The sequence below is a fragment of the Kocuria sp. CNJ-770 genome (assembly GCF_001942375.1).
Classification (GTDB): domain Bacteria; phylum Actinomycetota; class Actinomycetes; order Actinomycetales; family Micrococcaceae; genus Kocuria; species Kocuria oceani.
Map to the genome: position 1 here is coordinate 1 of NZ_MKJW01000085.1, position 54,621 is coordinate 54,621.

A 54,621-nucleotide genomic window follows, 5' to 3' on the forward strand; every position below is an offset into this window, starting at 1 on the left:
AGCCCGGCCCGCCGCGGATCACCGACGGCGCGGGCGCCGACGCCGCCCGCGCCGCCGGGGGTGTGGTGGTCGGGCACGAGATCCTCCTCAGGACGAGTGGGACGGGACGAGTGGGACGGGGTGGGAACGACTGGTGGCCGGGAACGGTGGCGGCGTTCCGTCCGGGGCCGGCTCGGACCCGGTGGGTGATGGGCCGACGGTAGCAGTCCCCGCCGACCGCGGGACGCCGCCCCGCAGCGGGGCCGGTGCGCGGTCGTGGCCCGGGTGGGCGATGATGGAGCGGGGCCGGCCCCACCTCGCGACCGCGGGTGCGCCCGCTCCCGCCGACCTCCCCCTGCCGAAAGTCGTGACCATGCACCGTGCCGAGCCGCCCGCCGACCGAGGCCCCCGGGGAGCCGCGCCGCGGGCCTGGCTTCTGATGGTCTGCATCGGCCTGCTGGCCCTGACCCTGCGCAGCCCCATCGTGGCCCTGGGACCGGTGCTCGGGGAGCTGCGCGAAGACCTGAGCCTCTCTGCCGCCCAGGCCGGGCTGCTCACCAGCATCCCCGTGCTCTGCTTCGCGGTGGCCTCCCCGCTGGCCTCGCTGACGATCCGCCGCGCCGGGGTGGAGTTCGCCATCACCCTCACGCTGCTGGGCGTGCTGGCCGGCACGGTGGTGCGCTCGGCCGGGGACACCGCGGCGACGATGCTGGGCACGGTGCTGATCGGTGTGGCCATCACGGTGGGCAACATCGCCGTGCCCTGATCATCCGCCGGGACTTCCCGGTGCACCGGCAGGCGGCGGCCACCGGGATCTACACGGCGGCCCTGAACATCGGCTCGACCCTCGCGGCGCTGCTCACCGCCCCGGTCGCCGCGGCGACCGGTTGGCGGATCGGCCTGGCGTCGTCGGTCCTCGCCGTGGTCCTCGCCCTGGTCGTCTGGCTGCCGGCCGTGGGGCGGCGGCGGGCCCGTGGTGCCGGAGCCGCAGCCGGCCGCGGCGCCGCGGCCGGCGGGACGCGCGAGCGGACGGTGGGCCACCGCCGGCCTCGCGGCGGGGTTCTCCGGCCAGGCGTTCGCCTTCTACGGCGTCACGGCCTGGCTGCCGACGCTGCTCGTGGAGGACGTGGGGATGTCCCCGGTCGAGGCCGGGGCGGCGTCCTCCTTCTTCCACGTCTTCGCGATCGCCGGAGCGCTCGGGGTCCCGCTGGCGGCCCGCCGCGCCGACACCGCGGCCGTGGCCGCCGCGGTGGGAGCGGCCTGGCTCTTCCTGCCGCTGGGCCTGCTGCTGGCCCCGGAGCAGTGGTGGGCCTGGACGTCCGTCGGCGGCGTGGCCCAGGGCGGCGGGATCACGGTGATCTTCGTCGCCATCATGCGCCTGGCCCACGACGGCCCCTCGGCCGGGCGCATCTCGGCGGTGGTGCAGGGCGTCGGCTACGGCTTCGGCGCCCTTGCCCCGGCGGTCCTCGGGTTCGTGCACGAGCGCACCCAGACCTGGTCCGCCTCGCTGCTGGTCGTGCTGGCGGCCACCCTCACGTACCTGGTGTGCACCACGCTGGCCGTGCGCAGCGTCGCCCGGCGACCCCGCTGAGACCACTCCGCCACACCCGGCGCCGATACGCACGATCCCGCTGAGCACCGCTCCGGCGGACGCGGCCCCCCGGGTGCCGGTGCGTCCGGTGGGGCACCACCCGGCACGGTGCCGGTCCGTCCTGTGCCCGTCGGGCGCCGTCCCGGCGGTCCCGTCCCGTCGGGCGCCGTCCCGGCGGTCCCGTCCCGTCGGTCCCGGCCCGACGGCGGGGGAGAAAAGCCCCCGGACACGCGCTCGGCGCCGCCGGACGGATCCGGCGGCGCCGAGACGGTGCCGTGCGTGCCGGGGCTCAGCCCACGCCCAGCACCGCGCGGAAGAAGTCGAGGAACATGCCCAGGATCGCGGTGAAGTTGGGGTTGAAGAAGGCGTCGAACGAGCCGTCGAGGTTGATCATGACAGGTCCTTCCGGAGGGGGGGTGCAACGGTCCGGGCGGCCGGGGGAGTCGACCGCCCGCGCCCAACCTAGCGGAACCGTTCGCAGTTGCGAATGGTCTTTCGGTCAGTTCTGGGGCGGTGCCCCCGGGCGGGTCGGGGACGGGGCCGCGGCGGCGCGCAGGGCCTGCTCGTGGGCCCGCGCCTCCTCCCCGCCGATGGCCTCCCCGCGGGCCACCATGCCGGCGGTGTCCGACAGGGGGATCTGCTTGAGGAGCACCGCCAGGAGGAATGCCACGAGCATGAACGGGATGAGGTACCAGAACACCGGGGCGAGGGACTCCGCGTACGCGGCGACGACGCCCTCGCGGACGGGCTCGGGCAGCTGCGCCAGCGTCTGCGGGTCCAGGGTCGCCGTGGCCTGCCCGGCCTGCTCGGCGGAGGCGCCGGCGCCGGTGAACACCGCTGTGAGCCTCTCGGAGAGGTTGGTGGTGAAGATCGCCCCGAAGATCGCCACGCCGAGGGCCGCGCCGACCTCGCGGAAGTAGTTGTTGGTGCTCGTGGCGGTGCCGACCAGCGACGGGTCCACGGCGTTCTGCACCACGAGGACGACGACCTGCATGATGAGGCCCAGCCCGGCGCCGAACACGAACAGGTACACGCAGATCAGCCAGATCGGCGTGGCCGCGGTCAGGGTGGTCATGGCGAGCATGGCGGACGCGGTGACGAGCGTGCCCGTCGGCGGATAGGCCCTGTACCGGCCCGTGCGGGAGATCCTCAGCCCGGACCAGATCGAGGTGCCCATCAGTCCGACCATCATGGGGACCATGAGCAGCCCGGACTCCGCCGCCGAGGTGCCCGAGGACATCTGCAGGAACGTCGGGACGAAGGCGATGGCGGCGAACATGCCCAGGCCCAGGGTGAAGCCGATGGCGGTGGCGTTGACGAACACCGGGTTGCGGAACAGCCCCAGGGGGATGATCGGGTCCTCGGCCCGGGTCTCGTTCCACACGAACAGCCCCGCGGCCACGAGCAGCCCCCCGGCCCAGGCCCACGTGCCGGGCGCGCTCCAGCCGTGCTCGGCGTCCCCGCCGAACTCGGTGAAGAAGATCAGGCAGGTCGTCGCGGCGGACAGCAGCAGGACGCCGGCGACGTCGATCCTGCGGGTCGCGCGCTTGTGCGGCAGCGTGAGGGTGAACCAGGCGATCGCGAAGGCCGTGATGCCGATCGGGATGTTGATGTAGAAGGCCCACTGCCAGGTCAGGTGGTCCACGAAGTAGCCCCCGAGCAGCGGCCCCGCCACGGCGGAGAGCCCGAAGATGCCCCCCAGCGGACCCATGTACTTGCCGCGCTCGGAGGCCGGCACGATGTCGGCGATGATCGCTTGGGAGAGGATCATGAGCCCGCCGCCGCCCAGGCCCTGGAGCGCGCGGAAGGTGACGAACTGCCAGAACCCGGTGGCCACGGCGCAGCCGACGGAGGCGAGGGTGAACAGGGCGATGGCGACCAGGAACAGGTTGCGCCGGCCCAGGACGTCGCCGAACTTGCCGTAGACGGGCATGACGATGGTGGTGGCCAGCAGGTAGGCCGTGGTGATCCAGGCCTGGTGCTCCACGCCGCCCAGATCGCCGACGATGGTCGGCATGGCCGTGGAGACGATCGTCTGGTCGAGGCTGGCGAGCATCATCCCGGCGATCAGGGCGGAGAAGATGATCCAGATGCGTCGCTGGGTCAGCACCAGCAGCGGCGCGTCCTGCGCGACCGCGGGCGGGGTGGTGGTCATGGGCTTCCTTCGATGTCCGAGGACGGGTCTGCGGGGGGTGCGGCTCCGGGGGAGGCGGCCGGGGGGATGCCCGCGGACCCCTCCGCCGACGCCGGCGGGACGGCGGCGGGAGCACAGAACAGGATCCCCGCCAGGCGGACGTTGCGCGCCAGCCGGTCGGCGAACTCCGCCGACGGCGGGGACTCCTCCGGGTCCGGACCGGCGGGACGCCCCTCGAGGAGCTCGTGCACGGTGTGCCCGGCCAGATGCGAGATGGCGGCCGCGGCGACGCCGGGGAACGGGTCGCCGGCCGCGCAGCCCTGCCGGCGGGCGATCAGCGCCGCGAGCTGGGCCACGTGGCGGTCCATCGACTCCGCGAGCCGCTGCAGGAGCACCGGCTCCCGCCGCAGGACCTCCAGCATCAGGGCCCGGTCGTGCGGGCCCTCCAGCAGCGCGAAGGACCGGACGACGAGCTGCTGGAGCGCCTCCAGGAGACCCGGTCCCCGTGGATCGCGGCCACCGGCCACGAACTGCTCCCCGAAGGCCTCGAGCGGGTCCCGCGCCGGGGTGCCCAGCACGGCGTCGTCCTTGGAGGCGAAGTAGTTGAAGAACGTCCGGCGGGAGATCCCGGCCTCGGCGCACAGCTGCTCCACGGTGAAGCCGCCCAGGCCGTGGGCGGCCGTGAGCCGGCGGGCGCCGGTGATCAGCGCTCGCCGGGTGCGGCGCATCCGCTGCTCCCGTGCGCCGTCGCTCATCGGGCTCGCCCCGGATCCGTCAAAGATTGCACTCTCCCAAGCATAGTGCAATTCAGGATGGTCGATGTCCTGGTGCGGGAGAACCGCCCCTCCGTAGGCTGGGAGAAGCCCGCACCCGCACCGGAGGAGGCCCGCCATGGCCGAACACGACGACGCCGGACTGCAGCTGATCGGCCTGCACGGACGCAAGCAGGCGGGCAAGGACAGCTGCGGGGACCGCTTGGTGAGCGCCCACGGCTACTCCCGGGTGGCCTTCGCCGATCCGCTGCGGCTGTTCCTGGTCCGCCTCGACCCGCTCGTGGGCGTGCGGGCCGGCCGGCCGCTGCGGCTCTCCACGGTCCTCGCCGAGGCCGGCGGGGACTGGGGCCGGCTCAAGGACGAGACGCACGACCCCGTCCACCGGGAGGTCCGCACCCTGCTGCAGAAGATCGGCAACGAGGCCGGCAAGGCCGTCTTCGGAGAGACGGTCTGGGCCGACCGCGGCCTGGAGACCGCCCGGCGGCTGGGCGGGCGGGTCGTGTTCACCGACGTGCGCTTCGACGTCGAGGCCGCCGCCGTCACCCGGGCGGGCGGCCGCGTGGTGCACGTGGTGCGCCCGGGCCCCACCGGTCCGGAGGACCCGCACCCCTCCGAGGCGGGCATCGACCCGCACTGGATCAGCGCCACCCTCGTCAACGACGGGACGCTCCAGCAGCCGTGGGCGAAGGTCGACGCCCTGGTGCTCAGCGGGCCGGGGGACCCGCGCTGAGACCGACCAGCTCGGCGCTGCGCTCCCAGAGGGCGTCGGCGAGCGCGTCGTCCTGCGCTCGCGGGTTCGTGCGGGCCGGCTTCTTCTTCTCGTAGTAGCCCCCGGAGCGCCAGTCCCGCCCGGGCGTGCCCTCGGCCAGCCACACCAGGGTCTCCGCGCCGCGTTCGGGACTGATCATCAGCCGGCGGCCCAGGCGGGTGCCGTAGAGAAAGCGCAGGGGAGTGCTGGTCGAGGAGGCGAAGTTGGTCGCCACGCCCCCGGGGTGGAACGCCGCGGCGGCCAGCCCCTGCTCGCCGTGGCGGCGGGCGAGAGCACGAGCGAAGAGGATGTTGGCGAGCTTGGTGTCCCCGTAGGCCCGCTGCGGCGACCACCGCCGGTCGTCGCCGAGGTCCTCGGGGCGGAACCGGCCCAGCCGGGCGGCCACGCTCGAGGTGTTCACCACCGCCGCCCCGCTCTCCAGCAGCCCGTCCAGCAGCAGCTGGGTGAGCAGGAACGGCGCCAGGTGGTTGACCTGCCACGTCATCTCGTGCCCGTCCTCGGTGAGCTCACGGCGGTCGAAGATCCCGCCCGCGTTGTTGACCAGCACGTCGATCCGCGGCACCGCCTCCCGCAGCTCCCCGGCGAGGCGGCGCACGTCGGCCAGCCGCGCGAAGTCGGCGCTGAAGTGCCGGGCTCCGAGCGGACGGGCCACCGCGGCGGTCTTCTCGGCCGAGCGGCCGACGACCACCACCTCGTGCCCGTCGGCGGAGAGACGGCGTGCGGCGGCGGCGCCGATGCCGTCGCTGGCACCGGTGATCACGATCGTGCGCGGGTCGTCCTGCTGCTCCACGGGTCCTCCTCGGACGAACGGTGCGAAATGAACGGTGCGAAGGAAAAGCTTCGGAAGAGACGGCGTGGGCCCAGGATAGCCGCGCGGCGGGGACGGACCCGCTGCGCGGGCGGAATAAGCGGCCGGGCGGGGCCGTTGCGGCACGCATGACGGAAAACACCACCACCGTGCCCGCGACCATCGACCTCCAGGACCTCGGGACGGTGCACCGTCTCGGCTTCGGCGCCATGCGCATCGTCGGCGAGGGCGTGTGGGGAGAGCCCGCCGACCGTGACAACGCCGTGCGCGTGCTGCGCCGGGCCGTGGAGCTGGGCGTCGACTTCATCGACACCGCCGACGCCTACGGCCCCGACGTCAGCGAACGGCTCATCGCCGAGGCCCTCCACCCGTATCCCGCCGGTCTGCGGATCGCCACCAAGGTCGGCTTCGCCCGCACCGGACCCGGGCAGTGATCCCGCTGGGCCGCCCGGAGTACCTGCGCCAGCAGGCGGAGCTGAGCCTGCGCAAGCTCCGCGTCGACGCCCTCGACCTGCTCCAGCTGCACCGGATCGACCCCCAGGTCCCGGCCGAGGAGCAGTTCGGCACCCTGCGCGAGCTCCAGCAGGAGGGCAAGGTCCGGGCGCTGGGACTGTCCCAGGTGACGGTCGAGCAGCTCGCGGCCGCCCAGGACCACTTCGCCGTCGCCACGGTGCAGAACCGCTACAACCTCACCGACCGCTCCTCCCAGGACGTCCTGGACCACGCCGCCGAGCACGGCATCGGCTTCATCCCCTGGGCCCCGATCTCGGCCGGGGAGCTGGCCTCCCCGGGCGGGCCGGTCGCAGCGGCCGCCGAGCGGCTCGGCGTCACCACGTCCCAGATCGCGCTGGCCTGGCTGCTGCGCCGCTCCCCGGTGATGATGCCCATCCCGGGCACCGCCTCCCTCGAGCACCTCGAGGAGAACATGGGCGCCGCCGGGATCCAGCTCGACGACGCGACCTACGAGGAGCTCACCGCCGCCGGCTGACCCGCCACGGCCCACGGCAACCGCACCGACACCGCACCGCACCGCAACCGCAACCGCAACGGAGGAGCAACCCACCATGGCTCGTGTTCTGATGATCGTCTCGGCCGCCGACGCCCTGACCATGCGCGACGGCACCGTGCACCCCACCGGCTTCTGGGCCGAGGAGCTCGTCGTCTCGCACCGGGTGCTGCGGGAGGCCGGGCACACCGTCGAGATCGCCACGCCCGGCGGGCGCCGGCCCACCGTCGACCAGGTCAGCCTCGCCCCGGAGATGGCCGGGGGCCAGGAGCAGGCCGACGGGTTCCGCGCCTATCTGGAGCAGATCGACGCGGAGCTGTCGGCGCCCCTCGTCCTGTCCGAGGTCGACCCGGCCGACTACGACGCGTTCGTGCTGCCCGGTGGGCACGGGCCCATGGCCGACCTCGTGCAGGATCCGTCCCTCGGCCGGATCCTGTCCGCGGCCGACCGGGCCGGGCGGCTCATCGCCCCGTTCTGCCACGGTCCCGCCGGCCTGCTCAGCGCCCAGGACGACGGAACCTTCCTGTTCGCCGGGCGGCGCCTCACGGCCTTCACCAACGAGGAGGAGCTGGGCGGGGGCACCGGCGAGAACACCCCCTGGTTCCTGGAGACCGTGCTGCGCGAGAAGGGCGCCGTCGTGGAGACCGGGCCCGCGTGGTCCAGCCACGTGATCCGCGACGCCAACCTGGTCACGGGACAGAATCCGCAGTCCAGCCGCTCCGTGGCCGAGGTGGTGCTGGAGGCGCTCGGGGAGTGAGACCCCGAGGGGGCCGGGGCGGCCCCCGCGGCGGCCTGTCCGCTTTCCGCACGGCCTGTTGTCCTGCCGGACACCGGAGCGGAACAATCCGAACCGGTTCAGCAGCGAGCCCATCGACATCTCCGCGCCCCCGGAGGACGTGCCCATGGTCTCCCTGCCCCGCCCCGCCGCGCCGCTGGTGGACGCCCATTACGTCCTGCCGCTGAAGTGGTCCGACGACGAGGACCTGCCCGGTCTCGCCGCCTACCTCGCCGAGGTCGTCCGGTGGCTGCCCGTCACCGTGGTCGACGGGTCCGCGGAGGAGCTCTTCCAGGCCCACCGGCGCGCGCTGCCCGGCGCCGTGCGGCTCCTGCGCCCGGAGCCGTGGCCGGGGGCCAACGGCAAGGTCGCCGGCGTGATGACCGGTGTGCGCCGCGCGGCCGAGGAGCGCATCGTGCTGGCCGACGACGACGTGCGCTACACCCGCGACGCTCTGGCCGCCGTGGTCGGCCTGCTGGCGGAGGCGGAGCTCGTCCGGCCGCAGAACTACTTCCTCGACCTCCCGTGGCACGCCCGCTGGGACACCGGCCGCACCCTGCTCAACCGCGCCCTGGGCGGCGACTACCCGGGGACGCTGGGCGTGCGGCGCTCGGCCCTGCTCGGCGCCGGGGGCTACGACGGCGACGTGCTGTTCGAGAACCTGGAGCTCATGCGCACCGTCACGGCCGCCGGCGGACGGCAGATCCGGGCCCTGGACGTGCTCGTGGGCCGGGTCCCGCCCTGTGCCGCGCACTTCGCCGGTCAGCGGGTGCGGCAGGCCTACGACGACTTCGCGCAGCCGGGACGGCTGGCCGTGGAGCTGACGTGGCTGCCCGTGCTGCTCTGGTCCGCCCGCCGCCCACTGCGCGTGGCGGGGCTGTGCCTGCTGGTCTGCGCGGTGGCCGAGGCCGGCCGGCGGCGCGCCGGGGGCCGGCGGGTCTACCCGGCGAGCACCGTGCTGTGGGCCCCGGTGTGGGTGCTCGAGCGCTCGGTGTGCGTGTGGGCGGCCCTGGGCGCCCGGTGGCGCGGCGGCGTGCCGTACGCCGGCGCACGGCTGCGCACCGCGGGGCACTCCCGGGCCGCCCTGCGCCGGCGGCTGCGGGAGCGGCAGGCCTCGGGCGCGGGCACGCACGGCGAGCGCCGGGAGCCGGGCGGCCGACACCGTCCGCCGGAGGGGACCGCCCCCGGCGGCGGGGAGCAGGGCGGTATGCTCAGCACACTGATCGAGTGAGGAGACCCATGTTCACCCCGCACGTGGCCGACGGCATCCATCGCATCACCCATGCCCATGTCAACTGCTATCTCGTCGAGGACGACGACGGCGTCACCCTCGTGGACGCCGGGCTGCCCAGCATGTGGCCCATGCTCCTGGCGGCCCTGGAGGAGCGGGGGCGGCGTCCCGACCAGGTGCGCGCGCTCGTGCTGACGCACGCGCACTTCGACCACGTCGGCTTCGCCCGCCGCGCGCAGGAGGAGTGGGGGGTGCCGGTGCTCGGGCACCCCGCCGACGCGCGGCTGGCGGCCCACCCGTACCGGTACCGCCCGGAGCGCAACCGGTTCCTCTACCCCTTCGGCCACCCGCGGTCGCTGCCGCTGCTGGGCCGGATGGCCGCGGCCGGGGCGCTGGCCGTCAAGGGCGTGCGGGACCTCAGCCCCCTGGAGACCGGGACGGCGCTCCCGGTGCCGGGCCGTCCCGTGGTGGTGCACACCCCCGGCCACACGGACGGGCACTGCATCCTCGACCTGCCCGACCGCGGCGCCGTGCTCAGCGGGGACGCGCTCGTGACCCTGGATCCCTACACGGGCCGGCGGGGCCCGCAGATCGTCGCGGCGGCCGCCACCGCGGACACGACCGCGGCCCTGGACTCCCTCGACGCCGTGGCCGCCACCGGGGCCGGCACGGTGCTGCCCGGCCACGGGGACCGCTGGACGCAGGGCGCGGAGGCCGCGGCCCGGCACGCCCGCGCCGTGGGCGCCCACTGACCGGTCCCGGAGGCCTCCGGAGCCCGCGCCGAGCGCACGCGGACACGGGCGGGGGCCCGGGACGGCTCCTCCGTCCCGGGCCCCCGCCCGTGTCCGCCCGGTGCTCCCCGGGATGTCCGTGGGAGGCGGCGCCGGGCCCTACTCCCTGTTGAGCTTGTCCTGCAGGGCGCCGGCGGCCTTCTCCACCCGGTTGGACACCTCGGTGGTGCCGTAGAACCGGGCGTCGGGGTGGGTGGGAGGCGGCATCGGCACCCCGGCCATGGGCTCGTCCTTGTACCCGAACTCGCCGTTGCCGTCCGGGGTCGGCCCGGACGCCCAGGAGCCCTCCGCGGCGGTCGCCCCGTCGGAGAAGTTGTAGTAGTCGTAGGAGAACTCGGTGGCCTCCTTGGCCTGCGGGAAGTTCGAGGGCACCGGCATCTGCTCCAGCCCGTCGGCCTGCAGCTCCTTGACCGCGGCCATCCACTGGTTCTGGTGCATGGTGTCGCGGGCCAGCAGGAAGGAGAGCATGTCCCGGATGCCCTTGTCGTCGGTCATGTGGTAGAGCCGGGCGACCTGCAGCCGGCCCTGCATCTCGGCGTTGACGTTGGAGGACATGTCCGCCAGCAGGTTCCCGGAGGCGGTGACGTAGGACCCGGACCAGGGGTTGCCCATGGAGTCCACCGGCCGCGCCCCGGCCCCGGCGACGATGGCGTGCTGCAGGTCGGTGCCGCCGATCACCGCCGCGACCGCCGGGTCGGACTGCACGGCGTCCTCGGTGATGCCCAGGGGTGCCTTCTCCAGCAGCTGGGCGACCATGGTGGCGAGCATCTCGATGTGGCCGAACTCCTCGGCGGCCGTGCCGAAGAGCAGGTCCCGGTACTTGCCCGGGATGTGCGCGTTCCACGCCTGGAAGCTGTACTGCATCGCCACGGTGATCTCGCCGTACTGGCCGCCGATCACCTCCTGCAGCTTGCGCGCGTAGACCGCGTCCGGGGCCTCCGGGGTGGACTTGTACTGGAGCGTCTGGCTGTGCGTGAACATGTGTGCCTCCGTCGTGGATTGCAGTGGCCCGGCGACGGCGGAGCGCTGGTCCGCTCCGCCGCACCCCGGTGAGGCCACCCTAATCCGCCCGCTCGGAGATGTGAAGTGTGCTGATAAAGTGGGTGCGTCCGCACGGACCCCGTTCCGACAACCCTTGCCGACGACCTTGGAGGAGAACCTGTGAAGCAGCTCAGCATCGACGCACCCGGAGGCCTCGACCGGCTCCGCCTCGTGGACGCCGCGGAGCCCGGCGCCCCCGGCCCGGGCGAGATCCGGGTGCGGGTGCAGGCCAGCTCCCTGAACTACCACGACTATCTCGTCGTCTCGGGCGGCTCGCGCACGGCGGACGGCCGGATCCCCATGGCCGACGGCGCGGGCGTCGTGGAGTCCGTGGGGGAGGGCGTCGAGGAGTTCGCGGCCGGGGACATCGTGGTCTCCTGCTTCTTCCCGCTGTGGCAGGACGGGCCGCCGGTGGACGCCGACTTCTCCCGCGTGCCCGGCGACGGGCTCGACGGCTACGGCCGGGAGGTCGTGGTGCGCCCGGCCACGTGGTTCACGCGCGCCCCGGCCGGCTGGTCGGCGGCGGAGGCGGCGACGATCCCCACCGCCGGGGTGACCGCGTGGCGGGCGCTCGTGGTGGACGGCGGGCTGCGCGCCGGCGAGGTCGTGCTGGCCCTGGGCACCGGGGGCGTCTCCGTCTACGCGGTGCAGCTGGCCAAGGCCATGGGCGCCACCGTGGTGGCGACCTCGTCCTCCGCGGAGAAGCTCGAGCGCGTCCGCGAGGTCGGGGCGGACCACGTCCTCAACTACCGGGAGGACCCGCAGTGGGGCCGCACCGTCCAGGAGCTCACCGGCGGGCGCGGCGCCGACCACGTCGTGGAGGTCGGCGGACCGGGCACCCTGTCCCAGTCCCTGCGCGCCGTGCGCATCGGCGGGCACATCTCCCTGGTCGGTGTGCTCACCGGGCGCGGGGGCGAGGTGCCCACGGCGCTGCTGATGGCCAAGCAGGCGCGCCTGCAGGGCCTGATCGTCGGCAGCCGCCGCGACCAGGCCGACTTCGTGCGCGCGCTGGAGAGCACCGGGATCCGGCCGGTGATCGACCGCCGGCACGGCCTGGCCGACGCGGCGGAGGCCTTCCGGACGATGGAGGAGGCCCGCCACTTCGGCAAGATCGTGCTCGAGCACTGAGCCCGCGCGGCGAGCCCGTCCCGGGCACCGGGGCCCTGTGGGGTCGCCCGCGGCCGGCGGAACGATAGGCTGGCAGGGCAGATCCGGGAAGGAGCTCGATGACCGACCACGCCACCCGCCCCGCCGGCGCCCGGCACCCGCTCCGGCTGGCCCCCGCCGTCGCCGCCGCCGTGGCCCTGACCGGGTGCGGCCCCGACCTCGACACGCCCGAGGGCACCACCCGGGCCTTCGTGGACGCCATGGCCGAGCGGGACTGGGCGGGCGCCTGCGAGCTGCTCTCCCACGACCTCGTGCACCGGTCCATGGACGGCAACTCGCAGTACTGCCCCGCCTACCTGGAGCGCCGGCACCAGGACACCGACCGCTACCGCACCCTCGAGGTCCAGGGCGAGGCCTCCGCCACCGAGGAGGGCCACCGGCTCCGGGTCGCACCCGAGGACGCCCCGGACCGGACCGAGGAGGTCGTCGTGGTCGAGGAGTCGGGGCGCTTCGTGCTGCTGCGCTACCCCGGCCGCGACACCGCCACCCGCTGACCGCGATCCGCTGACCGCACTCCGCGCGCACGCGCCCACAGGAAGGACCGCCATGACCGATCCGCAGACCGTTCCCGCCGCCCCGGCGGCGTCGTCGCCGGAGGGGGAGACCGTCGAGATCTGCCGCAACCTCATCCGGATCGACACCTCCAACTACGGCAGCGGGGACGCCAAGGGCGAGCGGCGGGCCGCGGAGTACGTCGCGGGCCTGATCGAGGAGGTGGGCCTGACCACGACGCTGCTGGAGTCCGCCCCCGGGCGCGCCAACGTCTTCGCCCGGCTGGAGGGCACGGATCCGTCCGCCGACGCCCTGCTGGTGCACGGGCACCTGGACGTGGTCCCGGCGATCGCCGCCGACTGGTCCGTGGACCCGTTCGCGGCCGAGGTCCGGGACGGGATGATCTGGGGCCGCGGGGCCGTGGACATGAAGGACATGGACGCCATGATGATCTCGGTGCTGCGCCACATGGTGCGCACCGGCACCCGGCCGCGACGTGACATCGTGTTCGGGTTCTTCGCCGACGAGGAGGCGGGCATGGTCTACGGCTCGCACTGGATCGCCGAGCACCACCGCGGGCTCTTCGACGGGGTCACGGACGCGATCAGCGAGGTCGGCGGCTACTCGGCCACCATCGGCGGCCGGCGCGCCTACCTGCTGCAGACGGCCGAGAAGGGCCTGATGTGGCTGCGGCTCAACGCCCAGGGCACGGCCGGGCACGGCTCCCAGATCAACGACGACAACCCCGTCACCCGCCTCTCCAGCGCCCTGGCCAACATCGGGCAGTACCGGTGGCCGGTGGAGCTCACCAAGACCACCCGGGCGTTCCTCGACTCCGTCACGGAGCTGACCGGGGTGGAGTTCGACCCGCAGAACCCGCAGCGGCTGCTCGCCGAGCTGGGCTCCGTGGCCCGCTTCGTCGGCGCGACCCTGCAGACCACGGCCAATCCGACCATGCTGGAGGCCGGGTACAAGGTCAACGTCGTCCCGGGCTCGGCGCAGGCCGGACTGGACGTGCGCTACCTGCCGGGCCAGCGCGAGATGGTGCTGGAGAAGCTCGCGGAGCTCGCCGGGGACGGCGTGGGCTTCGAGTTCGAGTCCGACGACATCGCCCTGGAGGTGCCCTTCTCCGGCAACGTGGTCGACGCCATGGTCTCCGCCCTGCACGTCGAGGATCCGGAGGCGGTGGTGCTGCCGTACATGCTCTCCGGCGGGACGGACAACAAGTCCCTGGACCCGCTGGGGATCACCGGCTACGGGTTCGTGCCGCTGCGGCTTCCGGACGAACTCGACTTCCCCGCCATGTTCCACGGCGTGGACGAGCGCGTGCCGGTGGACTCCCTGGAGTTCGGCTCCCGCGTCCTGCACCGGCTGCTCAGCAGCTACTGACCACCCCGGCCGCCCGGCCTCGCGCCGGGGCCCGACGAAGGAGCGAGATGGACCGCGCGGACGCCGCACCGGCCGAGACCCGGGTGCGCGAGACCCTGACGCCGGAGACCCTGCTGCCCGACGAGCTGCTGGAGACGTTCCGTGCGCGGGCCGGCGGCTACGACCGGGAGAACCGGTTCTTCGACGAGGACTTCGCGGACCTGGTGCGCATCGGCTACCCGCTGATGCTCGTCCCGCGGGAGTTCGGGGGCCTGGGCTTCACGCTGCGCCAGGCCGCCGCGGCGCAGCGCCGGCTGGCGGCGGCGGCACCGGCCACGGCGCTGGGCTTCAACATGCACCACGTGCTCGTGGGCGTGGGGCACACGCTGCGGCTGCGCGGGGACGAGCGCGCCCGGGGCATCTTCGAGCAGGCCGCGGCCGGGGAGATCTTCGCCTTCGGCATCTCCGAGGCGGGCAACGACGCCGTGCTCTTCGACGCGGCGACCACCGCGGAGGCCACCGCGGACGGGTACCGGGTCACCGGCACCAAGATCTTCACCTCGCTCTCCCCGGTCTGGACCCGACTGATCGTCCACGCCCGGGACGACGCGGACCCGCGGGCCCCGCTGGTCTTCGGCTTCGTCGCCCGCGACGAGGAGGGCATCGAGATCCTCGACGACTGGGACACCCTGGGGATGCGCGCCTCGCAGTCGCGCAGCACGGTCCTGCGCTCGGTGCGGCTGCCGGCCGACCAGGTGCTCACCCGCACCCCGGCGGGCCCCAACCCGGACCCGGTGGTGTGGGGCGTCTTCGGCTGCTTCGAGCTGCTCCTGGCGGCGGTCTACACCGGGATCGCCGACCGGGCGGTGCAGCTGGCCGCGGAACTCGCCGGGGCCCGCCGGTCGCGGGCCAAGGGGGCGTCCTACGCCCAGGACCCGGACATCCGGTGGCAGATCGCCGAGGCCGCGCTGCTGCGCGACGGGGTGGAGCTGCAGCTGGACCGGCTGACCGCCGACGTCGACGCCCTGGGCTCGGCCGGCGCCCCGGACCACGGGCCCCGCTGGTTCCTGCTGTTCTCCGGGGTCAAGCACCGGGCCACGGAGACGGCCCGGCAGGTGGTCGACATCGCGATGCGCACCTCCGGAGGCGCCCAGTACTCCCGGGGCGGGGAGCTGGAGCGGCTCTACCGCGACGTGCTCGCCGGGATCTACCACCCCTCGGACAGCGAGTCGGTGCACGCGGCCGTGGCCAAGGCGCTGCTGGGCCCGCTGGAGGCCTGAGCCGCGACCGCCCGTCCAGGGCGGGGCTCAGATGGTGCGTTCGACGCGCATCACGCGGCGGCGCAGCCAGTACCTGCGGGTGCCGCCGTAGAGGAGCACGCTGCGGGTCAGCTCCCACTTGCCGTACTCGGCGTGCTCGCGCAGCCGGGCCCGGGCCTCACTGAGCCGTTCGTGCGGGGCGACGGTCAGCAGGAGGTACTCGTAGCGCTGGTCGGCGTCGTGCAGCAGGGTCGCCGAGCTGGTGCGGACTTGTTCTCTCATCGGTCCCCATTCTGCACGGATAAGCGCTAACGTCTACTCCATGAGTCATGATCCTCGTGCCGCGCTGCAGTCCCTCGTGAGTGCCTTCGAAGAACACCTCGCCGCCGCCTCCAACCGCCGCGGTGACGACGACCCCGCGGTCGACGGGGCCTACATCGCGATCGCCGACGCCTTCGACGCCTACGAGGAGGCGCTCTACGACGCCTACGACGAGGTCACCCCGCTGACCGTCTTCGCCGAGGAGGAGGACGACTCCGACGACGACTCGGACGAGGACGACGACGAGGACGACGACGAGGAGCTGCTCGAGGACAACGAGATGCTCGACGAGGACCTCGTCGACGAGGAGGACTACGAGGACCTCGACGACACGGACGGGGCGCGCTCGTCCCGCTGACGCCCGCCGCTCCACGCCGCGCCGAGGCACGGCCCCGCTCGAGGGGCCGTGCCTCTCGCTCGTCCGGGCCTGTCCCGCCGCCTCCGGCGCCACCGGTGCCGTAGGGTGGCCGGGTGAATTGGATCGAAAGCATCATTCTGGGCCTGGTGCAGGGCCTGACGGAGTTCCTGCCGGTCTCCTCCTCGGCGCACCTGCGGATCGTGGGGGAGTTCCTGCCCAACAGCGCGGACCCGGGAGCGGCGTTCACGGCGATCACGCAGCTGGGCACCGAGACCGCCGTGATCATCTACTTCTGGCGCGACATCGTCCGGATCCTCAAGCAGTGGACCCTGTCGCTGGTGGGCCGGGTGGAGCGCTCCGACCCGGACGCCCGGATGGGCTGGCTGATCATCCTGGGCTCCCTGCCGATCGGCGTGCTCGGGCTGCTGCTGGAGGACTACATCGACACGGAGTTCCGCTCCCTGTGGATCACCGCCACGATGCTGGTGGTCTTCGGCGTGATCCTGGCCGTGGCGGACCGGGTGGGCCGCCAGGCCCGCCACCTCGACGACCTCACCGTGAAGCACGGCGTGCTCTTCGGGTTCGCCCAGGCCCTCGCCCTGATCCCCGGCGTCTCCCGCTCCGGCGGCACGATCACCGCCGGCCTGCTGATGGGCTACACCCGCGAGGCCGCCGCCCGCTACGCCTTCCTGCTGGCCATACCGGCGGTCTTCGCCTCGGGGCTGTACAAGCTGGCGCGGACGCTGGGGGAGCCGCAGTCCGGGCCCTACGGCATGGCCGAGATCCTGCTGGCCACGGGCATCGCGTTCGCCGTCGCATACGTGATCATCGGCTGGTTCATGCACTACATCTCCAACCGCAGCTACACCGTCTTCGTGTGGTACCGGATCGCGCTGGGCCTGGCGATCTTCGTCCTGCTGGGCCTGGGCGTGCTCAGCGCCTGAGCGCGGGCGGGACGGCCCCTGCGGGTCCGGTAGGTTGAGAGAGGTCCCGCGCCGCGGCGACCGCCCCCGCCCCGTACCCGATCCCTCCGAGGTGAGCATGAAAGCCTGGTCCGCCCGACCCGTCCCCGACCTCCCCGGCGAGGCCCCCCTGCCGGTGGTGCAGGACACCCGGCTGCGGCGGCGGGCGGAGCTGCCCCGGCAGGAGCGGGCGAGCCTGTACGTCTGCGGGATCACCCCGTACGACGCCACGCACATGGGCCATGCCGCCACCTACGTGGCCTTCGACGTGCTGCACCGGGCGTGGCTGGACGCGGGCACCCCGGTGGACTACGTCCAGAACGTCACCGACGTGGACGACCCCCTGCTCGAGCGGGCCGAGGCCACGGGCGTGGACTGGCGGGAGCTGGCCGCGCAGCAGACCGAGCTCTTCCGCACCGACATGAGCGCCCTGAACGTCCTCCCGCCCCAGCACTACGTGGGCGCCACGGAGGTCGTCGACCGGATCGTGCCCGCCGTCGAGGACCTGCTCTCGCGCGGCCTGGCCTACCGGGTGCCCGGAGCCGGCGGAGAGCCCGACGGCGACGTCTACTTCGACGTCGCGGCCGCCGGCGCGCCCGAGGCCGCGGACGGGTGGGCCCTGGGCGACGTCTCCCACCTGGAGCCGGAGCAGATGCTGACGCTGTTCGCCGAGCGCGGCGGGGACCCGGAACGCCCGGGCAAGCGCCACCGGCTGGACCCCATGCTGTGGCGCGTGCACCGCCCGGGCGAGCCCGCCTGGGACGGGTCGTCCCTGGGGGCGGGCCGGCCGGGCTGGCACATCGAGTGCTCCCTCATCGCCCTCCAGCACCTGCCCGCTCCGTTCACCGTCCAGGGCGGCGGCTCCGACCTGGTCTTCCCGCACCACGAGATGGGCGCCGGGCACAGCTGGGCCCTGACCGGCCGGCCGATGGCCGAGCACTTCCTGCACACCGGCATGGTCGGCCTCGACGGGGAGAAGATGTCGAAGTCCCGCGGCAACCTGGTGCTCGTCTCCCGGCTGCGGGCCCAGGGCGTGGACCCGGCGGTGATCCGCACCGCGATCCTCGCCCACCGCTACTCCGAGGACTGGTTCTGGACCGACCTCGTGCTCGCCGGCGCGGTGGCCCGGGTGGACACCTGGCGCCGGGCCCTGGCCGCGGCCCCCGAGGGCAGCGCGGCCCCGTTGCTGGCGGGCGTGCGCACGGCCCTGGCCGACGACCTGGACACGCCCGCGGCCCTGGCGGCGCTGGACGACTGGGCCGCCCGCGCGCTGACCGGCCCCGCGCAGCCCTCCGCGGCGGACGCGCGCCTCGTCCGGGACCTCGTGGAGGCCCGTCTGGGCGTGGTGCTCTGAGCTCCCGCACCGCCGCGGTCCCGCGGCGGTGCGGCCGCGCTCACTTCTCGTCGCGGCGCCGGCGCAGGTAGCGCTCGAACTCCTTGGCGATCGCGTCCCCGGTGGCCTCGGGCAGGTCCGTGGTGTCCTTCGCCTCCTCCAGCTGCTGGACGTAGGCGGCGATCTCGGGGTCGTCCGAGGCCAGCTCGTTCACCCCGCGCTCCCACGCCTCGGCGTCCTCGGCGATGACGTCCAGCGGCAGGGTGATGTTGAGCAGCTCCTCGATTTCCCGCAGCAGCGCCAGCTCCGCCTTCGGGGACGGGGACTGCGCGACGTAGTGCGGCACGGCCGCCCACAGGCTCACCGTGGGGAACCCGCCGAGGGAGGCCATGTGGGACAGGACCCCCACGATCCCGGTGGGGCCCTCGTACTGGGAGGGGTCCACGCCCAGCTCCTCCTGCAGCTCCGCGGTGTCCGAGGTCTTGGTCACCGGGATCGGCCGGGTGTGCGGCACGTCCGCCAGCAGCGCCCCCACCATCACGACGAAGTCGACGTCGAGCAGCGTCGCCTGCTCCAGCAGCTCCGCGGTGAACGAGCGCCACCGGTAGGACGGCTCCCAACCGTGCAGCAGGACGAGGTCCAGGTTGGTGCCCGGCACCGTGGCCGTGGCCAGCTTCGTCGTCGGCCACACGATCTTCACCTCGCCGGTCGCCGCGCGGCGCACGATCGGCCGGGAGAACTGGTAGTCGTAGAAGTCGTCCGAGGTGACCTCGAAGACGTCCTTCGCCCCGTAGTGCTCGGCCAGGAACTGCACGGCGTCCGTGGCCGCGTCCCCGGCGTCGTTCCACCCCTCGAACGCGGCCACCAGCACGGTCACCCGCTCCTGGTCGCCGCTCTCACGGACCACGCCGAACGGGCCGGCCTGGGGTCGGGGGAACGTCTCGTCGAAATTGCTCACGCTCCCACACTACGCGCAGGCGCATCCACGGCAAGGGGACCGCCGGGCCCGGGCCCCGTGTTGCGGGAACTACGATGGAGGCCATGCCGACCCCGTCCGCCCCGCGCCCCGACGCCCCCCTGCCCACCGCGGTGCTCTTCGACATGGACGGCACCCTGGTGGACACCGAGCCGTACTGGCTCGAGGCCGAGATCGCGCTCGTCCGCGCCCACGGCGGGACCTGGGCCGAGGCCGACTCCCTGGCCATGGTCGGCACCGGCCTGGAGGACGCCGCGGCGGTCTTCCAGCGCGCCGGGGTGGCCCTCACGGTCCGCGAGATCGTCGAGCACCTGCTGGGGCAGGTCGTCGCCCGCACCCGGCAGCGCACCGTCCACCGGGACGGTGCGCCCGAGCTCGTCGCGGCCCTGCGCGAGCGCGGCGTGCCCCTGGCCCTGGTCACCAGCAGCGAGGCGCCCCTCGCCGAGGTCGTCGTCGAGCCTACGGCCGGCCCGGGCATCGACGTCGTCGTCACCGGCGACCTCGGCCACCCGCCAAACCCGCCCCCGACCCCTACCTGCTCGGCGCCGCCCGCCTGGCCGAGCGCGTCGGCCGCCCCCTGGACCCCCGCGGGATGGTCGCCGTCGAGGACTCCCGCACGGGGGTGCGCTCCGCGACCGCGGCGGGGATCTACACCGTGGGCGTGCCCAATCTGGTCCCCCTGCACGACTCCGGGGCGGACACGGTGCTGCCCACGCTCGCCGGCCTGACGCCCGAGGACCTCGGGCGGCTCGTCGCCGGGGTCCGCGCGTGAGCGGCCGACGCGCCGCCGGGGTGCCCCTGGGCCGGATCGGCGGGGTGCCCGTCACCCTGTCCTGGTCCTGGTTCGTGATCGCCGCCGTCACGGTGCTCCTCTACACCCCCGTGCTGCTGCGCGCCTACCCCGAGCTGGGCGCGCTCAACTACGCCGCCTCCCTCGGCTTCGCCCTCACCCTCGCCCTGTCCGTGCTGCTGCACGAACTGGCCCACGCCTGGACGGGCCGCGCCTTCGGCTGGCCCACCGGGCGGATCGTGCTCAGCCTCCTCGGCGGGCACACCCACTTCGGGGACGTGCGCACCACCCCGCTGGCCTCCGCGGCCGTCTCCCTGGCCGGGCCCGCCGTGAACCTGGTCCTGGGCCTGGCCGGCTGGGCGCTGCTGCGCACCGCGGACCCCGCCCCGTCCCTCGGCTGGGTCCTGCTCGACCTCACCACCTGGGCCAACCTCATCGTGGGCCTGTTCAACGTGCTGCCGGGGCTGCCCCTCGACGGCGGCCGCGTGGTCGAGTCCGTGGTCTGGGCGCTCACCGGCCGGGAGCACCGCGGCACCGTGGTGGCCGCCTGGGCCGGGCGCGTCCTGGCCGTCCTCCTGCTGGTCGGCACGGCCGCCACGGGCCTGTGGCGGCAGGCCCCCGCGCTCGTGCTCGTGGTCCTGATCGCCGCCTTCATGTGGCAGGGCGCCGGCGCGTCGCTGCGCTCCGCCGGATCCTCTCCCGCCTGCACGGGGTCAGCGCCACGGCCCTCGCCGAGCCCGCGCTCAGCGTGCCCCACGACGCGTCCCTGGCCCGCACCGACCAGCTGGTCGTCACCCACCTCGCCGCCCGGCACCCCGGCGCGGGCGGGGCCGTGCCGCACGTGGTGGCCGTGGACGCGGGCGGGCGGCCCGTGGGCCTGCTCGTGCCGGCCGCCGCCGACGCCGTGCCCGACGACCGGCGCGCGGGAACGCCCCTGGGGGCCGTGCTGGAGCGGCTGCCCGAGGGCGCCGTGCTGCCGGGGGAGCTGCAGGGGGAGTCGCTGCTGCGCGCGGTCGCCCGCACCGAGCACCCCCGCTACGTGGTCACCGGCCCGGCGGCGCGCCGGCCGGGGTGCTGCGCAGCGCGGCCCTCGAGCGGCTGCTGGCCGGCTGAGCCCACCGGCGCCCGCGGCGGCGGCCGCGCGTCGCGGCGGCACGGCACGGTGACACAATGGGGGAGGACCCACGGTCCTGCCGGGTCCGCCGCAGGACCCCGCACCGCAACGCCATCCCGTGAAAGTGAGCCGATGACCGGAACCGCTGACCAGACCGCCGCCCCCACGCCCGCCACCCCGCGGGGCGCCCTCAACCGGCGCGGTCCCTTCCGGGCCGGGGAGCGCGTGCAGCTCACCGACGAGCGCGGGCGGATGAACACGGTCACCCTCGCGGCCGACGGCGAGTTCCACTCCCACCGCGGCGTGCTCAGCCACGGCGAGCTCATCGGCCGGCCGGAGGGCACCGTGGTGGAGAACTCCGCCGGGTTCCGCTACCAGGCCCTGCGCCCGCTGCTGAAGGACTTCGTGCTGTCCATGCCGCGCGGCGCGGCGGTGGTCTACCCCAAGGACGCCGGGCAGATCGTCACCATGGCCGACATCTTCCCCGGGGCCCGGGTGGTCGAGGCCGGCGTCGGCTCCGGCGCGCTGTCCATCTCCCTGCTGCGCGCGGTCGGCGACGAGGGGCACCTGCACTCCTTCGAGCGCCGGGCGGAGTTCGCCGACATCGCCCGCGGCAACGTCGAGACCATGTTCGGCGGGCCCCACCCCGCCTGGCGGATCACCATCGGCGACCTGGCCCAGGAGCTCGGCCAGTACGAGCAGCCCGGCTCCGTGGACCGCGTGGTCCTGGACATGCTCGCCCCCTGGGAGTGCCTCGACGCCGTGGCCACGGCCCTGGCCCCCGGCGGGGTGGTCATGTGCTACGTCGCCACCGTCACCCAGCTCTCCCGGACCGCCGAGGCGATGCGCGCGGACGGGCGCTTCACCGAGCCGGACGCCTCTGAGACCATGGTGCGCGGCTGGCACGTCGAGGGCCTGGCCGTGCGCCCGGACCACCGGATGGTCGCCCACACCGGCTTCCTGCTCTCCGCCCGCCGCCTCGCGGACGGCTCGGAGCGGCTGGCGCCCAAGCGCCGGGCCTCGAAGTCCGAGTACAGCCAGGAGGACCTCGACGCCTGGACCCCCGTGGCCCTGGGCGAGCGCGACGTCACCGACAAGAAGCTGCGCCGGGCCGGCCGGGAGGCCCTCGGCCTGGCCGAGCGCGCCGCCCGGGCCACGGAACCCGCGAGCGCCGGCACCCCGGACCCCGGCACCCCGGACGGCGGCAGCGCGGCGCCGGCCGCTCCGGTCCCCGGGGAGGAGCAGGAGGACCGCCCGTGAACGAGCCCCCTCAGCAGCAGGCCGTCCCGGCCGACGCGGAGCAGACCCGCCGGGCCCTGACCACCGCCCAGCGGCAGGTCAACATCCTCCGGGACCAGAAGCGCGCCCTCGACAAGCAGCTCGCCGCCGCCGGGACCCAGAACCAGAAGCTGGTGCGCCTGCTCGACGCCACCCGCACCGAGATCGCCCAGCTCAAGCGCGCCCTGGAGAACGACCTCGTCCCGCCCCTGAGCCAGGGCACGGTCGTGCAGGTCAACCCGGGACACGCCCCCGTGGGCGAGCAGACCGGCAGCGGGCCGGCCGTGACCGAGCGCACCCTGGACGTCCTCGTCGCCGGCCGGCGGATGCGGGTGGCGCTGAGCCCCCTGGTGAGCTTCGCCGCGTGCGAGCCCGGGCGCCAGGTGCTGCTCGACCAGAACTACACCGTCGGCGCCGTCCTGGACTACGAGCAGACCGGGGAGGTCGCCACGGTCAAGGAGATCGTCGACCACGACCGCGTGCTCACGGTGGGCCGCTCCGACGAGGAGCGGGTGCTGCTGCTCTCCGGGCTGCTGCGCCGCCGGCGCCCGGAGATCGGCGACGCCGTGTCCATCGACCACCGGACCGGCTTCGCCCTCGAGCCGATCGAGCGGACCGACGTCGAGCAGCTCGTCCTCGAGGAGGTCCCCGCCGTCTCCTACGACGACATCGGCGGCCTCGGCCCCCAGATCGAGCAGATCCGCGACGCCGTGGAGCTGCCCTTCGTCCACCCCGAGCTCTACCGCGAGCACGGCCTCACCCCGCCCAAGGGCATCCTGCTCTACGGGCCCCCCGGCAACGGCAAGACCCTCATCGCCAAGGCCGTCGCCCGCTCCCTCGCCGAGCGCGCCGCCGACCGCGCCGGCCGCGAGAAGGCCCTGGGCTACTTCCTGAACATCAAGGGCCCGGAGCTGCTGGACAAGTACGTGGGGGAGACCGAGCGCCAGATCCGCTCCATCTTCCTGCGCGCCCGGGAGCAGGCCGTCCGGGGCGTGCCCGTGGTCGTGTTCTTCGACGAGATGGACTCCCTGTTCCGCACCCGCGGCTCCGGGCTGTCCTCGGACGTGGAGACCACCATCGTCCCGCAGCTGCTGACCGAGATCGACGGCGTGGAGCGGCTCGACAACGTCATCGTCATCGGCGCCACCAACCGCGAGGACATGATCGACCCCGCCGTGCTGCGCCCGGGCCGGCTCGACGTCAAGATCCGCATCGACCGCCCCGACGCCCAGGGCGCCGCCGAGATCCTGCGCCTCTACGTCACCGAGGACCTGCCCCTGCGCCGGGCCGAGGTCGACGCCGCCGGCTCCCGCGCGGGCGCCGTCGAGACCCTCGTGGACGCCGCGGTGGCCCGGATGTACGAGAAGAGCCCCGCCACGCGGTTCCTGCACCTGAGCTACCGCGACGGCACCGAGGAGACCCTCTACTTCAGCGACTTCACCTCCGGGGCCGTGATCCGCAACGTGGTGGACCGGGCCAAGAAGCAGGCCATCAAGGACCTGCTCACCACCGGGGAGCGGGGCCTGGGCCGCGCCCACCTGGTCCGCGCGGTGGACGAGGAGTTCCACGAGCAGCAGGACCTGCCCAACACCTCCAACCCGGAGGACTGGGCCCGGATCTCCGGGCGCCGCGGCGACACCATCACGGACCTGCGCGTGGTCCTGCACCGCGACCCCCACCCCGCCGGGCCGGCCACGCCGCCGGCGCCAGCAGGGGAAGCACCGGGGGACGCACCGGGGGAGGCCGGCGCATGACCGTCCGCCGTGTCATGGGCGCCGAGACCGAGTACGGTGTGCTGGCCACCGGCAACCCGCACGCCAACGCCACCGTGCTCTCCACCCAGGTGGTCACCACCTACGCCGCCCTGGTGCGCCGCCGTCTCGGCGCGTCCCGCACCACCGCCGACTGGGACTACCACGGCGAAACCCCTTTGGAGGACGCCCGCGGCTTCACCGTCCCGCGCGAGCAGGCCGACCCCTCCCAGCTCACCGACGTCGCCCCCGTGCTCACCGCGGAGGAGGTCGCCGCCGAGGCGCTGCGCGAGTCCGGGCCCTGGGCGGAGTCCATGGACTGGGCCCAGGTCGTGATGAACACCGTCCTGCCCAACGGCGCCCGCCTCTACGTGGACCACTCCCACCCCGAGTACTCCTCCCCGGAGGTCACCACCCCCCGGGACGCCGTCCTCTGGGACGCGGCCGGGGACCGCGTGGCCCTCGACGCCGTGCGGGCCGTGGCCGCCAGCGCCGCGAGCACCGGCCTCGACGTCGTGAACCTCTACAAGAACAACACCGACAACAAATCCGTCTCCTACGGCGCCCACGAGAACTACCTGGTGCCCCGCACCGTGCCCTTCGACCGGCTCGCCGCGGCCCTGCTGCCCTTCTTCGCCTCCCGCCAGGTGATGTGCGGCGCCGGCCGCGTCGGTCTGGGCCCGCGCGCCGGCGCCCGGGCTTCCAGCTGAGCCAGCGCGCCGACTTCTTCGAGCGCGAGATCGGGCTGGAGACCACCGTCCACCGGCCCATCGTCAACACCCGGGACGAGCCCCACGCCGAGCGCGGCCGGCACCGCCGCCTGCACGTCATCATCGGCGACGCCAACCTGTCCCACACCGCCGGACTGCTCAAGTTCGGCACCACCTCCCTGGTCCTGGGCCTGGTCGAGGCCGGCGCCGCCCCGGACATCGGCCTCGCCGACCCCGTGGCCGCCCTGCAGGCGATCAGCCACGACCCGTCGCTGCGCGCCACCATTGCGCTCCGGGACGGCCGGGAGCTCACCGGGGTCCAGCTGCAGCGGCTCTACCTCGAGGCCGCCCGCGCCCACGAGGCGGCCGGCGGGGGACCCGACCCGCAGACTCGGGAGGTCCTCGAGCTGTGGGAGGAGGTCCTCGACGCCCTCGAGACCGACCCGCTGTCCCTGGCCGACCGGCTGGACTGGGTCGCCAAGTACGCGCTGCTGCGGGGCTACCGCGAGCGCGACGGGCTCGCCTGGGACGACCCCCGCCTGACGCTGGTCGACCTGCAGTACGCCGACGTGCGCCCCGAGAAGGGGCTCTACCACCGGCTGGTCGCGGGCGGGCGGATGCGCACGCTCTTCGGCGCCGAGGAGATCGAGCGGGCGGCCGGCGCGCCGCCCGCCGACACCCGCGCCTGGTTCCGGGGCCACCTGGTCTCCCGGTTCCCCGACGACGTGCTCACCGCCAACTGGGACTCGGTCTCCCTCGCGCTGCCGGGAGTCCGCCGCGGCGCGCGGATCGCGATGCCCGAGCCGCTGGACCTCACCCGTGAGGACGTCGGCCCCCTCGTGGGGTCCGCCCCCGACGCCGAGCACCTCGTCCGCGCCCTCGCCGGCGCCCGCCCCGCCCTCGTGCACACCGGCTCCCTCGGCTGAGCACACCCACCCACCACTCCAGGAGGACCCCTCATGGCCCAGGAACGCATCTTCGGCTCCGGCGCCCAGCGCCGCGAGGAGACCGAGCTCCCCGAGCCCGGCGCCCCCGCCCCCACCCAGCCCGCCGCCCAGGCCCGGACCAGCACCGGCAGCGCCGACGACCTGCTGGCCGAGATCGACGGCGTGCTCGAGTCCAACGCCGAGGAGTTCGTGAAGGGCTTCGTCCAGAAGGGCGGCCAGTAGCCCCCATGGACCGCAGGATCTACGGCATCGAGACCGAGTTCGGCATCGCCCACAGCGCCCCCGGGGCGCGGCAGCTCAGCCCCGAGGAGGCCGCCCGCACGCTTTTCCGCCCCGTGGTGGCCTGGGGCCGGTCCTCGAACGTGTTCCTGCCCAACGGGGGCCGGCTCTACCTGGACGTCGGCTCCCACCCCGAGTACGCGACTGCCGAGTGCGCGAGCCTCGAGGACCTCGTGGCCCAGGACAAGGCCGGTGAGCTGCTGGTCGACGACCTGCGGCGGCAGGCCCAGGACGCCCTGGCGGCGGACGGGGTGCCCGGGCAGATCTACCTGTTCAAGAACAACGTCGACTCCCGCGGCAACTCCTTCGGCTCCCACGAGAACTACCTCATCGCCCGGCGCACCGAGTTCGCCCGGCTGGTGCAGATCCTCATCCCGTTCCTGGTCACCCGCCAGCTGCTCGTGGGCGCCGGCAAGGTCCACCCCGCCGGCCCGGAGGACTTCGGGGCCGTGCCGGTGGGCTCCGGGGCTCCCAGCTACTCCTTCTCCCAGCGCGCGGACCACATCTGGGAGGGCTCCTCCTCGGCCACGACCCGCTCCCGGCCGCTGATCAACACCCGGGACGAGCCGCACGCCGACGCCGAGCACTACCGCCGGCTGCACGTGATCGTGGGGGACTCCACCATGTCCCAGACCACCACGGCCCTGCGGGCGGGGACCACCGACCTGATGCTGCGGATGATCGAGGCGGGGCAGATCCTGCCGGACCGGACCATGGCCGACCCGGTGCGGTCCCTGCGGGAGGTCTCCCACGACCTCACCGGCACCCACCCGGTCCTGCTCGCCGACGGCGCCCGGCGCTCCGCCCTGGACCTGCAGCGGGAGCACCTGGAGGCCGTCCGGGCCTTCGTCGAGCGGGAGGGCGCCCACCACGACCGGGTGCCGTGGGTGCTGGAGCTGTGGGAGCGCACCCTGGACGCCGTGGCCCGGCAGGACGCCTCGGCGATCGACACCGAGATCGACTGGGCCATCAAGAAGAAGCTGCTCGACGGCTACGCCGCCCGGGACGGCCTCGACCTCTCCGCCCCGCGCCTGGCCCAGCTGGACCTCGCCTACCACGACACCGCCCCGGAGCGGGGGCTGTTCAACCTGCTGCAGCGGCGCGGACAGGCAGCGACCTTCGTCCCCGACGAGCGGGTCGAGGAGGCCGCGCGCACCCCGCCCGCCACCCGGGCCGCCGTCCGCGGCCGGTTCATCGACGCGGTGGTCGCCTCCGGGCACCACTACACGGTCGACTGGGTGCACCTGAAGGTCAACGACCGCACCCAGCGCACCGTGCTGTGCAAGGACCCCTTCGCCACCGAGTACCCCGAGGCCGACGCCTGGTGGCCGGCCTGCGCGCCGCGGCCCCCGCCGGGGACGGCCCCGCCCACGGGGACGCCCCCGTCATCTGACGCGGCCGCGACCGGCGGCCGGGCCGCGCTGTCCAGTCAACATCCAGCGCCCTGCACTAGGCTGGGCGCGGCCCGGCCCTGCCGCCCGACTCCGCCGACCCCACCCGGCCCGACCCCCGAGGAAGACACCTGTGCGAAAGACCCTGACCACCTCCGTTGCCGCCCTGTCCCTGATGCTCGCCCTCGCGGGCTGCTCGGGGGCCGGCGTCGACTCCGTCGAGCTCAGCAACGACCCGGCCTCGGGCACCGCCCCCTCGGTGACGTTCGAGACACCGCTCAACGCCGAGGAGGCCGGGGCCAAGGAGCTGCGCGAGGGCGAGGGCGCGGAGATCGCCGAGGGCGACACCATCCTGCTGCAGGCGGCGCTGTTCAAGGGCTCGGACGGCACCTCGATCGGCGAGACCTACTCCCAGGGCGCCGGCCAGGTCCTCACCCTGGAGCAGGGGCTGCAGGAGTCCATCCCGGAGATGTACGACGCCCTCGTGGGTGCCAAGGAGGGCGCGATCATCGCCTACTCCTCCCCGGAGACCTCCGGCGCCGCCGGCGACGAGTCGACCTCCGTGGAGGTCTACGAGGTCGTGCGCAAGATCCCCACCGAGATCGAGGGCGAGCCGCAGGACAGCCCGAAGGGGCTGCCCGAGGTCACCGAGAACGACGAGGGCGTGCCCACCGTGGCCGAGCCCGAGGGGAAGGCCCCCGGGAAGCTCGTCTCCGAGTACCTCATCGAGGGCGACGGCGAGGAGGTCGCCGAGGGCGACACCGTCATCGCGAACTACGTGGGCGTGAAGTGGTCCGACGGCGAGACCTTCGACTCCTCCTACGAGAAGGGCGCCCCCGCCTCCTTCCCCCTCGACAACGTCATCGAGGGCTGGCAGGAGGGCCTGGCGGGCAAGAAGGCCGGCTCCCGCGTGATCCTGTCCGTGCCGGTCGACCAGGCCTACGGCACGGAGAAGGACCTCGGCGAGGACTCCCAGTACCCCGCGGGCGACCTGCTGTTCGTGGTCGACATCCTGGCCGCCGTCGAGACTCCCGAGGCCCCGGCCCAGCCCTCCGCGTCGCCCAGCGCATCCCCCAGCGCGTCGCCCTCGGCGACCGAGGAGTAGTCCCGGTCGGCTATGGTGGCCCGGTGGGGGCGCGGCCCCCACCGGGGCCCGCGGCCCCACCGTCCCCGGCGGCCACGTCCGCCGACGACCCGACGAACCAGGAGCACCCATGTCCTTCGGAGAGCGCAAGCTCGACCGCACCAAGCCCGAGATCGACTTCCCCGAGGGGGAGGCCCCGACCGAGCTCGTCGTCACCGACCTCGTCGAGGGCACCGGCGCCGAGGCCACCGCCGGCAAGCAGATCTCCTGCCACTACGTCGGCGTGACCTTCTCCGCCGGCGAGGAGTTCGACGCCTCCTGGAACCGCGGCCAGCCGCTGGACTTCACCGTGGGCATCGGCCAGGTCATCGAGGGCTGGGACCAGGGCCTGCTGGGCATGAAGGTCGGCGGCCGCCGCCGCCTGGAGATCCCCTCCGCCATGGCCTACGGCTCCCGGGGCGCGGGTGGAGTGATCGGCCCCGACGAGGCCCTCATCTTCGTGGTGGACCTCCTGGACGTGCGCTGAGGACCCAGCGGATGGCAGCCCGATCGACGGAGCGGCTTCTCAACCTGCTCATCGCCCTGGTCTCCCGCGAGCGCGGCTACACCCGCGCCGAGCTGCGGGAGGCCGTTCCGTCGTACGCGGAGTCCGCCTCGGACGAGGCCTTCGAGCGGATGTTCGAGCGCGACAAGGCGGAGCTGCGCGATCTCGGCTACCCCATCGAGGAGGTCTCCGAGGACCCCCTCTTCCCGGACGACACGCACGGGCACCGGTACCGGATCCCGCGCGGGTCCTTCACCCTGCCGCCGCTGCAGTTCACCGCGGAGGAGTCGGCGGTGCTCGCCCTGGCCGCCAACGCGTGGACGGACGCCTCACTGGGCGAGCTGGCCCGCCGCGCCCTGCGCAAGCTGGAGCCGGCCATCGGGGGACTGCCCGACGAGGACGCCCCGCCGCTGCTCCAGCCCACCCTCACCGCCCACGAGCCGTCCTTCGAGCCGCTGCTCTCGGCGGTCGTGCGCCACCGTGAGGTGCGCTTCGACTACCTGGCCCGCAGCACCGACCAGCTCACCACCCGCCGGCTGCGCCCGTGGGGGATCGGCTCCCGCTACGGCAACTGGTACGTGGTCGGCTGGGACCTGGACCGCAAGGACTCCCGCACGTTCCGGCTCTCCCGAATCATGTCCGACGTCACGGTGACCCGCAAGGAGTTCGACCCGCCCGAGGGCTTCTCCATGAACGAGGCGCTGTCCCACATGGTCTCCCACGCCCCGGCGCGCACCGTGGAGGTCCTCGCCCGCCCCGGCCACGCCCTGATGCTGCGCCGGATGGCCTCCCGGCAGCAGCCCGCCGCGGTCGCCGGGGCCTGGGACCGGCTGCACATCCCATTCGCGGAGACCGAGATCCTCGCCGAGGAGATCGCCGCGGCCGGCCCCGGCGTCGTCGTGCCCGAGGGCGGGGACGGGACGGCGCCCACCATGCAGGCCGAGGTCCGGGCCGCCGTGGTGCGCCGGCTCGGCAGCGCCGCCGCGGCCGTGGCCGCGTTCCGCGGCGTGCCCGTCGACTGGACCGTGAAGTCCCGCAAGGGCACCCGCAACAAGCTCTCCACGGCCGACCACCTCTCCCGGCTGCTCGAGATCGTCCGGTGGGTCTACGCCCACCAGGGCGCCGAGCTGGAGGAGACCGCCCGCCGCTTCGGGATCACCGACCAGGAGCTGATCGCCGACCTCAACACGCTGTTCGTGTGCGGCAAGCCCGGGCACATGCCCGACCAGCTGATCGACGCGTCCTGGGACGACGGCCACGTCTACCTCTCCAACGCGGACGAGCTCTCCGACCCCGTGCGGCTCACCCAGCCGGAGGCCTCCGCGCTGCTCGTGGGCCTGCAGACCCTGCGCACCGTGCCCGGCGGGGACTCCGAGGCCGTGGCCTCGGCGATCGCCAAGGTCGCCGGCGCGGCCGGGGACGCCGGGGTCCTGGCCAACGCGGTGGGCGCCCGCCCCATCACGGACACCCCCGCACCGGCGCTGGCGGACGTCATGGCCACCGTGCGCCGGGCCGTGGAGGAGCGGCGCCGGATCCGGATCCGCTACGTGGTCCCCTCCCGGGACGAGCTCACCGAGCGCGTGGTCGACCCCGTGCAGGTCTTCTCCTCCAACACGCACTGGTACGTGCGCGCGTGGTGCCTGACCTCCGAGGGGATGCGCAACTTCCGGCTCGACCGGATCTCCTCCGTCGAGGACGCCGGACCCGCCGGGGAGCGCCCGGCCGCCCAGGAGGCCGCCGCGGCGTCCCGGCCGGCCCCCGGCACCCCGGACACCGTGGAGGTCGTGCTCGTCACCGACCGCCGCAGCCGGTGGATCGCGGACCAGTACCACGCGACCCGTACCGCGGTGGTACGGCTGCCCGGCGGGCCCCGCACCGGTCCCGCCGCCGACCACGAGGCCGCGCTGATCGGCTTCCAGACCGTCGAGGCGGTGTGCGCGCTCGTCACCCGCTACGGCGGGCAGCTGGCCGTGGCCGGCCCCGACGACGTGGTGGCTCAGGTGGAACTCTGGGTGAACTCGGCGCTGGGCGCGTACGAGACGTCGGAACAGCGCTGACCGGCGCGCCTATACTGGAGGACATGCTCTGGTGGTCCTGGGTCCTGCTGTGGACGGTCCTCGTCCTGCTCGGCGCCGCGTTCCTCGGGCTGATGCTGTGGCGGCTGGTGAGGACGTTCCTCGCCCTGCTCCGGGACACCGAGACGGTGGCCGGGGAGTTCGCCCAGCACTGGGACGACGCCGCCGCCGGGGTGCAGCGTCCCGTCCGGGCCGCCCCGGACCCCGCCCTGTTCACCCCGGTGGGGCAAGCCGTGGCCGACTACCGGGTCGGCCGTGACCAACGAGAAACCGCCCGTCTGAGACGCCGCATGGAGCGCAAGGACCGCATGGGCCAGCCGCAGCGGATCAGCGACATCCGCCGGGCTGAACGGAAAGGAATGTTCAATGGGTAGGCTCTTCGACAGCCCCTTCATGATCCTGATCATCCTGCTGGTGATCCTGCTGCTCTTCGGCGCGCCCAAGCTCCCGGGCATGGCCCGCAGCCTCGGCCAGTCGCTGCGCATCTTCAAGTCCGAGGTCAAGGAGATGAAGAAGGACGACCAGCCGGACGGCTCGGACGTCGTGATCGACGGCCGCCCCGTGCAGGACGGCCGGGACGCCGCCCCGGAGGCGCGCCCCGGCACGACCGGCGCCTCCGGCACGGAGACCCCGCCGCGCCCGGACCAGCGTCCCGGCAGCCCCACGGCCTGACGGCCCGCGCCCCGCACCCGAGCGGTCCGCCGCCCCGCCCCCGCGCGGGAGCGGAGGGCCGCTCGCCCGGTTCACCGTCCCGTTCCCCCCCGTCCGACCCCCCACGTCCGGAGGTCCCCATGTCCGCGCAGTCATCCCGCGGCCCCAAGCAGCGCCGGTCCTCGCGCAAGGCCAACCCGCAGGCGCAGATGGCCCTGGCCGAGCACCTGCGGGAGCTGCGCAACCGGCTGATCAAGGCGGCCGTGGCCACGGTCCTCGGCATGGTGGGCGGCTTCTTCCTCTACCAGCTTTTCATGGGCTACATCACCGAGCCCCTGGCGCGGCTGGCCGAGGCCGAGGGCAACCAGGCGTCCATCAACTACTCCGCGGTGGGCTCCTCCTTCAACATCATGGTGGAGGTCTCCCTGGTCCTGGGCCTGGTGCTGGCCAGCCCCGTGTGGCTGTACCAGCTCTGGGCCTTCGTGACCCCCGCCCTGCACCGCACGGAGCGGCGCTACGCGGTCGGCTTCCTGGCCGCGGCGGTCCCGCTGTTCCTCGGCGGCATCGCGGTGGCCGTGCTGACCCTGCCCACGGCCGTCTACGCGCTGACCGCGTTCACGCCGGCCGGCGGCACGAACTTCATCTCCGCCGACGTGTACCTGCGGTTCTTCCTCCAGCTCATCCTCACCTTCGGGATCGCGTTCGTGCTGCCGGTGTTCCTGGTGGGGCTGAACATGCTGGGGGTGCTCTCGGGCCGGACGGTGCTCAAGAGCTGGCGGATCGTGGTGGTGCTCGTGATGGTCGTCTCGGCGATGGCGGCCCCCGGCCCGGACCCGATGACCATGTTCTACCTCGCGGTGCCGCTGCTGACCCTGTTCTTCGTGGCGGTCGGGCTGTGCCTGCTCCTGGACCGGCGGCGCGCCCGCCGGGAGGAGCGGCGGGCCGCCGCCACGGGTGCGTCGGCCGACGCCGCCACCTCGGCCGACGCGCTGGAACGGCTCGGCCGGGACCCCGAGGAGGGCACCGGCGCCTGACCGGGATCGGCCCGTCGCGAACGGGCCTGCGCGGACCCGTCCGCGTCGGCGATGCGCAGTAGGGTGGGCACATGTCCTCCTACGCCGACCGATACCTGGCCGCCAAGCAGCGGGCCGCCCACGCGAGGACCGAGCTGTCGGTGTTCCAGCAGCGGCTGGAGTTCGCGATGGACGAGTTCCAGGTGACCGCGTGCCGGTCCCTCGAGGAGGGCCGCGGGGCGCTCGTGGCCGCGCCCACCGGCGCCGGCAAGACCGTGGTGGGGGAGTTCGCCGTCCACCTCGCCCTCTCCCGCGGCCAGAAGGCGTTCTACACGACCCCGATCAAGGCCCTGAGCAACCAGAAGTTCCACGAGTTCTCCCGCGCCTTCGGCGCGGAGCGGGTGGGCCTGCTCACGGGCGACACGTCCGTGAACTCCGAGGCCGACGTGGTCGTGATGACCACCGAGGTCCTGCGGAACATGCTCTACGCCGACTCCCCGACGCTGCTCAACCTCGGCTTCGTGATCATGGACGAGGTGCACTACCTCGCCGACCGCTTCCGCGGCGCCGTCTGGGAGGAGGTCATCATCCACCTGCCGGAGAGCGTGCAGCTCGTCTCCCTGTCCGCGACCGTCTCCAACGCGGAGGAGTTCGGCGCGTGGCTGGACACGGTGCGCGGGGACACCGACGTCGTCGTCTCCGAGCACCGGCCCGTGCCCCTGTGGCAGCACGTGCAGGTGGGCGGGCGCCTGCTGGACCTGTTCGTGGACGACACCACCGTGGAGGAGGCGGCCGAGCGGATCGGCGGACCCGGCCGCGACGAGCCCGAGGTCAACCCCGAGCTGCTCCAGCTCGCCCGCGCCGAGCACCCCCGGGGCGGGCGCCGCGGCGGGCGGGGCCCCGGTGGGCGCTCCCGCGACCGGTTCTCCCGGCGCAACGGCGGCGAGGGCTTCCGCCCCGGACCCGAGACCCGGCGGGTCTCCCGCCCGCAGCTGATCCGCCGGCTCGACGCCGAGGGCCTGCTGCCGGTGATCACCTTCATCTTCTCCCGGGCCGGCTGCGACGGCGCCGTCCAGCAGTGCGTGGCCGCGGACATCCGGCTGACCACCGACAAGGAGCAGCAGACCATCCGGGCGCGCGTGGCCGAGACGGCCGCCTCCCTCGAGGCCGCCGACCTCAACGTGCTGGGCTTCTACGAGTGGCGCGACGGCCTGCTGCGCGGCGTGGCCGCCCACCACGCCGGGATGCTTCCGGCGTTCAAGGAGCTCGTGGAGCAGCTCTTCGCCGACGGCCTCGTCAAGGCGGTCTTCGCCACCGAGACCCTGGCCCTGGGCATCAACATGCCGGCCCGCTCCGTGGTGCTGGAGAAGCTCGACAAGTTCAACGGCGAGTCGAGGGTGGACATCACCCCGGGGGAGTACACCCAGCTGACCGGCCGCGCGGGGCGGCGGGGGATCGACGTCGAGGGCCACGCCGTGGTGCTGTGGCAGCCCGGCATGGACCCGCGCACCGTCGCGGGGCTCGCCTCGAAGCGCACCTATCCGCTGAACTCCAGCTTCCGGCCCACCTACAACATGTCCGTGAACCTCGTGGCGCAGTTCGGCGCCCACCGGTCCCGGAAGATCCTCGAGTCCTCCTTCGCGCAGTTCCAGGCCGACCGCTCCGTGGTGGGCCTGGCCCGCCGGGTCCGCTCCCAGGAGGAGTCGCTGCGGGGCTACGAGGAGGCGATGACCTGCCACCTGGGGGACTTCACCGAGTACGCGGCCCTGCGCCGGGAGCTCAAGGACCTCGAGCGGGCCGCGGAGCGCTCCGACTCCCGCCGGCGCCGCTCGGACGCGGTGGCCTCGCTGCACGACCTGCTGCCCGGCGACGTGGTGGAGATCCCCCGCGGGCGCAACGCCGGCTACGCCGTGGTGCTGAGCACCGACCCGAACCGGGACGACCCGCGTCCCTCCATCCTGACCCTGGACCACCAGCTGCGCCGGGTCGGGGCGCAGGACCTGGACGGGCCGCTGGAGCCGGTCTCCCGGATCCGGATCCCCAAGCACTTCACCGGCAAGACCCCCAAGGAGCGCCGGGATCTCGCCTCCTCCGTGCGCAACGCCCTGCACGAGCACCGGCCCCCGCGCGGCGGCGGCCGGGGGCACACCGTCCGCTTCGACCGGGGCACCAGCGCCGCCGAGCAGCGCATCGTCGACGTGCGCAAGGCCCTGCGCGCCCACCCCTGCCACGGGTGCTCCGACCGCGAGAACCACGCCCGCTGGGCCGAGCGGTGGTGGACGCTGCGCCGGGACACGGACGGGCTGCTGCGCCAGATCGAGGGCCGCACCAACACGATCGCCAGGACCTTCGACCGGGTCTCCCAGGTGCTGGACTCCTTCGGCTACCTGGAGACCCTGCCCGACGGCGAGGTGCGGCCCACGCACGCCGGGGAGCAGCTGCGCCGGATCTACGGGGACCGGGACCTGCTCCTGGCGCTGAGCCTGCGGGACGGGTTCCTCGACGGCCTCGACCCCGCCGCCACGGCCGGCCTGGTGACCCTGCTGGTGTACCAGGCCAAGCGCGAGGACCAGCGCGTCCAGCCCGTGCTGCCCTCCGCGGCCATGGACCGGGCGGCGCAGACGGTGGTGCGCAACTGGTCGGTGCTCACGGACCGGGAGCAGGAGCACCACCTCCCGCCCACGGCCGAGCCGGAGTTCGGCCTGGTGGAGCCCATGCACCTGTGGGCGCGGGGGGCCACGCTGAGCACCGCGCTGACCGGCACCGAGCTCGCCGCCGGGGACTTCGTCCGCTGGGCCAAGCAGGTGATCGACATGCTCGACCAGCTGGCCTCCATCGACCTGCTGAGCCCCGAGCTGCGCAGCCAGTGCCAGCGCGCGATCGCGCTGGTGCGCCGCGGCGTCGTCGCCCACTCGGCCTTCGAGGACTGAGCCCGCCCCGTCCGCCCCGGACCCCCGTCCGCGCCCGTCCCGAACAGGAGACCCGTGAGTTCCACCGCCCCCGCACGCCGTCCGGTCCTCTACCGCAACGGCTCCGTCTACAGCCCCGCCGATCCCTTCGCCACCGCCGTCCTGGTGGACGGACCGCGGGTGGCCTGGGTGGGCTCGGAGGAGGCCGCCCGGTCCCTGCCGGACTCCTCCATGGACGTGGTGGACCTCGACGGGAGGCTGCTGGCGCCCGGCTTCGTGGACTCGCACGTGCACCTGACCGAGACGGCGCTGGCCCTGTCCACCCTCGACCTCACCGCGGCCGGGTCCCTGCAGGAGGTGCTCGACGCCGTGGCCGGGGCCGCGCGCACCGGCCACGGCGTGGTGCTGGGCTCCGGCTGGGACGAGTCCGTGTGGCCCGAGCGGCGCGCGCCCACGGCCCAGGAGCTGGACCGGGCTGCGGGCGGGCGAGAGGTCTACCTCACCCGGATCGACGTCCACTCGGGGGTCGTCTCCGCGTCCCTCGCCCGGCGGCTCGGCCTCGCCACCGTGGAGGGCTGGCTGGGCGACGGCCGCGTCGAGCACCTCGCGCACGACCGGGTGCGCGCCGCCGCCCTCGACTTCGACGCCGGGCGCCGGGCCGAACTGCACCGGCTGGGCCTGCACCACGCCGCGGCCCAGGGCTACGTGGCCCTCGCCGAGGCCAACGCCGAGCAGGTGGCCCCGTTCGAGGACCTCGTGCACCTGGTCGCCCTCGCCAACCACGGGGTCCGCGCCGAGGGGCCGACCCCGCGCGTGCTGCCCTACCGGGGGGAGCTCGTGCGCACCGCCGCGCAGGCGCGCGCGGTCGTCGAGCGCTTCGACGCCGCCCTGGCGGAGCTGCTCGGGCGTCCGCCGCGGCGGGGCGAGTCGCTGGTCGGCCTGGCCGGGGACCTCTGCGTCGACGGCGCCCTGGGCTCCCGCACGGCCGCCCTGCGCGCGCCCTACGCCGACGAGCCGTCCAGCACCGGGGACCTCTACCTCGACCCGGACGCCGTCGCGGCGCACCTGGCCGCGACCACGGAGGCCGGTCTGCAGGGCGGCTTCCACGTCATCGGGGACGCCGGGATGGACACGGTCCTGGAGGGGCTCGACCGCGCCGCGCAGCTCGTGGGGGAGCGCGCCCTCCAGGGGGCCGGCCACCGCTTGGAACACGCCGAGATGATCGACCCGGAGGGTGTCGAGCGACTGGCCCGCCACGCCGTGACCGTCTCCGTGCAACCGGGCTTCGACGCCGCCTGGGGCGGGCCGGGCGGACTGTACGAGCAGCGCCTCGGCGCCGGGCGGGCCGCGGCGATGAACCCGCTGGCCTCCTTCTACCGCGCCGGGGTGCCCGTGGCCCTGGGCAGCGACGCGCCCGTGGTGCCCCTCTCGCCGTGGGACACCGTCCGCGCCTGCCTCGAGCACCACGACCCGGAGCAGCGGATCTCCGCCCGCGCCGCCTTCCTGGCCTCCACCCGCGGCGCCTGGCGGGCCGCCCGGCACCCGGACCCGATGCAGGGCCAGCTCGCTCCCGGCACCCCGGCGACCTTCGCGGTGTGGGACGTGGAGGCGCTGATGGTGCAGCAGGCCGAGGGCACCGGCTCCTCCTGGAGCACCGACCCGCGAGCGCGCACCCCGCTGCTGCCCGCCCTGGACGGCACGTCCCTGCCCGTGTGCCGGCAGACCGTGCTCGACGGCGTGGAGCTGTTCCGCTCCGAGGACTTCTGAGCCCCGGGCCGGGGCCGGATCGCGGCCCTGGCCCGTGTCGGTCGATCTTGGCCGAGCGCACGGCGCAGGATAGGCTGGGCAACTGCTGCCGGGTGGGCTCACTCGTCCTTAGAAAACAGGCCGGCATCCCCTCAGGGCTGGCCTGGTCCGAAGGCGAGGGAGCCTGCCCTGTGGTTTAACAGGTGAGACCTCGAAAGGACCGACCCGGTGCGCGTACTGACCGTCATCCCCACCTACAACGAGCGCGAGTCGTTGCCCACCGTCATGGACCGGCTGCGCCAGGCCGTCCCGGACGGGGACGTGCTGGTGGTGGACGACAACAGCCCGGACGGCACCGGCCGTCTCGCCGACGAGATGGCCGCCGCCGACGGCAGCATCCACGTCCTGCACCGCACGAGCAAGGAGGGCCTCGGGGCCGCCTACATCGCCGGGTTCCGCTGGGGCCTGGCCCGGGACTACGACGTCCTGGTCGAGATGGACGCGGACTGCTCCCACCAGCCCGAGCAGCTCCCGCTGCTGCTGGACGCCGTGGAGCGCGGCGCCGACCTCGCCATCGGCTCCCGCTACGTCCCCGGCGGGCGCACCGTGAACTGGCCGGTGCAGCGCCAGCTGCTCTCCCGCGGCGGCAACCTCTACGCCCGCACCCTGCTGGGCTCCCGGATCCACGACATCACCGCCGGCTACCGTGCCTTCCGCCGCGGAACCCTCGAGCGGATCGGCCTGGAGACGGTCGACTCGAAGGGCTACTGCTTCCAGATCGACCTCGGCTGGCGGACGGAGCGCGCCGGGCTGCAGGTCGTGGAGGTCCCGATCACCTTCGTGGAGCGCGCCGAGGGCGAGTCGAAGATGAGCCCGGACGTCACGCGCGAGGCCGTCGTCCGGGTGGCCCAGTGGGGGCTGACCGCCCGCGCGAGAACCCTGGCGTCCAAGCTCACGCGCACCGGCCGCTGAGCGGCACCGCGACCCCGCACCGAGAACGCGCGGAGGGCCCACCCGATCGGGTGGGGCCCTCCGCGCGTTCTGGGGCTGCGGGCTCAGATCGCGTGCTTGGCCCGGTAGAACTCGATCCGCTGGGCGAGGATCTCCTCCAGCTCGTCCACGCTGCGCCGCTCCAGGAGCATGTCCCAGTGCGTGCGCTGGTGCTTCTCGTTGGGGTTCTCCGGCTTCTCGCCGTTGACGATGATCGCTTCCTTGCCGGTCTTCGACACCCAGACCGGGGGGATCTCGGCCTCCGCGGCGAAGGTGACCGTCACCGACTCGCCGTCCGCGGTGCGGTACTCCACGCGCTGGCGCGGAGCCGGCTCGACACCGGCCTCCGTCTCCATCGACTGGGAGCCCAGACGCATTCCCCTGAGACTGCGGTCGCTCATAGTGGTGGTTCCTCCATAACTGACGGTGGCCACGGCCGTGGCGCACACTCGGGCTGACGACGGGTCTGCAGGGACCCGGGATCCTCTGGGTGCAACGTCGACGGCCCCCGGGATGTTCCCCGGAGCCGGCCCGGATTCCCGGGCGGCCCCTGCCTCGGCGGACCCTGCCTCAGCGGACCCTGCCTCGGCGGACCCTGCCTCAGCGGCCGGCCGGGCCGTCCTGGGGCGGCATCGGGTCCTCGAGGCGCACGGGCGCGTCCGGGTCGATGCTCGAGGGGCGGGGGATCGTGAACTCGTCCGGGTCCACCGTGGTGCGCTCCAGGTTCAGGGAGAGGTCCTCGTCGGTGACCCGGACCTCCTCCGGGGTGACGAGCGGCTCCGACTCCGGTCCGGCGGCCTCCTCCGGCACCACGCCCTCCTCGTCGGCCGCACCGCGGCCGGGACCGGGGCCGTCGCCGTCCTCGTCGGGGCGGGAGAGGAAGTCCCCGACGCCCCGCAGCGCGTCGCCCAGCTCCGCGGGGATCATCCAGACCTTGTTCGCACTGCCCTCGGCGACCTTCGGCAGCGTCTGGATGTACTGGTAGGCCAGCAGCTTCTGGGTGGGCCGGGCACGGTGGATCGAGTCGAAGACCTTGCGGATGGCCTGCGCCTCGCCGTCGGCGCGCAGGATCGCGGCCTTCGCCTCGCCCTCGGCGGAGAGGATCGCGGACTGCCGCTGGCCCTCGGCCATGAGGATCCGGGACTGCTTGTCGCCCTCGGCCGTCAGGATCACGGCCCGGCGCTCCCGCTCGGCGCGCATCTGCTTCTCCATGGAGTCCTGGATGGAGGGCGGGGGAGTGATCTCCTTGATGTCCACCCGGGAGACCCGGATGCCCCAGCGACCGGTCGTGGAGTCCAGGACGCCACGCAGCTCAGCGTTGATCTTGTCCCGGGAGGTGAGCGCCTCCTCGAGGTTGAGCCCGCCCACGACGTTGCGCAGCGTGGCGGAGGTCAGCTGGTCCGCGGCCTGGATGTAGTCGACGATCTCGTAGGTCGCCGCACGCGGGTCGGTGACCTGGAAGTAGACGACGGTGTCGATGCCGACGACCAGGTTGTCCTCGGTGATCACGGACTGCGCCGGAAAGGACTGCACCTGCTCGCGCAGGTCGATCAGCGGGAGCAGCCGGTCGATGAACGGGATGAGGAAGTGCAGCCCCGGGGTCAGGGTCGTGCGGTACTTGCCGAGGCGCTCCACGATGCCGGCCCGCGCCTGCGGGATGATCCGCACGGAGCGGAACAGGATGATGACGACCAGGATGATCAGGACAGCGAGCAGGATGATGACGGCTAGGTCCACGGGTGCCTCTCTCGGTGGGTGCTGCGCGACGTCGGTGACGCCGGATCCGGCGGCGCGGCGCCTCCGGAGCGGGGGTTCAGAAGGACGGGCGGGGCTCGGGCCGGCCGTCGGCGGTCGGGGCGGGGTGGGGCGCCACCAGGACGGTGGCGCCCTCGATCTCGTGGACGTAGACGTCGGTGCCCACCGGCAGCTGCTCACCGGTGACCGAGCGGGCGCTCCAGGTGTCGCCCTCCAGCCGCACCAGCCCGCTGCGGGCGGTGACCGGGTCGAGGACCTGGCAGGGCAGGCCGATGAGCCGGGCCGCGTTGGACACGGTCCCGGGGGTGGACCGGTTGATCCGGCGCAGGGCGACGGGCCGGACGAGGAAGATGAGCAGCACCGCGGCGAGGGCGAAGGCCACCACCTGGATCACGAAGTTGTCCGTGACCCAGCTCAGGCCGAAGGCCAGCAGCGACGCCGCGGACATCATGAGGAACACGAAGTCGAGGGTCAGCATCTCGATCGCGGCCAGCACGATCATCGCCAGCAACCAGAACAGCCACGCGTTCTCGACGAGCCATTCCCACATGATCGGTCCCGACCTCTCCTGCGCCTTCGCCAGGGCGTGCGCCCTGGTCTCCATTGTGCCCCAGCCCTCCGACGCCGTCCCGGAGCGGCGTGCCGCCCGAGGACCGCGGGCGGTGCCGCACGGAATACCTGCGCTTTCCCCGCTGTTCACCCGACAACGGTGGTGCCGCGGTCCCGAGCAGGATCCGTGGCACCACCCGTGAGTTCCGCCGGGGCACCCGCGCCCCCGCGGGTCCGCCCGGACCCCGTCGGGCAGCGCCGTCGGACGAACCGCGTCAGGCGGACCGTCTCAGCAGGAAGGAGGAGAACCATGAAGCTCGTCACCTCGGTTGCGGTCTCGGCCGCGGGCGCGTGGCTGGCCGGCACGGCGACCGCCGTCGTCGGCCTCTCCGCCCTGCAGTCCCGGCTGCCCGCCATGATGACCCGCTGGCTGGCCGCCGAGCCCGACTTCGAGCGGGCGCTGGTCCTGCTCGGCACCGGGCAGTGCGAGCCCGGGGACGACCGGGCCGAGCGGCTGCGCGCCCGGCTCGAGGCCGCCTCCGGCCGGCCCGTGGTGTACGTCGACGTCACCGTGCGGCCGGGCACCTCCGCGCGGCGGGCCGCCCGCAACCGCGAGCTGGCCCGCAGCTTCCACGCCGACCACGTGCTGGACCACGACCTGGACCACGACCTGGACGAGGACCCCGGTCCCGGCCCGGGACACGACCTGCGCCTCGGCGCGGCCGGCGGACCCACGGAGCGCTGACGCCCCGGCTCACCCGCCGGTGGTGGTCACCGGCAGCGGCGCGGTGGCGTCGAGCATGTGGAAGGCCTCGGCGCTGAAGTCGATGACCACCTCGTCGCCCGCCGCGGCGTCCGGGACGCCCGAGAGGTCCAGGGTCACGACCGTGCCGTGGTCGAGCAGCACCGGGACCGGCTTGCCGCCCACCGTGTAGTCCAGCTCGTTCTCCCGGGACGGGATGTGGTGGATCAGCCCCACCTTCTTCGGCGACGTGGTCGGGTCGGTGCACCCGTAGTCGATGCACCAGCCCTCCGGGAGCGTCTTGACCTGGCTCAGCTCCGTCGTCCAGGAGTAGACGCTGTTCTCCGGGGGGCTGCTGCTGAAGAACATCCCGCCCACCCGCAGCAGGTCGTAGTACAGGGCCTCGATGCCGTTGTCGAGGACGTCGCTCGCCCCGGCGTGGATCAGCGCGTCCTGGCCGAGCCCGGCGTCGCGGATCGCGGCCACCGCGCCGTCGAAGCGGTTCTTCTGGGCGACGGTCGTGTTGGCCGTGTCGTTGCGCTCGATGGCCTCCGCGTCCTCGGCGGTGATCGTGGAGAAGTGCGTGGCGATCCCCACGAGCTCCAGGTGCGAGGCGTCCTCGACGGCCCGGGCGAGGGGGAGTGCCTCCTCGGGCACCACGCCCTCCCGCCCCATGCCGGTGTCCACCCACAGGTGCACCTTCAGCGTCCCGCCCGTGGTGGCCAGCACCTGCTCCGCCGCGTCGACCCACGCGGGGTCGATGGCGGGCACCTCCACGTCGTAGTGCACCAGCAGCGGGATGTCCTCGACCTGGGCGGCGTACAGCACGGCGATCCTCGCCTCCACGCCGGCCTCGCGCAGCGCGATGGCGTCGTCGAGCTTCGGCACGAAAAGGTAGTCGACGTCGGCCGCGTCCTCGATGACCTTCCCGAACACGTCCACGGGCTCGCCGTTCTTGAGCACGGCCCCCAGCTGGACGTCCTGCGGGAAGTCGGCCCGGATCTCCTCGGCGTTGCGCCGCACGGTCTCCGTGTCCACCGTCAGCACGGGGATGTCCTGCGTGCCCCGCGTCGTGTAGGTGTAGGCCGTCTTCTCCCCGACGGCGTTCCCGCCGGCGGCGAAGGAGACCTCCACCGTGCCGGGCGTGCCTCCCGCCGGGGCCGTGCAGGCGTGGCGGGCGGACCGCTCGTCGAACGGGCACTCGACCTCGGTCTCACCGAAACGGGCGGTGATCGGACCGTCGGTGTCCTCTCCGGTGTCGGCCAGGACCAGGTTGCCGCCCGTGAGCCCGCCGTGCGAGGGGGAGAGGGCCACCGAGCCGGAGGCGCTCGGCGGCAGCGCCTCCGCCGAGCCCTCGTCCTGGCCGCAGCCCGCCAGCACCAGCACGGACAGGCCCAGCAGGGACGTCACCAGCCTCTGTCCGCGGATGTCCGTCGTGCTCATGTCGCCCCGTCGTCCCACATCGTTCCTCCCCCTCGGCACCGGCGTTTGCCAGTGCACACACCGTGCGGTCACAGGGAGCGTATCCGGACGGGAGCGCACCGGGCCGCGGGATCCCGCCATCCGCGGCAACGGTCCACAGATGTGCGGACAGATGCCGCGTCACACGTCCGTCATCGACGGGGGAGCCGCACCACCGCACCCGCCCCGCGGCGCGGCCGCCCACCGGCCACCTCCGTCGTCGCCCACCGGCCACCGGATCCGGCGTGCCCACGGCGAGTGGCCGGCGGCCCGCGCCTGTCCGGCCGGGGCCGCCGGGCATAGGCTCGGAGCGAACCGGACCGGAGCGCGTCGTCGCCGAGGACGACACCGGCGGGACCGCCCAGGAGGGGACCACACCATGAGCACACCGCCCAGCACGGCACCGCGGACGGGCGCGCCGCACGTCGCCGACCACCACGACCTGATCCGCGTGCGGGGTGCTCGCGAGAACAACCTCCGGGACGTCAGCATCGAGATCCCGAAGCGCCGGCTGACCGTGTTCACGGGAGTCTCGGGCTCGGGCAAGAGCTCCCTGGTGTTCGGCACCATCGCCGCGGAGTCGCAGCGGCTGATCAACGAGACCTACAGCGCCTTCGTGCAGGGCTTCATGCCCACGCTGGGCCGGCCCGAGGTCGACCGGCTGGAGGGTCTGACGACGGCCATCATCGTCGACCAGGAGCGGATGGGCGCCAATCCCCGCTCCACGGTCGGCACCGCCACCGACGCCAACGCGATGCTGCGCATCCTCTTCAGCAGGCTCGGGGAGCCGCACATCGGCTCGCCCAACGCCTATTCCTTCAACGTGCCGTCGGTGCAGGCCAGCGGTGCGATCACCGTGGATCGCGGTCCCGGCCGGACGCGGGCGGAGAAGACGACGTTCACCGTCCTGGGGGGCATGTGCCCCCGCTGCGAGGGCATGGGCTCGGTCAACGACGTCGACCGGTCCGCGCTCTACGACGACGCCCTGTCGCTCGACGACGGCGCGCTCACGATCCCCGGCTACAGCATGGACGGCTGGTACGGGCGCATCTTCCGCGGCTGCGGCTTCTTCGACCCCGGCAAGCCGATCCGAGCCTTCTCGGAGCGGGAGCTCCACGACCTGCTGTACAAGGAGCCGACCAAGATCAAGGTCGACGGCATCAACGTGACCTACGAGGGGCTGATCCCCAGGATCCAGAAGTCGATGCTGTCCAAGGACGTCGACGCCCTGCAGCCGCACGTGCGCGCCTTCGTGGAACGGGCGGTGACGTTCACGACCTGCCCCGAGTGCGGCGGCACCCGCCTGAGCGCCCAGGCCCGGTCGTCGAGGATCGGCGGGAAGAACATCGCCGACGTCTGCGCGATGCAGATCAGCGACCTCGCCGGTTGGGTCCGCGGGCTCGACGAGCCGTCGGTCGCCCCGCTCCTGACCGGCCTGCAGCACCTGTTCGACGCGTTCTCGCAGATCGGGCTGGGGTATCTCTCGCTCGACCGCCCGACCGGCACGCTGTCCGGGGGAGAAGCCCAGCGCACCCGGATGATCCGCCACCTGGGATCGTCGCTCACCGACGTCAGCTACGTCTTCGACGAACCCACCATCGGGCTGCACCCTCACGACATCGAACGGATGAACGGGCTGCTCCTGCAGCTGCGGGACAAGGGCAACACCGTGCTCGTCGTGGAGCACAAGCCGGAGACCATCGCGATCGCGGACCACGTCGTCGACCTCGGTCCCGGAGCCGGCAGCCACGGCGGGACGGTCGTGTTCGAGGGCACGGTCGAGGAGCTGCGGGCCAGCGGCACGCTCACCGGCAGGCACCTCGACGACCGCGCGTCCCTCAAGGAGACGGTGCGCACGCCCACCGGCACCCTCGAGATCCGCGGTGCCGATACCAACAACCTGCAGGACGTCGACGTCGACATCCCCCTCGGAACGCTCTGCGTGCTCACGGGTGTCGCCGGCTCGGGCAAGAGCTCGCTGGTCCACGGGTCGGTCGCCGGCCGCGAGGGCGTGGTGCTGATCGACCAGGGCGCGATCCGCGGGTCACGCCGGAGCAACCCGGCCACCTACACCGGCCTGCTCGACCCGATCCGCAAGGCCTTCGCGAAGGCCAACGGCGTGAAGCCCGCGCTGTTCAGCTCCAACTCCGAGGGCGCCTGTCCCGCATGCAAGGGCGCCGGAGTCGTGTACACGGACCTCGGCGTCATGGCGACCGTCGAGTCCACCTGCGAGGAGTGCGGCGGACGGCGTTTCCAGAGCGCCGTGCTGGAGCACACGCTCGGCGGCCGGGACATCGCCGAGGTCCTGGCGATGCCGGTGGCCGAGGCCCTCGACTTCTTCGGCGCCGGAGAGGCGCGCACGCCGGCCGCCCACCGGATCCTCGGCAGGCTCGCCGACGTGGGGCTCGGCTACCTGGTGCTCGGCCAGCCGCTCACCACACTCTCCGGCGGTGAGCGGCAACGGCTGAAGCTGGCCGCCCAGCTCGCCGGGCAGGGGGAGGTCTACGTCCTGGACGAGCCGACCACCGGCCTGCACCTTGCCGACGTGGAGCAGCTGCTGGGACTGCTCGACCGGCTCGTCGACGCCGGGAAGTCGGTCGTCGTGATCGAGCACCACCAGGCGGTCATGGCCCACGCCGACTGGATCGTCGACCTCGGCCCCGGGCCGGCCACGAGGGAGGCCGTGTGGTCTTCGAGGGCACGCCCGCGGACCTCGTGTCCTCCCGCTCGACCCTCACCGGCCGCCACCTCGCGGCCTACGTCGGGACGTGACCACCGGGCCCGGTGCCGTCCGGCCCGCGCGTGGTTTCCTGCGAACCATGGTCGGCGGGCAACGACCGCACGGGCCGGGGGAGTACCGCGGCCTCTGCGGGTGCGCCCGCGCCCGCCGGGGTGCCGCCGTGGCCAGGAGCAACGGCGCCGCACGGCCGATCCGCACGGCCGATCCGCACGGCCCGGCCGCTGGAACAGATCTCCGACCGACGACCGGGACCTGTGCGGATCGTGGGCGCGGCAGTGACCCATGTCACAGGAGATGCCGGAGCCGGGCGGCTCGTGGGCACCGGGGGCCACAGGGTCGCCGGCCACGGGCGTTCCCGGCACCTCGGGCCGGCCAGGGATGCCCGGACCGCAGGGAACGATCCGCTGCGTGCGGACGGGCCCGGCCCGGGCCGCAACCGCCTGCGCGCACCGACGCCGAGGACCGCCCGGGCGAAGGCGCTCACGGACACGGGCACATCCAGGCGTCGGACGGCGGACGACACCTCGGCGCGGCACGCCTCGACGGCCGAACACGACGCCCGGACACCCCAGCCGAACCACACAGCCGAACCACACAGCCGAACCACACTGAGGAACGCTGGCCCCGGGGCCGCGCCCGGACGCCGCAGCGGAACGGGGTCGGCCTCGGCGGAGTCCCGGCCGCGCGTCCTCAAGACGCCTGCGCGCCGACCGACGGGAACGCAGGTGCAGGCTGCATGCACGATCGATGAACAGGTCCGAACAGTGGGTTCCGGGCCGACGACGGACCCGGTTCAGTACTCCTCTCCAAAGCGCCGATAATCTACATTATGTAAAGTCAGGGCGAGAGGGGCCTCCCCGTCCGGCCATTCCACCTCCTTTCACCCCGGGTGCGCCACACCCGCTCGGCACAACCACGGAGCACGCCGTGCGGCCGACCGCCTGCGGCCCCGACCCCTCGGTGCGCCGCGCACCGCCGAGCGCATCGGCGTCCGGGTGGCCGGCGCACGACCGCCGACCGCGCCACCACCCTTCGACCCCGGCCGCCGAACCCGCTCGTCGCCGTTCCGGACCGCACCCGGGCATCCCTGGACTCCTGGTCGAAGGTTGAGGGTTCGCCCACACTCAGTCCTTCAACCTTCAGCTTCGACTTCACCCCGAACGGCATGCGTCGGATCGCTCCGGGACCCCGACTAGACTGCGAGCATGCACACCACGGCCCCCACCACCACGCCGCCCACCGGGCGCACCGGGCGCCGGAGCTCCTGGCCGGCGGTCCTCGTCATCGACGTGCTCCTGGTCCTCCTCTTCGCCGCCGTCGGGCGCAGGACCCACGCCCTCGATGCCGTGGGCGTGCTGGAGACCGCCTGGCCGTTCCTCACCGGACTGCTGCTGGGCTGGGCCGTCTGGCAGCTGCCCCGCCACCCCGTCGGCCTGTGGCCGCGCGGCGTCGCCCTGTGGCTGACGACCGTCGTCGTGGGCATGGGCCTGCGGGTCCTCGTCGGCGAGGGCACCGCACCGAGCTTCGTGCTGGTGACCTTGGGCACTCTCGCCGTTCTCCTGCTGGGCCACCGCGCGCTCGCTCTCACGGTGCGCGCGGCGCGGGCCCGCCGCAGGCCCTGATCCGCCCTGTTCCACCGGCCCCGGCCGGCCCCGTCCCGAGAAAGGCGTCCCATGCTCACCGCCATCGTCCTCATCAAGACCTCCGCCGATCGCATTCCTGAGGTCGCGGAGCAGATCTCGGAGATCCCCGGGATCAGCGAGGTGTACTCCGTGACCGGCGACTGGGACCTGATCGCCATGGTGCGCGTGCACCGGCACGAGGACCTCGCGGACGTCATCGCCGACCGCCTCTCCAAGGTCGACGGTGTGGTGGGCACGAACACGAACATCGCCTTCCGCACCTACAGCAAGCACGACCTCGACGCCGCCTTCTCCCTCGGCATCGACTGAGCCCGCCGGCGCCGCCCCCGGTCGAAGCGCCCGGCGACGACCGGTGGCCGGGACGACGACGGGAGGCCGGAACGACAGAAGGCCGGTGAGCGGGTGCTCACCGGCCGTGCGTCGTCGGATCCTCCGGTGTCCTCAGCGGACGGTGTGGGCGATCCAGCGGTCCAGGACCGCGCGCGCGGCGCCGCTGTCCACGGCCTGCTCGGCGCGCCGGACCCCGGCCGCCAGACGGTCGTGGAACGAACCCTCCGCCTCCTGGTCGAACGCGACCAGCCCCGCCGCCGCGTTGAGCAGCACAGCGTTGCGCACGGGCCCCGGCTCCCCCGCCAGCACCTGCTCGACGACCCGGGCGTTGTACAGGGCGTCCCGCCCGCGCAGGTCCTCGATCGTGGCCCGCGGCATGCCGAGGTCGAGGGGCTCGAGCTCGTGGTGCTCGACGGTGCCGCCGCGCACCTCCCAGATCTCCGAGGGCGCCGTCACGGTGAGCTCGTCGAGCCCGTCGCCGCCGCGGAAGACCAGGGCGCGATGCCCCCGAGCGGCGAAGACCCCGGCGATGAGCGGAGCCAGGGCGCGGTCGGCCACGCCGATCGCCGAGGCCTCGACCCGGGCCGGGTTGGTCATGGGCCCGAGGACGTTGAACGTGGTGGCCACCCGCAGCTGCGCCCGCGCCGCGGCCACGAAGCGCATCGACGGGTGGAACGTCTGGGCGAACAGGAAGGTGATGCCCACGTGCTCCGCGGCGGACTCGACCAGCTCGACCGGCAGGTCCAGGCGGACCCCGAGGGCCTCGAGGACGTCGGCGGAGCCCGACTTCGACGACGACGCACGGTTGCCGTGCTTGACCACCTTCGCGCCCGCGCCCGCGCAGACCAGGGCCGCCATCGTGGAGATGTTCACGCTGGACAGCCGGTCTCCGCCGGTGCCGACGATGTCCAGGGCGGGCCCGGGGATGTCGGCCGGCCGGGCCCGGGACACCATCGCGTCCGCCAGGCCGGTGAGCTCCTCGACCGTCTCCCCCTTGGCCCGCAGGGCTACGAGGAAGCCCGCGATGACGACGTCCGACACCTCCCCCGACATGATGGTGTCCATGGCCCAGTACGCCTGCTCCCGGGTCAGGTCGGCCCCCGAGATCAGCGCGGTGATGAGGTCGGGCCACTCGAAGTGCGGTGCGGTCGCCGGAGTCGTCGTGTTCACGCCTTCGATCGTATCGCCCGCCCCGCCGGGGCCCGGAACCCACGGGCAACGGAGCGACCGAGCGCTCCCCGGCCGGTGGTGACACGGATCACGGACGCCCTCCGCAGGCCCCCTCCCGCCCGGGATCCACGGCACCCGGGCGCCGGACACGGCCCCGGGGCCCGATCGCGCGGGGCGGCGGGGCGCCGGACACGCAAATCGCCCGATCCGATCCTGGTTGGTCCACCGGCAGTTTTGGCGACATAATGTCTCTGTGACGACTGCAACCCAGACCCCAGCCAAGCCGGTAGGCGGGTCGATCAACCGACCCAACCTGACCTCCGTGGGCACCATCGTGTGGCTCGCCTCCGAGGTCATGTTCTTCGCCGGCCTCTTCGCCATGTACTTCACGCTGCGCTCCACCTCCCCGGAGCTGTGGGCGGACGAGTCGGCCAAGCTGAACGTGTGGCTGGCCACCGCCAACACCATCATCCTGGTGTCGAGCTCCGTGACCTGCCAGTTCGGCGTCTTCGCGGCCGAGCGCCTCCAGCCCCGGCGTGCCGGTGGCGTCCTGGACGTGCGCCGGTGGGGCATGGTCGAGTGGTTCGCCCTGACCTTCATCATGGGGGCGATCTTCGTGGCGGTGCAGGCGTTCGAGTACGCCGAGCTCGTGAGCCACGGCATCAGCATCCCGGCCAACGCCTACGGTTCCGCCTTCTACATCACCACGGGCTTCCACGCCCTGCACGTGACGGGCGGGCTCATCGCCTTCCTGTTCATCATGGGCCGTGCCTTCGTGGCCAAGCGCTTCGGGCACTTCGAGGCCACCTCGGCGATCGTCGTGTCCTACTACTGGCACTTCGTGGACGTCGTCTGGATCGTCCTCTTCCTCGTGGTCTACTTCCTCAAGTAGCCCGCGCCCTCCCGGGGACGACCCCAGCAAACCAACGCAGCACCGAGTTAAAGGAACGTTTGACGTGAAGGCACTTTCGCAACAGCGGCGCCACCCTCTCGCAGTCCTCGTACTGATGGTCCTGGCCCTGCTCCTCAGCGGTGGGCTCTACGCAGTCGCCACCACCACCAACGAGGCCAAGGCCCAGACCGAGTCCTACTCGGCCCAGGACCTCGAGGAGGGCGAGAAGCTGTTCATCGCGAACTGCTCCACCTGTCACGGCCTCGACGGCGCGGGCACCCCCTCCGGGCCGTCCCTGATCGGCGTCGGCGCCGCCGCGGTCGACTTCCAGGTCGGCACCGGGCGCATGCCCATGCAGGCCAACGGCCCGCAGGCCCCGCAGAAGGCCCCGCAGTTCAACCCCGAGGAAACCGCTCAGCTGGCCGGCTACGTCGCGACCCTGGGCCCCGGCCCGGCCGTGCCCGAGGAGGAGTACCTGGACGTCACCCAGGGCAACGCCGCCAACGGTGCGAAGGTGTTCCTCGCCAACTGCGCCATGTGCCACAACGCCGCCGGCGCCGGTGGCGCCCTGACGCGCGGCAAGTACGCGCCGTCCCTGATGGGCGTCGAGGAGGTGCACATCTACGAGGCGATGCAGACGGGGCCGCAGAACATGCCGGTCTTCAACGACGCGAACATCACTCCCGAGGAGAAGCGGGACGTCATCACGTACCTGAAGACCCTCGAGGAGAGCCCCAACCCGGGCGGGTTCGGCCTCGGCGCGCTCGGCCCGGTCTCCGAGGGCCTGTTCGTGTGGACCATCGGACTCGCGGTCATCATCGGGTTCACCATCTGGCTCACCTCGCGCTCCGCCTGAGCTGCCGTCCCGGCAGCAGATGTCGGACCCACTAGCTACGATCAACTGCACCAAGAGAAGAATGAGGGACCACACATGGGAAGCCACAGTGACGGCACTCCCCACGAGTCGGGAACAGTTGCCACCACGGGCACCACGGCGATGGAGCGTTTCCCTGACCCCGGACTGCCCCCGCACCGCCCGCGCTTGACGGACGTCGACGACCGGGCGGCCAAGCGCGCCGAACGGCAGGTCGTCCTGCTGTTCCTGATCTCGGTCATCGGGTCCGTCCTGTTCTTCGTCGGCTACTTCGGCGTCCGGGTGGACGGTCCGATCTACGACGTCACGAACACGGCCCCCACCCAGGCGCTGCAGCTGCAGAACCTCCTGCTGGGCCTGGGCATCGCGCTCGGCATGTTCGGCATCGGCCTGGGGGTCGTGCACTGGGCGCGCACGCTCATGCCGGACCACGAGCTGGTCGAGAGCCGGCACGCGGTCCGCACCGAGGAGCAGCGCGCCGAGGCGCAGAGCATCCTCACCACGATCTACGACGAGTCGGGCATCAAGCGCCGTCCGCTGCTGCGCAACACCCTCATCGGCGCCGCGGTCCTCGCTCCCCTGCCCTTCGTCGGGCTGCTCAAGGACCTGGGCCCCACCAACCTGGACGTCCTCAAGGAGACCCTGTGGGACGAGGGCATCCGCCTGGTCCGCGACCCCTCCGGGACGCCGATCAAGGCCTCGGACGTCACCCTGGGCTCCACGTTCCACGTCGTGCCGGAGAACCTGAGCACGATCGGGCACAACGAGGGCTACCTGGACGAGAAGGCCAAGGCCGTGGTCCTGCTCATGAGACTGGACCCCGAGTCCGTGAACGTGTCGCCCGAGCGGGCCGACTGGAACGTCGACGGCATCTTCGCCTACTCGAAGGTCTGCACCCACGTCGGCTGCCCGGTGGCGCTGTACGAGCAGCAGACCCACCACCTGCTCTGCCCGTGCCACCAGTCCACTTTCGACCTCACCAACGAGTGCGAGGTCATCTTCGGGCCGGCTGCCCGGCCCCTTCCCCAGCTGCCGATCACCGTGGACGACGAGGGATACCTCGTGGCCCGCAGCGATTTCCAGGAACCGGTCGGACCGACCTACTCCCAGCGGGGTACCCATGTCGAAGAGATGCAGGGTGAGGCGAACTGATGTCCACGTCCACTGATTTCCAGTACAAGCCGCAGACCGGCACCGGCCGGATCGCGAACTTCGTCGACACCCGGGTCGCATGTCGCCGATGGTCAAGGAGTTCGGCCGGAAGATCTTCCCGGACCACTGGTCCTTCATGTTCGGCGAGGTGGCGCTGTACACCTTCGTCATCCTCCTGCTCTCGGGAACGTTCCTGGCGCTATGGTTCGAGCCTTCCATGGCCGCACTCGAGTACGAGGCTCGTACGTGCCCATGCAGGGCGTCGAGATGTCGGCCGCCTACGCCTCCACCCTCGACATCTCCTTCGACGTCCGCGGCGGGCTGTTCCTGCGTCAGATCCACCACTGGTCCGCGCTGGTGTTCGCCGCCGCCGTGGCCGTGCACATGCTCCGCGTGTTCTTCACCGGCGCGTTCCGCCGGCCCCGTGAGCTGAACTGGCTCGTCGGCGTCGGGCTGTTCCTGCTGACCATCGTGGCGGGCTTCTCCGGCTACTCCCTGCCGGACGACGTCCTCTCCGGCAACGGTCTGCGGATCGCCGACGCGATCCTCAAGGCCATCCCGCTGGTCGGCGCCTACCTGTCGATGTTCCTGTTCGGCGGCGAGTTCCCCGGCCACGACATCATCGCGCGCCTCTACATCATCCACGTGCTGCTGATCCCCGCGGCGATCCTCGGTCTGATCGTGGTCCACCTGTTCATGGTCGTCGTGCACAAGCACACCCAGTTCCCCGGCCCGGCCGCACCGAGAACAACGTGGTCGGCTTCCCCGTGGGCCCGGTCTACGCGGCCAAGGCGGGCGGCTTCTTCTTCATCGTCTTCGGCATCATGGCGCTGATGGCGGCCACCACCACCATCAACGCGATCTGGAACTACGGGCCGTACGATCCCTCCCCGGTGCAGGCCGGTTCCCAGCCCGACTGGTACATGGGCTTCACCGACGGCGCCGTGCGCCTCATGCCCGGCACCTGGCCGATCAACTGGGAGTGGACCTTCTGGGGCATGTCGATCCCGCTGAACGTCCTCCTGCCCATGGTCCCGATCATGATCCTGTTCGGCCTCATGGCCGCCTGGCCGTGGATCGAGCGGTGGGTGACCAAGGACGACCGCGAGCACCACATCCTGGACCGCCCGCGCAACGCCCCCTTCCGCACCGCCATGGGCGTCGCCGGCGTGGCCTTCTACACCGTGATGCTCGTCGCGGCCAGCGGTGACCTCATCGCCACGCACTTCAACGTGTCGCTCAACGACGTCATCTACTGGCTGCGGGCCGCGTACTTCATCGCGCCGATCCTCGGCTTCATGATCACCCGGCGCGTCTGCCTGGCGCTGCAGCGCAAGGACCGCGAGATCGTGCTCCACGGTCGCGAGACCGGTCGTGTCCAGCAGCTGCCCCACGGGGAGTTCATCGAGGTGCACGAGCCGCTCGACGAGTACAAGCGCTACCGTCTGGTCGCCATGCCCGACTACGACGTGCTGCCGGCCCAGCCCAACGGCAAGGGCAGGATCACGGGCACGGAGAAGATGCGCGAGCGGGTCAGCCGGTTCTTCTTCGAGGACCGTGTCGCCCCCGTGACCCCGGCCGAGCTCGAGGCCGCGCACCACCACCACGAGGTGGAGGCCGTGACGGCCGGTCCGCAGGACCGGGAGCTCGTCCGCTGAGTCGTTCGACCGCCTGACGGAGCCCCGGGAGGATCATCCTCCCGGGGCTTTGTCGTCTCTGCACCGAGGCGCTCCCCCCGCTACGTCGACCCCGTGGTCGCACGGACGCGCAGCCGATCAGCGGTCCCCTCGAACGGCTGCCTCCGGCGGCACCGGCCGTGGCCCGTGGGTTGCCGCCGGACCGTTCTGCGACGGCCCACGTGCCGCCTCACTTCGCGGCCCGCGGCGGTTCCGTTCCGCGGCAGAAGTTGGGCATCCGGGCGGGCACCGGGCGGCTGCCCGCCACCCAGAGCCGTGCCTCCGTGCTCCCGGTTGCGGCGCCGCCGCGCCAGTGGCGGGCCTGGCCGTGCTCACCGGCGGTACCGTCGTGGCCGGTGACCGTGCGCGACACCTGCGCCGAACACTTCGCCCGGGATGCGCTCCGCCTCGCACGTGCACACGGTGCCGTCGGCCCGGAGGGACCACGCCCTGGGACGCCGCGCCCTGGGACACCCGGCCCTGTCCGATGTCCGTGGCGGGACGGGCTCGGCGTCCGACGGCCGCAAGGAGTGTGTGCTGCCGCCGGAACGGCTCCTCGCCGTCCGACGCCGTGCCGGCCGGTGCCGGACGCGGGCGCGGCCGAGATCGACACGGCCGGCACACCCCCTCCGACAGCGAGGAGCACGCCGAGGCCCTGCCTGCCTCTTCTTGGGGGCGGCGGCCTCACCGCCGACGGCCAGCACGCCGGAGGCGCATCCCGGGCCGTACGCGACCGCTTCTCGGGCGTCCGACACGCTCCTGGCCCGAACCCGCCCGAACCCGCCCGAACGCACGAGCCACGGGCCGGAGCATGGAAGTCCCGGCTGGACAGGAGCTCGGGCACCGGGGCGACGCGACCGGGGCCGTCCTGCCTCGGACGGTGTCCGCCAGCCGGCGGCGGCGTTCCCGACCGCGCGGACGTGCTGTGCGCATCGGCACGCGGACGCGAGCTGTGCAACCCTGTCCAGAGCCGCCTCCCGGGTCGTCAAGGCCGGAACCACAAAGCCTCCGTCGAGCTGCTGGGTCTGTGGCGAGGTGCCGGTGGTCACGGTCCCGTCACCGTCCACCAGGACCGGCATAACGCTCTTGTCCATGCCCCCGCCGTACATTCGGACGTCGAGGTCTCCCGCCTCCTGCACCACAGCGTGGGCGGTGTGTCGATGCCGTCTGAATACTGACCCTCGGGCGCCGAGCGAAAATTGACCCCCTCGGCGGTGATGCTGAGGGAGTG

44 protein-coding genes and 5 pseudogenes are annotated in these 54,621 nt (G+C 73.3%); 38 read left to right on the forward strand and 11 right to left on the reverse strand.

Annotated features, from left to right (window positions below; translation table 11 throughout):
• The first annotated feature begins 352 nt into the window (after positions 1 to 352).
• Together BJF77_RS22540 and BJF77_RS22545 are read left to right on the forward strand one after the other, a co-directional pair.
• Complete coding sequence (locus tag BJF77_RS22540; protein ID WP_255396170.1) at positions 353 to 745, forward strand: hypothetical protein; 393 nt, start codon at positions 353 to 355, stop codon at positions 743 to 745.
• A gap of 210 nt (positions 746 to 955) precedes the next feature.
• Positions 956 to 1,570 (forward strand): hypothetical protein, encoded by a 615-nt coding sequence (locus BJF77_RS22545; RefSeq protein WP_255396172.1) that lies wholly within the window; start codon positions 956 to 958, stop codon positions 1,568 to 1,570.
• A 499-nt stretch (positions 1,571 to 2,069) separates the two neighbouring features.
• Here BJF77_RS22545 and BJF77_RS07105 read toward each other — a convergent pair whose 3' ends face one another.
• Entirely contained in the window at positions 2,070 to 3,725 is a 1,656-nt protein-coding gene (locus BJF77_RS07105) for an MDR family MFS transporter (RefSeq protein WP_075871706.1), read from the reverse strand.
• On the reverse strand, positions 3,722 to 4,459 hold the full coding sequence (locus BJF77_RS07110) for a TetR/AcrR family transcriptional regulator (RefSeq protein ID WP_075871707.1): 738 nt from the start codon (positions 4,457 to 4,459) through the stop codon (positions 3,722 to 3,724). Before BJF77_RS07110 ends, BJF77_RS07105 begins: the two co-directional genes overlap by 4 nt.
• A gap of 136 nt (positions 4,460 to 4,595) precedes the next feature.
• Here BJF77_RS07110 and BJF77_RS07115 point away from each other — a divergent pair, with 136 nt between their 5' ends.
• On the forward strand, positions 4,596 to 5,207 hold the full coding sequence (locus tag BJF77_RS07115) for a hypothetical protein (RefSeq protein WP_075871708.1): 612 nt from the start codon (positions 4,596 to 4,598) through the stop codon (positions 5,205 to 5,207).
• On the opposite strand, the gene BJF77_RS07120 is transcribed toward BJF77_RS07115, so the two are convergent.
• Positions 5,182 to 6,036, reverse strand: coding sequence for an SDR family NAD(P)-dependent oxidoreductase (locus tag BJF77_RS07120; protein WP_075871709.1), 855 nt, complete (start codon positions 6,034 to 6,036; stop codon positions 5,182 to 5,184). The two genes, BJF77_RS07115 and BJF77_RS07120, sit on opposite strands and share 26 nt — an antisense overlap.
• Before the next feature lie 146 nt (positions 6,037 to 6,182).
• Between BJF77_RS07120 and BJF77_RS07125 the strand changes: the two are divergent.
• From BJF77_RS07125 to BJF77_RS07140, 4 genes and pseudogenes are all read left to right on the forward strand, one after another.
• Positions 6,183 to 7,042, forward strand: a pseudogene (locus tag BJF77_RS07125) (aldo/keto reductase).
• 76 nt (positions 7,043 to 7,118) lie between these two features.
• Positions 7,119 to 7,817: a type 1 glutamine amidotransferase domain-containing protein gene (locus BJF77_RS07130; protein ID WP_075871710.1), complete on the forward strand. Its 699-nt coding sequence runs from the start codon at positions 7,119 to 7,121 to the stop codon at positions 7,815 to 7,817.
• A 145-nt stretch (positions 7,818 to 7,962) separates the two neighbouring features.
• On the forward strand, positions 7,963 to 9,066 hold the full coding sequence (locus tag BJF77_RS07135; RefSeq protein ID WP_075871711.1) for a glycosyltransferase family 2 protein: 1,104 nt from the start codon (positions 7,963 to 7,965) through the stop codon (positions 9,064 to 9,066).
• A gap of 8 nt (positions 9,067 to 9,074) precedes the next feature.
• On the forward strand, positions 9,075 to 9,818 hold the full coding sequence (locus tag BJF77_RS07140; protein WP_075871712.1) for an MBL fold metallo-hydrolase: 744 nt from the start codon (positions 9,075 to 9,077) through the stop codon (positions 9,816 to 9,818).
• Positions 9,819 to 9,956: 138 nt separating this feature from the next.
• Here BJF77_RS07140 and BJF77_RS07145 read toward each other — a convergent pair whose 3' ends face one another.
• Positions 9,957 to 10,838 carry a manganese catalase family protein gene (locus BJF77_RS07145; protein ID WP_047801758.1) on the reverse strand — a complete coding sequence of 294 codons (882 nt, stop codon included), beginning with the start codon at positions 10,836 to 10,838 and terminating at the stop codon, positions 9,957 to 9,959.
• Positions 10,839 to 11,018: 180 nt separating this feature from the next.
• Between BJF77_RS07145 and BJF77_RS07150 the strand changes: the two genes are divergently transcribed.
• The 4 genes from BJF77_RS07150 (at position 11,019) to BJF77_RS07165 (ending at position 15,205) form a co-directional block, all read left to right on the forward strand.
• Positions 11,019 to 12,026, forward strand: coding sequence for an NAD(P)-dependent alcohol dehydrogenase (locus tag BJF77_RS07150; protein WP_075871713.1), 1,008 nt, complete (start codon positions 11,019 to 11,021; stop codon positions 12,024 to 12,026).
• Between the two features lie 98 nt (positions 12,027 to 12,124).
• Positions 12,125 to 12,559, forward strand: coding sequence for a hypothetical protein (locus BJF77_RS07155; protein WP_075871714.1), 435 nt, complete (start codon positions 12,125 to 12,127; stop codon positions 12,557 to 12,559).
• 52 nt (positions 12,560 to 12,611) lie between these two features.
• Entirely contained in the window at positions 12,612 to 13,946 is a 1,335-nt protein-coding gene (locus tag BJF77_RS07160) for a M20/M25/M40 family metallo-hydrolase (RefSeq protein ID WP_075871715.1), read from the forward strand.
• A gap of 47 nt (positions 13,947 to 13,993) precedes the next feature.
• On the forward strand, positions 13,994 to 15,205 hold the full coding sequence (locus BJF77_RS07165) for an acyl-CoA dehydrogenase family protein (RefSeq protein ID WP_075871716.1): 1,212 nt from the start codon (positions 13,994 to 13,996) through the stop codon (positions 15,203 to 15,205).
• 27 nt (positions 15,206 to 15,232) lie between these two features.
• On the opposite strand, the gene BJF77_RS07170 is transcribed toward BJF77_RS07165, so the two are convergent.
• A complete protein-coding gene (locus tag BJF77_RS07170; protein WP_047801764.1) occupies positions 15,233 to 15,466 on the reverse strand; it encodes a DUF5703 family protein in 234 nt (77 codons plus the stop codon).
• A 40-nt stretch (positions 15,467 to 15,506) separates the two neighbouring features.
• Between BJF77_RS07170 and BJF77_RS20475 the strand changes: the two genes are divergently transcribed.
• The 3 genes from BJF77_RS20475 (at position 15,507) to mshC (ending at position 18,179) form a co-directional block, all read left to right on the forward strand.
• Positions 15,507 to 15,863 (forward strand): hypothetical protein, encoded by a 357-nt coding sequence (locus tag BJF77_RS20475; RefSeq protein WP_047801765.1) that lies wholly within the window; start codon positions 15,507 to 15,509, stop codon positions 15,861 to 15,863.
• Between the two features lie 113 nt (positions 15,864 to 15,976).
• Entirely contained in the window at positions 15,977 to 16,807 is an 831-nt protein-coding gene (locus tag BJF77_RS07180) for an undecaprenyl-diphosphate phosphatase (protein WP_075871717.1), read from the forward strand.
• A gap of 97 nt (positions 16,808 to 16,904) precedes the next feature.
• Positions 16,905 to 18,179 (forward strand): cysteine--1-D-myo-inosityl 2-amino-2-deoxy-alpha-D-glucopyranoside ligase, encoded by a 1,275-nt coding sequence (mshC, locus tag BJF77_RS07185; RefSeq protein ID WP_075871718.1) that lies wholly within the window; start codon positions 16,905 to 16,907, stop codon positions 18,177 to 18,179.
• Between the two features lie 40 nt (positions 18,180 to 18,219).
• Here mshC and BJF77_RS07190 read toward each other — a convergent pair whose 3' ends face one another.
• Positions 18,220 to 19,116 carry a PAC2 family protein gene (locus BJF77_RS07190; RefSeq protein ID WP_053004689.1) on the reverse strand — a complete coding sequence of 299 codons (897 nt, stop codon included), beginning with the start codon at positions 19,114 to 19,116 and terminating at the stop codon, positions 18,220 to 18,222.
• Positions 19,117 to 19,199: 83 nt separating this feature from the next.
• Between BJF77_RS07190 and BJF77_RS07195 the strand changes: the two genes are divergently transcribed.
• From BJF77_RS07195 to BJF77_RS07270, 16 genes and pseudogenes are all read left to right on the forward strand, one after another.
• Positions 19,200 to 19,862 (forward strand): HAD family phosphatase, encoded by a 663-nt coding sequence (locus tag BJF77_RS07195; protein ID WP_255396171.1) that lies wholly within the window; start codon positions 19,200 to 19,202, stop codon positions 19,860 to 19,862.
• A 40-nt stretch (positions 19,863 to 19,902) separates the two neighbouring features.
• Entirely contained in the window at positions 19,903 to 21,090 is a 1,188-nt protein-coding gene (locus BJF77_RS07200; protein ID WP_075871719.1) for a site-2 protease family protein, read from the forward strand.
• A gap of 80 nt (positions 21,091 to 21,170) precedes the next feature.
• The gene (locus BJF77_RS07205; protein ID WP_075871720.1) at positions 21,171 to 22,298 is read left to right on the forward strand and encodes a tRNA (adenine-N1)-methyltransferase; all 1,128 of its coding nucleotides are present in this window, start codon (positions 21,171 to 21,173) and stop codon (positions 22,296 to 22,298) included.
• On the forward strand, positions 22,295 to 24,070 hold the full coding sequence (gene arc / locus BJF77_RS07210; protein WP_075871721.1) for a proteasome ATPase: 1,776 nt from the start codon (positions 22,295 to 22,297) through the stop codon (positions 24,068 to 24,070). Before BJF77_RS07205 ends, arc begins: the two co-directional genes overlap by 4 nt.
• A pseudogene (gene dop, locus BJF77_RS07215) lies at positions 24,067 to 25,703 on the forward strand (depupylase/deamidase Dop). The gene arc and the pseudogene dop overlap by 4 nt, the downstream one beginning before the upstream one ends.
• A gap of 33 nt (positions 25,704 to 25,736) precedes the next feature.
• Positions 25,737 to 25,946: a ubiquitin-like protein Pup gene (locus BJF77_RS07220; RefSeq protein WP_047801771.1), complete on the forward strand. Its 210-nt coding sequence runs from the start codon at positions 25,737 to 25,739 to the stop codon at positions 25,944 to 25,946.
• Positions 25,947 to 25,951: 5 nt separating this feature from the next.
• Positions 25,952 to 27,325: pseudogene (gene pafA / locus BJF77_RS07225) on the forward strand (Pup--protein ligase); the annotation flags it as partial.
• A gap of 202 nt (positions 27,326 to 27,527) precedes the next feature.
• Entirely contained in the window at positions 27,528 to 28,499 is a 972-nt protein-coding gene (locus BJF77_RS07230; RefSeq protein ID WP_047801773.1) for an FKBP-type peptidyl-prolyl cis-trans isomerase, read from the forward strand.
• Between the two features lie 109 nt (positions 28,500 to 28,608).
• The gene (locus tag BJF77_RS07235) at positions 28,609 to 29,004 is read left to right on the forward strand and encodes an FKBP-type peptidyl-prolyl cis-trans isomerase (RefSeq protein ID WP_075871722.1); all 396 of its coding nucleotides are present in this window, start codon (positions 28,609 to 28,611) and stop codon (positions 29,002 to 29,004) included.
• 11 nt (positions 29,005 to 29,015) lie between these two features.
• Positions 29,016 to 31,079 carry a WYL domain-containing protein gene (locus BJF77_RS07240; protein ID WP_075871723.1) on the forward strand — a complete coding sequence of 688 codons (2,064 nt, stop codon included), beginning with the start codon at positions 29,016 to 29,018 and terminating at the stop codon, positions 31,077 to 31,079.
• Positions 31,080 to 31,102: 23 nt separating this feature from the next.
• Positions 31,103 to 31,471: a hypothetical protein gene (locus BJF77_RS07245; protein ID WP_047801776.1), complete on the forward strand. Its 369-nt coding sequence runs from the start codon at positions 31,103 to 31,105 to the stop codon at positions 31,469 to 31,471.
• Positions 31,464 to 31,769 carry a Sec-independent protein translocase subunit TatA gene (gene tatA / locus BJF77_RS07250; RefSeq protein ID WP_047801777.1) on the forward strand — a complete coding sequence of 102 codons (306 nt, stop codon included), beginning with the start codon at positions 31,464 to 31,466 and terminating at the stop codon, positions 31,767 to 31,769. Before BJF77_RS07245 ends, tatA begins: the two co-directional genes overlap by 8 nt.
• A 119-nt stretch (positions 31,770 to 31,888) precedes the next feature.
• The gene (gene tatC, locus BJF77_RS07255) at positions 31,889 to 32,782 is read left to right on the forward strand and encodes a twin-arginine translocase subunit TatC (RefSeq protein ID WP_075871724.1); all 894 of its coding nucleotides are present in this window, start codon (positions 31,889 to 31,891) and stop codon (positions 32,780 to 32,782) included.
• 71 nt (positions 32,783 to 32,853) lie between these two features.
• Positions 32,854 to 35,691: an RNA helicase gene (locus tag BJF77_RS07260; protein WP_075871725.1), complete on the forward strand. Its 2,838-nt coding sequence runs from the start codon at positions 32,854 to 32,856 to the stop codon at positions 35,689 to 35,691.
• 54 nt (positions 35,692 to 35,745) lie between these two features.
• Positions 35,746 to 37,437, forward strand: coding sequence for an amidohydrolase (locus BJF77_RS07265; protein WP_075871726.1), 1,692 nt, complete (start codon positions 35,746 to 35,748; stop codon positions 37,435 to 37,437).
• A 207-nt stretch (positions 37,438 to 37,644) separates the two neighbouring features.
• Positions 37,645 to 38,388 (forward strand): polyprenol monophosphomannose synthase, encoded by a 744-nt coding sequence (locus tag BJF77_RS07270; protein ID WP_075871727.1) that lies wholly within the window; start codon positions 37,645 to 37,647, stop codon positions 38,386 to 38,388.
• 83 nt (positions 38,389 to 38,471) lie between these two features.
• Here BJF77_RS07270 and BJF77_RS07275 read toward each other — a convergent pair whose 3' ends face one another.
• From BJF77_RS07275 to BJF77_RS07285, 3 genes are all read right to left on the reverse strand, one after another.
• On the reverse strand, positions 38,472 to 38,807 hold the full coding sequence (locus BJF77_RS07275; protein ID WP_047801781.1) for an RNA polymerase-binding protein RbpA: 336 nt from the start codon (positions 38,805 to 38,807) through the stop codon (positions 38,472 to 38,474).
• 199 nt (positions 38,808 to 39,006) lie between these two features.
• Positions 39,007 to 40,143, reverse strand: a complete 1,137-nt coding sequence (locus BJF77_RS07280; protein ID WP_075871728.1) for an SPFH domain-containing protein — start codon at positions 40,141 to 40,143, stop codon at positions 39,007 to 39,009.
• Positions 40,144 to 40,219: 76 nt separating this feature from the next.
• A complete protein-coding gene (locus tag BJF77_RS07285) occupies positions 40,220 to 40,711 on the reverse strand; it encodes an NfeD family protein (RefSeq protein WP_047802669.1) in 492 nt (163 codons plus the stop codon).
• A 309-nt stretch (positions 40,712 to 41,020) separates the two neighbouring features.
• Between BJF77_RS07285 and BJF77_RS07290 the strand changes: the two genes are divergently transcribed.
• Positions 41,021 to 41,455, forward strand: a complete 435-nt coding sequence (locus tag BJF77_RS07290; RefSeq protein WP_075871729.1) for a hypothetical protein — start codon at positions 41,021 to 41,023, stop codon at positions 41,453 to 41,455.
• Between the two features lie 9 nt (positions 41,456 to 41,464).
• Here the strand turns inward: BJF77_RS07290 and BJF77_RS07295 are convergent, their stop codons facing one another.
• Positions 41,465 to 42,895 carry an alanine racemase gene (locus BJF77_RS07295; RefSeq protein WP_075871730.1) on the reverse strand — a complete coding sequence of 477 codons (1,431 nt, stop codon included), beginning with the start codon at positions 42,893 to 42,895 and terminating at the stop codon, positions 41,465 to 41,467.
• 397 nt (positions 42,896 to 43,292) lie between these two features.
• Here BJF77_RS07295 and BJF77_RS07300 point away from each other — a divergent pair.
• The 3 genes and pseudogenes from BJF77_RS07300 to BJF77_RS07310 all read left to right on the forward strand — a co-directional run bounded on the left by BJF77_RS07300 (position 43,293) and on the right by BJF77_RS07310 (position 47,605).
• Positions 43,293 to 45,685: pseudogene (locus BJF77_RS07300) on the forward strand (ATP-binding cassette domain-containing protein).
• A 1,173-nt stretch (positions 45,686 to 46,858) separates the two neighbouring features.
• Complete coding sequence (locus BJF77_RS07305; protein ID WP_075871731.1) at positions 46,859 to 47,275, forward strand: DUF3054 domain-containing protein; 417 nt, start codon at positions 46,859 to 46,861, stop codon at positions 47,273 to 47,275.
• Between the two features lie 51 nt (positions 47,276 to 47,326).
• Positions 47,327 to 47,605: an Lrp/AsnC family transcriptional regulator gene (locus BJF77_RS07310; RefSeq protein WP_047802665.1), complete on the forward strand. Its 279-nt coding sequence runs from the start codon at positions 47,327 to 47,329 to the stop codon at positions 47,603 to 47,605.
• A gap of 132 nt (positions 47,606 to 47,737) precedes the next feature.
• Here BJF77_RS07310 and trpD read toward each other — a convergent pair whose 3' ends face one another.
• A complete protein-coding gene (trpD, locus tag BJF77_RS07315) occupies positions 47,738 to 48,796 on the reverse strand; it encodes an anthranilate phosphoribosyltransferase (RefSeq protein WP_075871732.1) in 1,059 nt (352 codons plus the stop codon).
• Positions 48,797 to 49,049: 253 nt separating this feature from the next.
• Between trpD and BJF77_RS07320 the strand changes: the two genes are divergently transcribed.
• The 4 genes and pseudogenes from BJF77_RS07320 (at position 49,050) to BJF77_RS07335 (ending at position 53,372) form a co-directional block, all read left to right on the forward strand.
• A complete protein-coding gene (locus BJF77_RS07320) occupies positions 49,050 to 49,688 on the forward strand; it encodes a heme-copper oxidase subunit III (RefSeq protein ID WP_075871733.1) in 639 nt (212 codons plus the stop codon).
• 64 nt (positions 49,689 to 49,752) lie between these two features.
• On the forward strand, positions 49,753 to 50,544 hold the full coding sequence (locus BJF77_RS07325) for a c-type cytochrome (protein WP_047802663.1): 792 nt from the start codon (positions 49,753 to 49,755) through the stop codon (positions 50,542 to 50,544).
• A gap of 75 nt (positions 50,545 to 50,619) precedes the next feature.
• A complete protein-coding gene (locus BJF77_RS07330; RefSeq protein WP_047802662.1) occupies positions 50,620 to 51,714 on the forward strand; it encodes a ubiquinol-cytochrome c reductase iron-sulfur subunit in 1,095 nt (364 codons plus the stop codon).
• Positions 51,714 to 53,372, forward strand: a pseudogene (locus BJF77_RS07335) (cytochrome bc complex cytochrome b subunit). The gene BJF77_RS07330 and the pseudogene BJF77_RS07335 overlap by 1 nt, the downstream one beginning before the upstream one ends.
• Positions 53,373 to 54,621 lie beyond the last annotated feature (1,249 nt).

Bases quoted from the DNA above. Each gene is read 5' to 3' on its own strand.
- tatC (WP_075871724.1), top strand. From the start codon at position 31,889: ATGTCCGCGCAGTCATCCCGCGGCCCCAAGCAGCGCCGGTCCTCGCGC.
- mshC (WP_075871718.1), top strand. From the start codon at position 16,905: ATGAAAGCCTGGTCCGCCCGACCCGTCCCCGACCTCCCCGGCGAGGCC.
- tatA (WP_047801777.1), top strand. From the start codon at position 31,464: ATGGGTAGGCTCTTCGACAGCCCCTTCATGATCCTGATCATCCTGCTG.
- BJF77_RS07155 (WP_075871714.1), top strand. From the start codon at position 12,125: ATGACCGACCACGCCACCCGCCCCGCCGGCGCCCGGCACCCGCTCCGG.
- BJF77_RS07305 (WP_075871731.1), top strand. From the start codon at position 46,859: ATGCACACCACGGCCCCCACCACCACGCCGCCCACCGGGCGCACCGGG.
- BJF77_RS07160 (WP_075871715.1), top strand. From the start codon at position 12,612: ATGACCGATCCGCAGACCGTTCCCGCCGCCCCGGCGGCGTCGTCGCCG.
- BJF77_RS07165 (WP_075871716.1), top strand. From the start codon at position 13,994: ATGGACCGCGCGGACGCCGCACCGGCCGAGACCCGGGTGCGCGAGACC.
- BJF77_RS07295 (WP_075871730.1), bottom strand. From the start codon at position 42,895: ATGAGCACGACGGACATCCGCGGACAGAGGCTGGTGACGTCCCTGCTG.
- BJF77_RS07240 (WP_075871723.1), top strand. From the start codon at position 29,016: ATGGCAGCCCGATCGACGGAGCGGCTTCTCAACCTGCTCATCGCCCTG.
- BJF77_RS07330 (WP_047802662.1), top strand. From the start codon at position 50,620: ATGGGAAGCCACAGTGACGGCACTCCCCACGAGTCGGGAACAGTTGCC.
- BJF77_RS07310 (WP_047802665.1), top strand. From the start codon at position 47,327: ATGCTCACCGCCATCGTCCTCATCAAGACCTCCGCCGATCGCATTCCT.
- BJF77_RS07140 (WP_075871712.1), top strand. From the start codon at position 9,075: ATGTTCACCCCGCACGTGGCCGACGGCATCCATCGCATCACCCATGCC.
- BJF77_RS07130 (WP_075871710.1), top strand. From the start codon at position 7,119: ATGGCTCGTGTTCTGATGATCGTCTCGGCCGCCGACGCCCTGACCATG.
- BJF77_RS07260 (WP_075871725.1), top strand. From the start codon at position 32,854: ATGTCCTCCTACGCCGACCGATACCTGGCCGCCAAGCAGCGGGCCGCC.
- BJF77_RS07110 (WP_075871707.1), bottom strand. From the start codon at position 4,459: ATGAGCGACGGCGCACGGGAGCAGCGGATGCGCCGCACCCGGCGAGCG.
- BJF77_RS07115 (WP_075871708.1), top strand. From the start codon at position 4,596: ATGGCCGAACACGACGACGCCGGACTGCAGCTGATCGGCCTGCACGGA.
- BJF77_RS07145 (WP_047801758.1), bottom strand. From the start codon at position 10,838: ATGTTCACGCACAGCCAGACGCTCCAGTACAAGTCCACCCCGGAGGCC.
- BJF77_RS22540 (WP_255396170.1), top strand. From the start codon at position 353: ATGCACCGTGCCGAGCCGCCCGCCGACCGAGGCCCCCGGGGAGCCGCG.
- BJF77_RS07275 (WP_047801781.1), bottom strand. From the start codon at position 38,807: ATGAGCGACCGCAGTCTCAGGGGAATGCGTCTGGGCTCCCAGTCGATG.
- BJF77_RS07135 (WP_075871711.1), top strand. From the start codon at position 7,963: ATGGTCTCCCTGCCCCGCCCCGCCGCGCCGCTGGTGGACGCCCATTAC.
- BJF77_RS07235 (WP_075871722.1), top strand. From the start codon at position 28,609: ATGTCCTTCGGAGAGCGCAAGCTCGACCGCACCAAGCCCGAGATCGAC.
- BJF77_RS07285 (WP_047802669.1), bottom strand. From the start codon at position 40,711: ATGTGGGAATGGCTCGTCGAGAACGCGTGGCTGTTCTGGTTGCTGGCG.
- BJF77_RS07205 (WP_075871720.1), top strand. From the start codon at position 21,171: ATGACCGGAACCGCTGACCAGACCGCCGCCCCCACGCCCGCCACCCCG.
- BJF77_RS07290 (WP_075871729.1), top strand. From the start codon at position 41,021: ATGAAGCTCGTCACCTCGGTTGCGGTCTCGGCCGCGGGCGCGTGGCTG.
- BJF77_RS20475 (WP_047801765.1), top strand. From the start codon at position 15,507: ATGAGTCATGATCCTCGTGCCGCGCTGCAGTCCCTCGTGAGTGCCTTC.
- BJF77_RS07105 (WP_075871706.1), bottom strand. From the start codon at position 3,725: ATGACCACCACCCCGCCCGCGGTCGCGCAGGACGCGCCGCTGCTGGTG.
- BJF77_RS07245 (WP_047801776.1), top strand. From the start codon at position 31,103: ATGCTCTGGTGGTCCTGGGTCCTGCTGTGGACGGTCCTCGTCCTGCTC.
- BJF77_RS07220 (WP_047801771.1), top strand. From the start codon at position 25,737: ATGGCCCAGGAACGCATCTTCGGCTCCGGCGCCCAGCGCCGCGAGGAG.
- BJF77_RS07195 (WP_255396171.1), top strand. From the start codon at position 19,200: ATGCCGACCCCGTCCGCCCCGCGCCCCGACGCCCCCCTGCCCACCGCG.
- BJF77_RS07170 (WP_047801764.1), bottom strand. From the start codon at position 15,466: ATGAGAGAACAAGTCCGCACCAGCTCGGCGACCCTGCTGCACGACGCC.